This is a genomic window from Candidatus Electrothrix sp. (assembly GCF_052785085.1).
Genome location: NZ_JALAAI010000019.1, coordinates 1 through 41,411, shown reverse-complemented (window position 1 = coordinate 41,411; position 41,411 = coordinate 1). Strand labels below are relative to the sequence as shown.

General features: G+C 47.5%; 44 protein-coding genes. 25 read left to right on the top strand and 19 right to left on the bottom strand.

Translation table 11 applies throughout. The features are described from left to right. Positions 1 to 131 precede the first annotated feature (131 nt). Positions 132 to 1,901, top strand: a complete 1,770-nt coding sequence (locus L2082_RS05250; protein WP_446010962.1) for an esterase/lipase family protein — start codon at positions 132 to 134, stop codon at positions 1,899 to 1,901. A 90-nt stretch (positions 1,902 to 1,991) separates the two neighbouring features. Here L2082_RS05250 and L2082_RS05245 read toward each other — a convergent pair whose 3' ends face one another. Together L2082_RS05245 and L2082_RS05240 are read right to left on the bottom strand one after the other, a co-directional pair. Next, positions 1,992 to 2,381 (bottom strand): type II toxin-antitoxin system VapC family toxin, encoded by a 390-nt coding sequence (locus L2082_RS05245; protein ID WP_446010963.1) that lies wholly within the window; start codon positions 2,379 to 2,381, stop codon positions 1,992 to 1,994. Next, positions 2,378 to 2,605, bottom strand: coding sequence for a type II toxin-antitoxin system Phd/YefM family antitoxin (locus L2082_RS05240; RefSeq protein ID WP_446010964.1), 228 nt, complete (start codon positions 2,603 to 2,605; stop codon positions 2,378 to 2,380). The genes L2082_RS05245 and L2082_RS05240 overlap by 4 nt, the downstream gene beginning before the upstream one ends. 64 nt (positions 2,606 to 2,669) lie before the next feature. On the opposite strand from L2082_RS05240, the gene L2082_RS05235 reads away from it, so the two are divergent. After that, a complete protein-coding gene (locus L2082_RS05235; protein ID WP_446011508.1) occupies positions 2,670 to 2,816 on the top strand; it encodes a hypothetical protein in 147 nt (48 codons plus the stop codon). Positions 2,817 to 2,885: 69 nt separating this feature from the next. On the opposite strand, the gene L2082_RS05230 is transcribed toward L2082_RS05235, so the two are convergent. Further along, on the bottom strand, positions 2,886 to 7,343 hold the full coding sequence (locus L2082_RS05230) for an nSTAND1 domain-containing NTPase (RefSeq protein ID WP_446011507.1): 4,458 nt from the start codon (positions 7,341 to 7,343) through the stop codon (positions 2,886 to 2,888). Next, complete coding sequence (locus L2082_RS05225) at positions 7,340 to 7,753, bottom strand: caspase family protein (protein ID WP_446010859.1); 414 nt, start codon at positions 7,751 to 7,753, stop codon at positions 7,340 to 7,342. Before L2082_RS05225 ends, L2082_RS05230 begins: the two co-directional genes overlap by 4 nt. Before the next feature lie 297 nt (positions 7,754 to 8,050). On the opposite strand from L2082_RS05225, the gene L2082_RS05220 reads away from it, so the two are divergent. The 14 genes from L2082_RS05220 to L2082_RS05155 all read left to right on the top strand — a co-directional run bounded on the left by L2082_RS05220 (position 8,051) and on the right by L2082_RS05155 (position 20,286). Further along, positions 8,051 to 9,187, top strand: coding sequence for a class II glutamine amidotransferase (locus L2082_RS05220; RefSeq protein ID WP_446011506.1), 1,137 nt, complete (start codon positions 8,051 to 8,053; stop codon positions 9,185 to 9,187). Beyond that, entirely contained in the window at positions 9,145 to 10,785 is a 1,641-nt protein-coding gene (locus tag L2082_RS05215; protein ID WP_446011505.1) for a glutamate synthase-related protein, read from the top strand. Before L2082_RS05220 ends, L2082_RS05215 begins: the two co-directional genes overlap by 43 nt. A 78-nt stretch (positions 10,786 to 10,863) precedes the next feature. Further along, positions 10,864 to 11,208: a nucleotidyltransferase domain-containing protein gene (locus L2082_RS05210; RefSeq protein ID WP_446009674.1), complete on the top strand. Its 345-nt coding sequence runs from the start codon at positions 10,864 to 10,866 to the stop codon at positions 11,206 to 11,208. Beyond that, positions 11,192 to 11,605, top strand: a complete 414-nt coding sequence (locus tag L2082_RS05205; protein ID WP_446009675.1) for a HEPN domain-containing protein — start codon at positions 11,192 to 11,194, stop codon at positions 11,603 to 11,605. Before L2082_RS05210 ends, L2082_RS05205 begins: the two co-directional genes overlap by 17 nt. Next, complete coding sequence (locus L2082_RS05200; RefSeq protein WP_446009676.1) at positions 11,602 to 11,784, top strand: type II toxin-antitoxin system MqsA family antitoxin; 183 nt, start codon at positions 11,602 to 11,604, stop codon at positions 11,782 to 11,784. The genes L2082_RS05205 and L2082_RS05200 overlap by 4 nt, the downstream gene beginning before the upstream one ends. A gap of 4 nt (positions 11,785 to 11,788) precedes the next feature. Further along, positions 11,789 to 12,169 (top strand): clan AA aspartic protease, encoded by a 381-nt coding sequence (locus L2082_RS05195; RefSeq protein WP_446009677.1) that lies wholly within the window; start codon positions 11,789 to 11,791, stop codon positions 12,167 to 12,169. Between the two features lie 118 nt (positions 12,170 to 12,287). Next, positions 12,288 to 12,584: a BrnT family toxin gene (locus L2082_RS05190; RefSeq protein WP_446009678.1), complete on the top strand. Its 297-nt coding sequence runs from the start codon at positions 12,288 to 12,290 to the stop codon at positions 12,582 to 12,584. Beyond that, positions 12,565 to 12,840: a hypothetical protein gene (locus L2082_RS05185; protein ID WP_446009679.1), complete on the top strand. Its 276-nt coding sequence runs from the start codon at positions 12,565 to 12,567 to the stop codon at positions 12,838 to 12,840. The genes L2082_RS05190 and L2082_RS05185 overlap by 20 nt, the downstream gene beginning before the upstream one ends. Positions 12,841 to 12,845: 5 nt before the next feature. Beyond that, entirely contained in the window at positions 12,846 to 13,322 is a 477-nt protein-coding gene (locus L2082_RS05180) for a Uma2 family endonuclease (RefSeq protein ID WP_446009680.1), read from the top strand. Positions 13,323 to 13,328: 6 nt separating this feature from the next. Beyond that, on the top strand, positions 13,329 to 13,982 hold the full coding sequence (locus tag L2082_RS05175) for a hypothetical protein (protein WP_446009681.1): 654 nt from the start codon (positions 13,329 to 13,331) through the stop codon (positions 13,980 to 13,982). After that, the gene (locus L2082_RS05170; RefSeq protein ID WP_446009682.1) at positions 13,979 to 14,692 is read left to right on the top strand and encodes a Fic family protein; all 714 of its coding nucleotides are present in this window, start codon (positions 13,979 to 13,981) and stop codon (positions 14,690 to 14,692) included. The genes L2082_RS05175 and L2082_RS05170 overlap by 4 nt, the downstream gene beginning before the upstream one ends. Before the next feature lie 17 nt (positions 14,693 to 14,709). Next, complete coding sequence (locus tag L2082_RS05165) at positions 14,710 to 17,067, top strand: FAD-dependent oxidoreductase (RefSeq protein ID WP_446009683.1); 2,358 nt, start codon at positions 14,710 to 14,712, stop codon at positions 17,065 to 17,067. A gap of 263 nt (positions 17,068 to 17,330) precedes the next feature. Then, positions 17,331 to 18,920 (top strand): peptide chain release factor 3, encoded by a 1,590-nt coding sequence (locus L2082_RS05160; RefSeq protein ID WP_446009684.1) that lies wholly within the window; start codon positions 17,331 to 17,333, stop codon positions 18,918 to 18,920. Positions 18,921 to 19,026: 106 nt separating this feature from the next. After that, positions 19,027 to 20,286: an IS1096 element passenger TnpR family protein gene (locus L2082_RS05155; RefSeq protein ID WP_446011504.1), complete on the top strand. Its 1,260-nt coding sequence runs from the start codon at positions 19,027 to 19,029 to the stop codon at positions 20,284 to 20,286. Positions 20,287 to 20,500: 214 nt separating this feature from the next. Here the strand turns inward: L2082_RS05155 and L2082_RS05150 are convergent, their stop codons facing one another. Continuing rightward, a complete protein-coding gene (locus L2082_RS05150) occupies positions 20,501 to 20,800 on the bottom strand; it encodes a hypothetical protein (RefSeq protein ID WP_446008909.1) in 300 nt (99 codons plus the stop codon). Between the two features lie 688 nt (positions 20,801 to 21,488). On the opposite strand from L2082_RS05150, the gene L2082_RS05145 reads away from it, so the two are divergent. Both L2082_RS05145 and L2082_RS05140 read left to right on the top strand, forming a co-directional pair. After that, positions 21,489 to 21,689 carry a cold-shock protein gene (locus L2082_RS05145; protein ID WP_446008908.1) on the top strand — a complete coding sequence of 67 codons (201 nt, stop codon included), beginning with the start codon at positions 21,489 to 21,491 and terminating at the stop codon, positions 21,687 to 21,689. Between the two features lie 272 nt (positions 21,690 to 21,961). Then, positions 21,962 to 22,885 carry a bile acid:sodium symporter gene (locus L2082_RS05140; RefSeq protein WP_446008907.1) on the top strand — a complete coding sequence of 308 codons (924 nt, stop codon included), beginning with the start codon at positions 21,962 to 21,964 and terminating at the stop codon, positions 22,883 to 22,885. 171 nt (positions 22,886 to 23,056) lie between these two features. Here the strand turns inward: L2082_RS05140 and L2082_RS05135 are convergent, their stop codons facing one another. Further along, positions 23,057 to 24,007, bottom strand: coding sequence for a YkgJ family cysteine cluster protein (locus L2082_RS05135; protein WP_446008906.1), 951 nt, complete (start codon positions 24,005 to 24,007; stop codon positions 23,057 to 23,059). Positions 24,008 to 24,315: 308 nt separating this feature from the next. On the opposite strand from L2082_RS05135, the gene L2082_RS05130 reads away from it, so the two are divergent. Beyond that, complete coding sequence (locus L2082_RS05130) at positions 24,316 to 24,513, top strand: hypothetical protein (protein ID WP_446008905.1); 198 nt, start codon at positions 24,316 to 24,318, stop codon at positions 24,511 to 24,513. Between the two features lie 115 nt (positions 24,514 to 24,628). After that, a complete protein-coding gene (locus tag L2082_RS05125) occupies positions 24,629 to 25,414 on the top strand; it encodes a histidinol-phosphatase (protein WP_446008904.1) in 786 nt (261 codons plus the stop codon). 101 nt (positions 25,415 to 25,515) lie between these two features. On the opposite strand, the gene L2082_RS05120 is transcribed toward L2082_RS05125, so the two are convergent. Genes L2082_RS05120 through L2082_RS05110 form a run of 3 tightly spaced genes read right to left on the bottom strand, consistent with a single transcriptional unit; the run spans position 25,516 to position 28,148 of the window. Next, positions 25,516 to 26,844, bottom strand: a complete 1,329-nt coding sequence (locus L2082_RS05120; protein ID WP_446008903.1) for an amidohydrolase — start codon at positions 26,842 to 26,844, stop codon at positions 25,516 to 25,518. Beyond that, complete coding sequence (locus tag L2082_RS05115) at positions 26,841 to 27,680, bottom strand: purine-nucleoside phosphorylase (RefSeq protein ID WP_446008911.1); 840 nt, start codon at positions 27,678 to 27,680, stop codon at positions 26,841 to 26,843. The genes L2082_RS05120 and L2082_RS05115 overlap by 4 nt, the downstream gene beginning before the upstream one ends. Before the next feature lie 42 nt (positions 27,681 to 27,722). Next, positions 27,723 to 28,148: a hypothetical protein gene (locus L2082_RS05110; protein ID WP_446008902.1), complete on the bottom strand. Its 426-nt coding sequence runs from the start codon at positions 28,146 to 28,148 to the stop codon at positions 27,723 to 27,725. Between the two features lie 343 nt (positions 28,149 to 28,491). Here L2082_RS05110 and L2082_RS05105 point away from each other — a divergent pair, with 343 nt between their 5' ends. The 3 genes from L2082_RS05105 to L2082_RS05095 are packed head-to-tail and all read left to right on the top strand — an operon-like array spanning position 28,492 to position 31,313. Further along, positions 28,492 to 29,628, top strand: coding sequence for an NAD(P) transhydrogenase subunit alpha (locus L2082_RS05105; RefSeq protein WP_446008901.1), 1,137 nt, complete (start codon positions 28,492 to 28,494; stop codon positions 29,626 to 29,628). Positions 29,629 to 29,637: 9 nt separating this feature from the next. After that, entirely contained in the window at positions 29,638 to 29,937 is a 300-nt protein-coding gene (locus L2082_RS05100; RefSeq protein WP_446008900.1) for an NAD(P) transhydrogenase subunit alpha, read from the top strand. Next, positions 29,934 to 31,313, top strand: a complete 1,380-nt coding sequence (locus L2082_RS05095) for an NAD(P)(+) transhydrogenase (Re/Si-specific) subunit beta (RefSeq protein ID WP_446008899.1) — start codon at positions 29,934 to 29,936, stop codon at positions 31,311 to 31,313. The genes L2082_RS05100 and L2082_RS05095 overlap by 4 nt, the downstream gene beginning before the upstream one ends. A 375-nt stretch (positions 31,314 to 31,688) precedes the next feature. Here L2082_RS05095 and L2082_RS05090 read toward each other — a convergent pair whose 3' ends face one another. The 4 genes from L2082_RS05090 to L2082_RS05075 form a co-directional block, all read right to left on the bottom strand. Then, positions 31,689 to 32,843 (bottom strand): IMCp domain-containing protein, encoded by a 1,155-nt coding sequence (locus L2082_RS05090; RefSeq protein WP_446011503.1) that lies wholly within the window; start codon positions 32,841 to 32,843, stop codon positions 31,689 to 31,691. A 229-nt stretch (positions 32,844 to 33,072) separates the two neighbouring features. Beyond that, positions 33,073 to 33,717, bottom strand: coding sequence for a hypothetical protein (locus tag L2082_RS05085; RefSeq protein WP_446008897.1), 645 nt, complete (start codon positions 33,715 to 33,717; stop codon positions 33,073 to 33,075). 192 nt (positions 33,718 to 33,909) lie between these two features. Next, positions 33,910 to 34,107, bottom strand: coding sequence for a hypothetical protein (locus L2082_RS05080; protein WP_446011502.1), 198 nt, complete (start codon positions 34,105 to 34,107; stop codon positions 33,910 to 33,912). Between the two features lie 78 nt (positions 34,108 to 34,185). Then, entirely contained in the window at positions 34,186 to 34,569 is a 384-nt protein-coding gene (locus L2082_RS05075; RefSeq protein WP_446008895.1) for a hypothetical protein, read from the bottom strand. A 41-nt stretch (positions 34,570 to 34,610) separates the two neighbouring features. Between L2082_RS05075 and L2082_RS05070 the strand changes: the two genes are divergently transcribed. Continuing rightward, on the top strand, positions 34,611 to 34,733 hold the full coding sequence (locus L2082_RS05070) for a hypothetical protein (RefSeq protein WP_446008894.1): 123 nt from the start codon (positions 34,611 to 34,613) through the stop codon (positions 34,731 to 34,733). Between the two features lie 791 nt (positions 34,734 to 35,524). Here the strand turns inward: L2082_RS05070 and L2082_RS05065 are convergent. The 6 genes from L2082_RS05065 to L2082_RS05040 all read right to left on the bottom strand — a co-directional run bounded on the left by L2082_RS05065 (position 35,525) and on the right by L2082_RS05040 (position 40,024). Further along, complete coding sequence (locus tag L2082_RS05065; protein ID WP_446011501.1) at positions 35,525 to 35,668, bottom strand: hypothetical protein; 144 nt, start codon at positions 35,666 to 35,668, stop codon at positions 35,525 to 35,527. A gap of 121 nt (positions 35,669 to 35,789) precedes the next feature. Then, positions 35,790 to 36,659, bottom strand: coding sequence for a metal ABC transporter permease (locus L2082_RS05060; protein WP_446011500.1), 870 nt, complete (start codon positions 36,657 to 36,659; stop codon positions 35,790 to 35,792). Further along, complete coding sequence (locus L2082_RS05055) at positions 36,652 to 37,407, bottom strand: metal ABC transporter ATP-binding protein (protein ID WP_446010877.1); 756 nt, start codon at positions 37,405 to 37,407, stop codon at positions 36,652 to 36,654. Before L2082_RS05055 ends, L2082_RS05060 begins: the two co-directional genes overlap by 8 nt. Before the next feature lie 31 nt (positions 37,408 to 37,438). Then, complete coding sequence (locus L2082_RS05050; protein WP_446010876.1) at positions 37,439 to 38,356, bottom strand: metal ABC transporter solute-binding protein, Zn/Mn family; 918 nt, start codon at positions 38,354 to 38,356, stop codon at positions 37,439 to 37,441. 299 nt (positions 38,357 to 38,655) lie between these two features. Beyond that, a complete protein-coding gene (locus tag L2082_RS05045; protein WP_446010875.1) occupies positions 38,656 to 39,801 on the bottom strand; it encodes a mechanosensitive ion channel family protein in 1,146 nt (381 codons plus the stop codon). A gap of 28 nt (positions 39,802 to 39,829) precedes the next feature. Continuing rightward, positions 39,830 to 40,024 (bottom strand): Trm112 family protein, encoded by a 195-nt coding sequence (locus tag L2082_RS05040; protein WP_446010874.1) that lies wholly within the window; start codon positions 40,022 to 40,024, stop codon positions 39,830 to 39,832. 192 nt (positions 40,025 to 40,216) lie between these two features. Here L2082_RS05040 and L2082_RS05035 point away from each other — a divergent pair, with 192 nt between their 5' ends. Next, positions 40,217 to 41,251 carry a molybdopterin-binding protein gene (locus tag L2082_RS05035; protein ID WP_446011499.1) on the top strand — a complete coding sequence of 345 codons (1,035 nt, stop codon included), beginning with the start codon at positions 40,217 to 40,219 and terminating at the stop codon, positions 41,249 to 41,251. Positions 41,252 to 41,411 lie beyond the last annotated feature (160 nt).

The following is a 41,411-nucleotide window of genomic DNA, read 5'->3' as shown; positions in this document are numbered from 1 at the left end:
GCATGCGAACTCAGAACGTGGATAGATCTCGTAAAAAACGTTGTGACCCTTAAACTATCGTGATCTTCTTTTTTTGTCCAATCTTTTTTTGTGTGGAATGAGGGGGGTGAACGGTTACGTTTGAATTTGTCATGGAGGACGATACATTAACTCTGGATGAGGAGGAAGGCGACCAGGCAAGCCATGTTTTTCAATTGATTGTTAGCACTGAAAAGATTGATGGTTTCCTCTTGGAGCAGGAGGGAATAAAGATCGGTAATGTCCAAAAGGGTGCATTTAAAGGGCTAGGCAAAAGCAAGGAGCGGAAGAAATATACAAACGAGTGGTTTACCAAGACCATCCGCGTTACCCTAGTGCGGCAGCTTGCCCAGGTGAGCACTGAAGATTTCACCGTTGTTGACCAAAAGATATCTGTATCTACAGGACAACCTGTTCAACCTACTGCTGGTCGCGACGTAGCCCGTGATGGCAGACATGCTACACAACCGGAAACACAGCCTGCCAGGGCCACCCGATCTGTCGGTCCCAGTCCAGGGGAGAATGTCAGACCGCAGAAAATTACCATCAAGGGGCATTCCTCGTTACAGGCTGATGTCAGCCTCAGCGGAGTGCATCCCGGCAGCCGGAGTGCAGGCAGTGATTCTGATTTCTATAGGGCTCTTGAGCGGCAGGGACTAGAGCTACTGAGTTTTTCAAGGGATTCAAACATGCGAGGCGGGACGGAAAGTATCCTGGAATTGAACAATATTAAGGGGGATGAAGAGCTTAAAAATGATCCTCTGGAAATTGAGCTGGATTTCGGACTGGCTGAGGAAGAGTACATCCTGCCCCTGACCTTTGACGGTGAACATATCCTGCTGGCCGGAGAACCGGAAAAGGATGCTGACGGGAAAACCCTGATCCATATTGACCATATCCCGGAGGGCATCCCAGATCATTGCCGCAGTCTTGGCAAGGCCCTGAAACTCTACTTTTTCAAGACCTATCTGAAGAAGGATAATGTAAATCTGCTCCGTTGGGTTGAATTTCGTAACGACGGTTCAGTTGTTCGGCATCGGGAGGGCGTGGCTGACAAGGTTGCGGCAGCGAATAATGTTCTTCTGCTGGTTCACGGTATCATCGGCGATACCGAAGGTATTGCCCAGGGCCTGATGCAGGCCAAAGATGTGGGCGGAACATCTCTTGATAAGAAATTCGACTTAGTGCTGACTTATGATTATGAGAACCTGAGCACCAAAATTGAGCAAACGGCTCTAAAAATGAAGATGCAGTTGCATGATGTCGGTCTGCACGAGCAGGATGATAAGCGGCTGACCCTGCTCGTTCATTCTATGGGAGGGTTGGTTTCCCGTTTCTTTATTGAGAATGAGGCAGGCAATAAGATGGTCGATCATCTGGTGATGTGCGGCACCCCCAATGTCGGTTCACCATTTGGCAAAATTGGCTCGGCACGCAATCTGACCGGTGTGCTAACAACCTGGGCCATGAACTTTTTTGTTCCTTTTGCGCCGTTCGGCGCAGGATTATTGACCGTGCTCGGACGCTCGAAGAAGGTCACGCCAACTTTGGAGCAGATGAATCCGGGTTCCGAGTTTATTCAGAAGCTGAATGCCGGGGATGATCCGGGGATTCCTTATACCGTCCTGGCCGGGGATGTCCGCCGCTATGATACTCAAAATGACGGGCTGATGGCGAAGTTGATAGCTAAGGTGGGTAAAGGAAGGTTGTTTGAGGCTATGTATGATGATGCCGGGCATGATATTGCGGTGGCCTTAGACAGTATTCAGGGGGTGCCTGATGTGCGACAGCCTGTGCCGGTGAAGGAGGTGGTGGATTGCCATCATATGAATTATTTTGTTTCTGAGGCCGGGTTGCGGGCATTGGGTAAGGTGGAGTGGTGAGAGAAGAGCTGAACATCGGGAAACAGCCTTGAGAGAAAGACACCGGGATGGGCTGTCGTTGTTCATTCCGGTCAGGAGTCAGAGACGCCGCTACCAGACTCGCTCCACCCCGTAGCGGTCGAAAATACGATCCGCTGAAACAAGGATCAGATTATCTTCAAGGGCCTGAGCGGCAAGAAGTCGGTCAAAAGGATCCCGATGATGGAGTTCCAGCGACTCCACTCCGGTTACGTGGCGGAAGGATATGTCCAGCTGCCTGAACTGATTTGCCGCCAGATGCTGCGGGACATATTCCTGAACAGAGCAGGTGAGCTTCAGCTTGCCGATACCGGCCTTGATCGACATTTCCCAACTGCTGACAAGGCTGAGAAAACATTCATTTTCAATATCCTGTATTATATTGAGAGCATTGTCGGAAAGTTGCGGAGAATTCTCCACCCACCAGAGAAAGGTATGGGTATCAAGCAGGAGCTTTTTCATTGATACTCCTCGAAATCTTCAAGAGGGGCATCAAAGTCGTCCGCCATATAGAGCAACTGACCGGTGCCGGACCCCGGTTTTCTCCTGCTTTCGGGTGCTGACAGGGGAACAATTTTTACCAACGGTCGGTGTTCGTCGGTGATGATCATTTCTTCGCCGAGGAGGGCCTTTTGAATCATCTCGAAAAAATGTGTTTTTGCTTCGGTAAGATTAAGTTGCGCCATAATGACCTCGTTGTCTGCATTTTTATCGTCTTCTTTTCAATCATTTTTCATCATAGCACATAACTTGCCAATAATCCAGCAGTACCCCTTGTTCAGTCAGGGCGCGGATGCGCGGCAGCCTGTGCCGGTGAAGGAAGTGGTGGATTGTCATCATATGAATTATTTTGTTTCTGAGGCTGGGTTGCGGGCTTTGGGGAAGGTGGAGTGGTGAGAGATGGGGCTTTGATCTCAACTCAGGAGAGGGCGGAGGTTGTTCTGCCCTCTCCCTGATTTTTAAAATCTACTCACAAAACTTTAGGGCGTTATTAGGCAAGCCAAACTCGGCTCGTGCTGCGCAAAGGGATTTCATGAACGGTCCGGGGACGGTATTGCGGTTTTCTTGGCTTTGCATCCAGCGTACAAGACGGTTTTGTTGCTCTTTGGCTCGCTCATTACCCGCTTGAATCGCTTTTTTGTACCAGCGCAGGGCGCGGGTGATGTCGTTATTGCGGTCGTAGATGATGCCGATTTGCAGCATGGCATTGTTGTCGCCCTTTTCGGCTTTTTGAAGCCAGTGGAAGGGATGGTGGCGACTCCAGTGGGCAGGGCTTTTATATAGATCGCTTTCTGGCTCTGGAACAAGATTACTTCCCTCTAATTTGTAGGGCAGCTCACTATTTATTTTGTACTCGCCATTCTTATCAAGAGAGATACCAGACCACTTGTTGAGGTTATTTTCCAGATCCCATAGTGTGGTCACACCGTTCCCCGAACTTGTGGCTAACGTGCGACCATCAGGGGAAAAAACAACACGTTCCATAACGGGTTCTCCTCCATCCCCGCCGATTTCTAAAAACAGAGACGAGTCCAGAGAAAGCAGGAGGTTACCTGTAGCTGTATCCCAGAGGTTCGCGTTGTTTATACATGAACCTGTGGCTATGGTGCGAGTGTTAGGCGAAAAAGCAATACTGGCTACTCCGGTCAAACCTGTATTCTCTAGAGTCTCATCTAACGTTATTTCTCTAAGGAGTCTGCCTGTAGCCACATCCCAAGTGGCAATATTGCTATCAGTGCAGGTCATATAAGAAACTGTGGTCAAAGTGTGACCATCGGAAGAAAAAGCCATGTCGTTTATCTTAAGCTGACGTGCTTCGTTCCATTCATCCTTTTCCTCCCAAGTCACATTTCGTAAAAGTTTACCAGTGGCTATATCCCAAAAAAATATATCTCCGTTACTTGAGCCTATAGCCAGTGTATTTCCATCAGGTGAAAAAGCAACACTGATCACCTCTCTTACGTCCTCCTCTGTTTTGTTTCCTTGTCCTAAAGTCAATGTCATTAAACGGTTGCCCATAACGGTATTCCATATGACAACTATACCATTCGATAAGCCTGTAGCTATCATATGACCATCAGGAGAAAAGACCATGCTTTTCACGTCGAGTTCGTTCCCGGTCTCCACTTGGTCAGACGTTTTCTCCACATGAAGGATTCTTAATAAATTACCTGTAGATACATCCAAAAGAACAACAGTATTGTCAGAAATGGCAGCGGCAAGAATGTAATCAGTAGGTGAAAAAGATAAGGTTTCTACATGATTATCTACAGTCTGTGTCTTAAAGGATTTTCCTGTGGCAGTATCCCAGAGATGAATAGTATTGCCACCGGACCCTGTGGCTAACATACGACCATCGAATGAAAACGTCATGCTGGTTGCAAGATTATCTTTCAGGACGGCGATCTGTCGGTTATATGCAGAAATATCCCATAGGTAGGCAGTGTCGTTTGATGACGTTACAAGGGTAAGTCCATCGTGAGAAAAAGTTGTCTTGTATCCAGCTAAATTCAGTTCCAACAGCCGATTGCTTGTGGTGATGTCCCAAAGAATAGGGCCTGTAGCCAAGACATTTCCGTCCGGTGAAAAGGCAATGCTTCTTCCAAATTTTTTGCTGGCCAGTAAGCGTCTGCCATTGAGTACATCCCAAGCGGACGAATAACCGTCGTAATAACCTGCTGCGAGAATGCGATTATCAGGTGAAAGGGCCATGTTCACTAAAGGTGCCGCTCCCACTCTATCTGCTTCCAATGATCGTTTAAGCATAGTTGCTGATTTTTCAGGTAGGAGACCTAGTGAATCCCAAGGTTCTTTTCTTGATCTTAGCTCAACGATCATATCCCAGAAGGCGTGAGTCTCATCGTCAGCATTGACAACTTTTCCCGTGACCGCATCCCAGAATCCTGTATCTGTGGCCAAGGTACGGTCATCAGGCAGGAAAATTGGAGCCGTATCTTCTAAGTATTGTATCCATAAATCATGCGATGAATTTATAGCAATCGTAACCACCGGTAGCTGTACTGGATTGCCCAAGGCACGCAATAAAGCTTCTCCATATGCCTCTTCTTTTTCTTTGGAAATTTTTGTTAAGGCATGGAGTGAATAGAAATGTGTAAAAGCATTACATCGTCTATCTTCAGCGTCTTTTCCCTTTTCATTCAAAGCCAACCCGATATTGTTATTGGCTTTGTTCAATGCCGAGACAGCATTTTTCCTTTCCTTGTCTGCCTCATCACGCGCAGTTTCAGCACGTCCTTGTTGATTTTTCGCTTCTATACGTGCATCATTTGTTATCCACCAAGCAGCTATCAGGGTCACAATAATAACCGATATGAATACAGAAACTCCCCGTGTCCAATTCCGCTTCCTCTCAACACTCCGCCTCACAAAGTCCGTCTCAACCCGATTCAACCAGACATGCTGATCAAGAGGCGCAAACGAAGGAAACAGATTTTTGTAGAATTGCCTCAATAATCGAAAACTCCGCTGCTTCCTCTCAACCTTCGTGCCGTCACCCATGTCGCCGGAATCCTCTTGCTCAAGAAACTCCTGCACCCGCAACAGCCTCGGGCTATTATCCCAAAGCAGTGCCTTCCGCTCTTTTTCATTCTCGCCGCGCTTCCAATCCCCCGCCGCCCGTGTCAGCTGCCTGTGCAGCAACATCTTCTCGGCCTCATTGTCCCGCCACTCGAACATCTTGTCCCAGGCGACAATCAGGGAGTCATGAACCGCTTCATAGTAAGGTTCAGCCTTTCCTTTGGCATCGTTACGTTCATCAACAACAATAAGGCGGTTTTTGGTGAGTCCTTTGAGAAGCTCCTTTACCTCCTTGGTTTCTTTCACACTAGGGTAAGTGAACTCCCACTCTGGAGCCTGTCTTCGGGTCAGCTCGCCGCCCTCAAAGGCAACCATACGGAGCAGGATGCGGCGCAAAGTTTTTTTCTGAGCGACATCAAGCTCGTTATACTTCTGTTCAATACGACTGCGTAGCGAACCGATGATGCCGCCCATCTTTTCATAATCAGCTTTCGTCAGAGCACGGTTGCCGTCCTGCTGTTTCACATCCTTCTGCCGTTTCACATAACGGCGATACAGTTCACTGAGGGTGAAGGAAAGCAGGGGCAGAGAACCGGGGGTCTGAACGACCTCGTTGATCAGGTCATCAACTAAGTTGCGCGGTTCAAAATAGAGCACTCGCAGCGAGGCGGGTTCTTCGATGACCTCCCGCAGTTCGTCCTGGGTCATGGGCGGCACGACAAAGCGGTAATTCTGCCGCCAGCATTCCTTGAGATAATTCTGGGAAATTTGGGCTTCAAAATCAGAACGCAGAGTGAGGACAATGCGCAGCACCTTGCTGTGCTCATCCAAAGCCTGCCTCAGCTCACGAATGAAGTCTTTCCGTGCCTGCTCTTCACGGCACAGGGTGATGAGTTCTTCGAACTGGTCAATGACCAGCAGCAGTTTTAGCCCTGGATTTTTTTTGCGCCATTGCCCGATCATTCCGGCTGGCGTGGCTCCTCCCTTTCGTTCCGGTCGCACACCTGGCAGATCATTTATGAGCAGGCTGCGCAGAGTCGCCAGCGGATTTGCACCGGGTCGCATAACTTCTTTTTTCTTTTTCCCGTCCTTCTCCGTCACCCTTTCCAGAATGAACCAGGATGAAGGTTGAGAGGCATCGTTCTCTTCCGCTGATTGCTTTTCTTTATTTGCACCATGCTCCAACGCAGGCAGCAGACCCGCCTTGACCAGGCTGGACTTGCCCGTACCGGAAGCCCCTAACACCACAGTGAACGGCAGCTTTGCGACCCGCCGTTTCAGTTTTTTAACCAAGTCGGTGCGCCCGAAGAACAGCTCGCTGTCACCTTTCTCATACGGAGACAGCCCTTTGTAAGGGTTGTTTTTTTCGGTCAGATCAGGAGCTGGCGGCAGGTTGAGTTCATGTCCCGGCACCAGAAAGATGAACTCACCGTGTTCATGCCGGTTGAGGGGCCAGAGTCCGGGTGTCTGCCGGTGAGCGGCCAGCTCTTCAGCGGGTACTTCAACCTCATCCCGGAGATAGAGATAGAGTTCTGTGGCAGTGATAACGCCGTCGCCGTCTTTCGGGGTGGTATCAGCTGCACCGCCCAGGGCATCGAACAGAGCCAGGGCAAAGGGCGAATGCTGTTGCCCCTGTCGGGCATCTTGTTCACCGCGCATAGTGCCGGAGAGGATATCCAGAGCTTTCTGATCATAGGACGCAGAGGTGATCACCTGCCAGGCCGCATCGCGGATAAAGCGGTCATAACGTTCTTTATAGATGACAGGAGGTAAGGGCTGAAAGTCGCGCTTGCTGGACCAGCGGAAGGCTCCGGCAAAGCAGCAGTCAAGAATCGCCAGCATATGTCGGCAGGGCAACGCTTCTAATGCCTCATGCAGCTCGGTCATGGGAAAAAAGGTGAACTGGCTTCCCGCTTGGCGTCCTGGGGAATCAGAAAACCTGCCGGGCCGTCATCTCCGTCTGTCGCGACCCCGTGCCCGGCAAAGTAGACCAGCAGGCGGTCATCTTTGCCGATTTTCTCGGGAAGTTTCTCGCAGAACAGCTTCTCAAGGCGTGACAATGTGGCCTCTTCATCGGTGAGCAATATCACCTCGTAGCCGTGCTCTTCTCCTTTCAATATATCGGTCAGTCCTTGGGCGTCGTTGACTGCCGTGCTCAGGGGAGGAATGCTGTTGATATACTTGTCTATCCCGATAACAACGGCGAAGCTGCGTTGAAATTTCGAGGACTTGTCGTTGCTCGAAGAATCATTTTTACGCTTCAGTCCGCGATCTTGCTGTTTTTGAGTATCCGCCATGATGTGCTCCTCCGTTTTTTAGCACCTTAACGACTTTTTCTACGTTGTGGTATTGTATGTCATGATGAGAAGAAAGACAAACTGATGAAGCCCATAATAACAGGCAATCGGCTGGAGATGCCTTGAAAGCGGCCACAGAGCAGTCGCTCTCTTTCCGTTTGACAAATCGCATCTTTTTTTGTATTGTCAAGTATTTTTTTTGTGCCGATGGTGAAATTTACGAAAATTTTACCATGAAACTCGGTGCAATTTCCTATTGAAAGAAACGAGCATGAGAGAATTTCCGGGAGTCATTTTATGTGTCGATTAGCCCTGAAAACCGCAGATATACCCTTTTCACCGTATGAGGTGCTGAACGGCATGGAAGCCATGCAGGAGGGATATGACGGTAGCGGTCTCGGACTGTTGCTGCGCGGTGTCAGTTTTGAGGATTATAAATATAAAAAGGAAGAGCAGGTCATCCTGTCCGGTATCGCCCATACTGAGGCCGCTGTCCGGCGCCTGCAACGGCTCATGGAAGAGCGTGGGTTTGAGCAGGACTATGACCACCGCTTTAAGGTCAATGCAGATCTTATTGAGTCCAAGGATCGTTATCAGTACATTGTCCGGGTGTATAAAAAACCAGAAGGGCTGACCGAGAAGGAACTGGAAGAGCGGCTTATGCAGACCCGTCTTTTTCTTCGCAGGAATGGAGAAGAGCACGGCAATGATTTGACCGTCTTTTCTTTTTGGCCTGATGTGGTGACCATTAAGGAAGTGGGTTGGCCCTTGGAGGTCGGTGATGCTCTGGGGTTGAACGATGACCGGATCAAGGCCCGAGTGGTTATGGCCCAGGGGCGACAGAACACCAATTACGGGATCAACCTGTACGCCTGTCATCCCTTCTTTATACAAGGTATCGCCACCATGACCAACGGCGAAAACACCGCCTTTATCCCGATCAAGGAATGGCTGGAAGGCAAGAATATCCCCGGTTATATGGGCTATCAGTCTGACTCCGAGGTCTTTGCTCATATCCTCCATTATGTGACGAAAAAGCTTGACCTGCCTCTGGCGGCCTATAAGCATGTGATCACTCCGTTGAAAAGCGAGGAACTGGATGCCCATCCCCAGGGGGATTTCCTCAAGGGCCTGCGCACATCCTGCCGCCGCCTGATCATTGACGGCCCTAATGCGGTGATCGGCACCCTGCCTGATGAAACCTGCATGTTGGCTATGGATGCGAAAAAACTCCGTCCTGCCACGGTGGGCGGTCGTCCCGGTGCCTGGGCCATTGCCTCAGAGATGTGCGGCGTCGAAGCCTTGGTTCCGGATCGCGATCCTACCTTGGATTTTCAGCCCATGCGTGAACATACAGTCATTATTCCACCCGAAAGAAAGGAACTTCAGATATGGTCTCAGTTCGATCAGTTTACACTCAGCCAAGCAGCCTGACATTCAGCGATCTGCCGTGGATTATAGAACACCGTGAGGATCGTTGCACCCTGTGTGGGCAATGCACAGCAGTCTGTCCCAAACAGGCTATCTATCTGACCTACCGCAGGCAGAGAGTCCCCAAGCTGGATATCCTGAAAAAGAAGCGCGGTAACGAGTACCGTCATTTTGTTGGCATTCGCCAGAATACCGAAGTAGACAAGATGTGCATCGGCTGCGGCATGTGCTCCTCTGTCTGCCCCAACGAGGCCATTGGTCCGGTGCCCAATCCCAATGAGCATCGTTCTCGTTTTCATATGGATCAGAAAGGTGATTCCTGGAAACGCGGTGGTCGCCGTAATGCTCCGGGAAAAACCATCCTGGATCGTCTTTCCTTTGGTAGAATCTCCATGCTCACTGATCCGGCATTGGATGCAGGCCGGCACGAGTTCAACACCAACACCATTCTCGGTCGGGTTTTGCCACCGGAAGAATACATCCGCCGCAAGGCCGCTGGTGAATGGATTCCGCCTACACGGGAGATCTTTCCCTTTGTGATCGGTTCCATGTCCTTTGGTGGTTTGTCCCCTAATATGTGGCTTGGTCTGCTTCAGGGTGTGGCCTATTGTAATGAGGTTCTGGGAATTCCCGTGGTTATGGCCACAGGCGAAGGCGGTTGTCCGCCTTGGGTGCTGAAAAGCCCTTTTCTCAAGTACATCATCCTCCAGATCGCTTCCGGTTATTTTGGCTGGGATGAGATCATCCGCGCTATCCCGGAGATGCAATGTGATCCCGCAGCCATTGAGATCAAGTACGGCCAAGGAGCCAAGCCCGGTGACGGCGGTCTGCTGATGTGGTTCAAGGTCTCCAAACTCATCGCCCGCCTGCGCGGGGTACCGGAAGGCGTTGACCTGCCTTCGCCGCCGGTGCATCAGACACTCTACTCTATTGAAGAGAGTGTTATGAAGATGATCCAGACCCTATCCATGGCTTTTAATTTTCGGGTTCCGGTGTATCCCAAGATTTCCGGGTCCACTTCGGCCAAGTCCGTGCTCAACAACCTGGTGCGTAATCCTTACGCCTCTGGCCTGCTGATCGACGGTATTGACGGCGGAACCGGTGCGGCCTACAATGTTTCTATGGATGCGACAGGCTATCCCATCGCCTCCAACCTGCGTGAATGCTATCAGGAGCTGGTCGCCCAGGGTCGCCAGAACGAAATCCCGATCTTTGCCGCTGGCGGTGTGGGCAAGAACGGCAATGTGACCCAGAACGGTATGGCCCTGATCATGCTCGGTGCCTCCGGTGTTCATATCGGTAAATACATCATGCAGGCCTGTGCTGGCTGCCTCGGCAATGAGCTGGGCCGCTGCAATGTCTGTAATGTGGGTATTTGTCCCAAGGGTATTACCAGCCAGAATGAGAAACTGTTCCGGCGGCTGGACCCTGATGATGTGGCCCAGCGGGTTGCTGATACCTTTTCTTCTATCCAAACAGAGATGAAGAAGATTATGGCCCCGCTTGGACGTTCGCAGAGCCTGCCTATCGGCATGTCCGATGCGCTCACCATTGATGATGCGGATGCGGCAGAGCGGCTGGGGATTAAGTACGCCTGTTGATGGTTGAATTTGTCTACACTGCCGTGTTTATGACGGTGGTGTAGATTGTTATAATCTATTGTTATTTTAGTAACACACATGGAAGACAAAAGAGAATACCTTCCTGAAATCGTAAAAAATATTAAAAAGGCAGATCCCTATAAAATTATTTTGTTCGGATCGTATGCTACAGATGCTTATTCAGAAGACAGCGACCTTGATTTACTTGTCGTGCTGAATTCTTTGGGCATAGCAAAAAATTATGGCGAGAAAATGCGAAACAAATTATTGGTTCGCAGAAAAATTTACAATTTAAGCAAAGAAATACCTATTGATTTGCTGGTATATACGAGAGGAGAGTACGAGGTTGTCCTGAAAAGTGAAAACTCATTCTGCAATGAAATAAAGAAGACCGGAAAAATACTGTATGAAAAAACAGACTGAATACTGGCTGAATTCTGCCGGAGACGATCTGATGCTTATACAGGAAATTATTGGTAATGAGCATCTGACCAACATGGTCGCCTTTCATTCCCAGCAGGCGATAGAAAAAAGCATCAAGGCTGTCTTGGAAGAAAAAGAAGGAGCTGTGCCGAAAATTCATAATATTATAACTCTTCGAGGAAAAATAGAAAATTATATCGAACTCTCTGTTGACCAGGAACTTTTTGATCAAATCAACGAGCTGTACATTGATTCCCGTTATCCGATGGATATGGGTTTCCTGCCAGATGGCAAGCCATCAAAAGAAATTGCTGAAGAATTCTTCAAAATCGCAACTGAGATCAATAAAAATATTAAAGAATATTTAGCCGACAATTGCGAGCGGACAGAAAAATGACTTGTGATATTTGCGGAAAAGATAGCCCAAAGATTCGTTATGTAACTCGAAGTTATGAAAAACAGGAACGTCTTATTGTCATTGAAAATATTCCAGCTATTTATTGTTCTCAATGCAAAGAGAGTTATTTGACGGCTGATACGCTTCATGAACTTGAATGGATAAAGCCTAAAAGGTAATTCAATGGGACACGTATTTGCTGAAATTACTCTCACTAACCCGAGAGAACCTGACCTGGAACCTATCCAGGTAAAGGCTTTGGCTGATACCGGGGCACTGATGCTCTGTATCCCTGAACACATTGCATTGCAGCTCAAGCTCGAATCAGAGTCCATACGTGAGGTTTCAGTGGCAGACGGTCGCAGCATGAATGTTCCTTATGTCGGGCCTGTACGGATTACTTTTGGCAAAAGAATGTGTTTTGTCGGGGCATTGGTTTTAGGAGATGAAGTCTTGCTCGGTGCACTGCCTATGGAAGATATGGATCTGATCGTATGCCCGGCCCGAAGAGAGGTAACTGTCGATCCCTCCAGTCCGAATATCCCTCATGCACGGGTTAAATAACGATAAAAACAGAAAACCATGAACTGGGCAAGCGTCATAGCGAATCCATATCTTCAGAATCTCCCCTTTAAGATTAGGCTGAATAAATGGGGCATTGATCCGATTATAGGCTATTCTTATGAAACTCGTTTTTGAATGGGATAAACAGAAAGCCCAAAGCAATCTGACAAAACATTATGTCAGTTTTGAGGAGGCCAAGACCGTTTTTAATGATCCGTTGCTCCTGACATATCCCGATGAGTTGCATTCAGAAATCGAAGAACGATATATCAGTATAGGCAGTTCCGGTCATAGTCGAACCTTGTTGGTTGTGCATACAGAACAAGAGGCGGGGAAAGAAGTTCTAATTCGCATCATAAGCTGCCGCAAAGCAACAAATATGGAGCGGAAATTTTATGAAGAAACAGCAGAGTAAAGAAAAAAAAGATATGTTGCCCGAATATGATCTCAGCGGTAAAAAAGGCGTTCGCGGCAAATATTATCGTGCTTATCAGGAAGGCCATACAGTCAGAATTCAGCAGGAAGACGGTAGCGTTGCCACCCAGTATTTTACCTTGGAAGACGGGGCTGTGCTGCTGACCCCAGATGTGCGTAAATATTTTCCCGACTCGGAGAGCGTTAACCAAGCCTTGCGCGGGTTAATCAGCTTGATACCGAATAACCCTGTTTGAGTTTTATGAACTGGGCAAGCGTCATAGCGAATCCGTATCTGCAGAATCTCCCATTTAAAATTGAGCTGAATAAATGGGGCAAGATTTTGATGAGTCCGGCCAGCAATCATCACGGCATTCTTCAGTCAGAGGCTGTTGTCTACCTCCGCAGCAAACTTCCCGCCGGTCGTGTGATTGCAGAATGCTCTATCAAAACCGATGATGGTGTAAAAGTCGCTGATGTAGCTTGGGCATCGGATGCGTTCATGCGGCGGAACGGCGAGACCACTCCTTACGAAGAAGCACCGGAAATATGTATTGAGATTGTTAGTCCATCCAACAGCCGGGAGGAAATGGACGAAAAAATTAAGCTCTATCTCGCCAAAGGAGCTGTGGAGGTATGGATCTGCGCGGATGACGGAAATGTCAGCCATTTTTCCCGTGATGGTCAAATGACCCATTCAACGCTCACAAAAGAGCCTGTCAACCTGCAATATAAATAAACTACTATGAAGCCCTTTTCCCAATGGACAAAGCAGGATATTGAGGAAGAATTCGGGATTTCTTCTGTGCAGGACAATCCGACGTTTCAGGCTTGGCTGACCGATATCCAGAATGTATCTGATGACGAGGCTAACCGGCTTCGGCAGCTGGGAAAAAAGCTTCGTATTCATGTCCACGATTGGAATGAAGAAGAACTAAAGATATACTTCATTGCTTTCCTCCTGGATTTTATAGATTTTTATCAGCCTTCCTACCGACCTTTCCTGGAACGGGAGTTGTCTGTAAGTTATGCTGAGGAGAAGAGACTTTGGGGCATTGTTGATTTTCTGGTGGCCTCGGGGACCCAGTTTCCCAAAAAACCGGTCTTTTTTCTCCACGAATATAAGAAGCAACTGGATACTTCCAATGATCCACTTGGGCAGTTATTGGCGGAGATGATTGCTGCGCAGACCCTGAACAGCCGACCTCATCCGATTTACGGGGCCTATATCATCGGCAGGCATTGGTATTTCGTGCTGCTGGAAGGAAAGACATACACGGAAAGTTTGGCTTATGATGCGACAAAAGATGATATCTTCCAGATTGTTGGCATCCTGCGCCATACTCAGCTTTTAATTGATAAGATAATTGAATCTGATTCGCAGATCAGCGTGGCATGAAAGATTCCCACTGGAACATGCCGCCTGACAAGGCCAAGGCATTGATGCTGGCCAAACGGCAGCTAGCCGAGCTGGTCTGTGATGCAGTGAATCTTGAAGGCATCAACTACACCCTGCCGGAAGTACAGACCCTGCTGGACGGCATCACGGTTGGCGGGCATAAAATCAGTGATCAGCAGGTTGTCTTAAATCAGTCCAATGCTTGGCAGGAAGTCTTTGCCTTGGTGAAAAATGATCAGTTTGCCGTTACTGCTGAGATGGCCTGTACGCTGCATGGGATTGCAGCACGAGAAGATGCCTTGGAATGGGGTCAGTTCCGATCCGGTGGAGTGACCATTGCAGGAACAGACTATAACCCGCCGCCAGCAGACCAACTTTCTGAGATGTTTGCCAAGATGGTTGACGAGGCAGAGCAAATTGCGGACGTGTATGACCGGGCGATTTTTTATTTTCTCACCATGGCACGGTGTCAGTTTTTCTATGATGTCAATAAGCGCATGGGCCGTTTCATGATGAACGGTTTTCTCTTGAATAATGGCTACCCGGCGATTAATCTTCCGGCAAAACGGCAATTGGAATTCAACCGGCTGATGCTTGCATTTTACGCAACCGGCAATCAAAAGGCGATGAACAGTTTTCTTCGTTCCTGCCTGGATGAGAAAGTTATCAACATAATGAAAGAAACACAGATACACGGGCACCGCCCATAAGCACTGATTTAATACCTATGAGTGAGCGAAAAATACTAACAGTTAGCGGCAAAGACGCCGATGGTCGGCGCCTGAACTCCAAGATATTCGAAGAAGAGGTACGCGGTGCTGCGGCTGATGCCGACGAGCTGATTCTGGAGTCTTTTGGGCAGCATAATATCGGCCTGCGGCTCGGTAATGTAGACCGTCCCCTGACCATTCGGGTCACCGGTCCAGCAGGACAGCGAATGGGCTGCATGGGCATGCCTGGTTCCACCATTATCTGCGAAGATTCAGCCTCAGACGATGTGGGCTACCTGAACATCGGGGCAGATATTATTGTCAAAGGCGATGCCACCAACGGTGTCTGCAACGCCATGGCCGGTGGGCGGGTGATGATCGGCGGTTCCATCGGTGCTCGCGGTCTGACCATGACCAAGTGGAACCCGGAGCATGAAAAGCCGGAGATGTGGGTGCTGGGTTCAGTGGGGGATACCTTTGCTGAATTTAACTGCGGTGGTATTGCAGTCATTTGTGGTCTTGAGGCAAAATCCCCGGAAAATATCCTGGGCTACCGCCCCTGCGTGGGTATGGTTGGCGGCAAAGTGTATTTTCGCGGCAAGACCGATGATAGTTATTCCCGAAGGAACGCTAAATTGACCAAACCTACGGATGAGGAATGGCAGTGGCTCATGGAAGGCTTACCCGGCTATTTAGAGTCCATTGATCGCCTGGAACTGCTCGAAATCCTGAGCATCAGGGATGAATGGAACCTGCTCACCGCAGTGACAGCCCAGGAACGGGCCGTGATGTTTTCCGGCCCTATGGCTATGTCCGAGTTTGCCGCTCGTATCTGGAACAACGGCTTTGGTGGTGGTGACCCTTTGCGTGATTTGGCTCCGGGACTGGACCGCTCTTTGATCGGGGTGGTGGAAACCGGTGATATGCGACGACGCAGACCCTGGTGGGTGAACCGTGATTCAGCAGCACCCTGCACCTATTACTGCCCCATGCACATTCCGACCATTGATCGTTTGCGTCTGATTCGCGAGGGCAGGAATGACGAGGCCTACGAGATGTTGTTGCGCTATACGCCTTTTCCGGCTTCGGTCTGCGGCACCATCTGCCCCAATCTCTGCATTCAGAATTGTTCTCGCCAAAAAATAGATTACTCCATTGATGTTGCTGTACTTGGCCAGGCAGTGCATAATGTGGATCCGCCCCAATGTAACCCCGCTACCGGTCATAAGGTCGCTATTATCGGTGGTGGTCCGGCTGGTATGGGTGCTGCCTGGCATCTTGCCCTTGCAGGTATTGAGACCCATATCTTTGAGCGCAGCAAAGAACTGGGTGGTAAGCTGGCCCAGACCATTCCCTGGGAACGGCTGACCAAAGCGGTTTGGCAGATGGAGGTTCAGCGTTTCCTCAAGAATGAGCTGATTATTGCCAACCTTGGTGTGGAAATGACCAGGGAAAAGCTGGAAGAGCTCAAGGCAGAATATGACTATGTAATTGTAGCTGTTGGTACTCATCAACCTAAAATCATCCCCTTTACAGGACATGAGCAAGTTATCCCGGCTCTGGATTATCTCAAGGCAGCTAAGAGCGACTCCCCTATGGAGACTGGCAAACAGGTCGTAATCATCGGGGCTGGCAATGTGGGCTGTGATGTGGCAGCGGAATGCTATCGCCTCGGAGCTGAGGAAGTGACCCTGGTGGATATCCAAAAACCTCTGGCCTTTGGGAAAGAACGTGATGCTGCTGAGGCCTTGGGTGCGACTTTTAAGTGGCCAATCATGACTAAAGAAGTCACTGAACAAGGATTGGTTACAGATAAGGATGAGTTGATTCCTGCCCAAACCGTGATTATTTCTATCGGTGATATACCCAAACTTTCCTTCCTGCCGGAGAGCGTTGAGACGGTTGAGATTGCAGGTGGTTCCTGGATTAAGACAGATGATGCCGGTCGAACCTCTGATGAAAAGATCCTGGCTGTGGGCGATGTTGAACGTCCTGGTCTGGCCACCAATGCCTTGGGAGCAGCCAAGCGAACAGCCGAGTATCTTGCCTCTGTTTTGGGCGACAAAGAGTGGAAGCCTTTTACGCAAAAGCTCATTCAGTATGAAGCCCTGACCATTGCTCATTATGATCCGGCAGAGGAAAAGGGTGATACTGAGAGCCAGCAGGCCGCCCGTTGCCTGAGCTGTGGCTCCTGCCGTGATTGTCACCTCTGCGAAACTATATGTCCAACCCATGCCATTTCCCGGCGCGAGGTTGAACCGGCAGAGCCTGGTGGGGTGAAGTTTGAGTATGTGTCTGATGATAACAAATGCATTGCCTGTGGGTTCTGTGCGGATACTTGCCCCTGTGGTATCTGGACTATGCGACCATATTAAATTACCGCATATTTCGGAACTGTGAAGATGAAAGGGTTCGGATGTCTGCTAAGCAGATGTCTGAACCCTTTTTACGTTGAGAAAGGGCGTGTTCTTGCATAAAAAAGAAAAAGGCGGTATTTTTCCTGCCAATTGCACGAATTATTGAACGGACAGTGTGTTTTGCTTTTTTCAAGACCATTAAGCAAAGGGAGCGGGGAAAACGCTCTGGAAAATATATACATATAACCCTAACCATCGGTTAAGCCGATAAGGTATTCTTTGTGAGCAGCAAGCTGAAAAAAGAAATAGAAAGACGGCGCACCTTTGGTATTATCAGCCATCCCGATGCAGGTAAGACCACCCTGACTGAAAAACTCCTCCTCTTTGGTGGGGCCATCAAAATGGCCGGGGCTGTGAAATCCCGCAAGACATCCAACCACGCCACCAGTGACTGGATGTCCATTGAGCAGGAGCGTGGTATTTCTGTGACCACCTCTGTGATGAAATTTAATTACCGGAATTTTGAGATCAACCTGCTGGACACCCCAGGCCATCAGGACTTTTCCGAAGACACCTATCGGGTGCTTACGGCTGTGGATTCCGCCCTGATGGTGATTGATTCGGCCAAGGGCGTAGAGTCACAGACCACCAAGCTTATGGAGGTTTGTCGGATGCGCAACACTCCGATTATCACCTTTATCAATAAGCTTGACCGGGACGGGATGGACCCATTGGATATTCTGGGAGATATTGAGGAGAAACTCCAGATCGAATGTGCGCCTCTGTCCTGGCCCATTGGTATGGGCAAGGAGTTCAAAGGTGTGTATGACCTGCACCGCAATGAACTCAGTCTTTTTACCCCCAGTCAGGAAACCCGGCCCGAGGACCGGGTCATCGTCAAAGGGCTGGATGATTCTCGCCTGGATGAAATCCTGGGAAAGACTGATGCCGAGCAGTTGCGTGAAGATGTGGAGTTGCTGCACGGTGCAGCCAATCCTTTTTCCTATGAGGATTATCTCAAAGCAGGTCAGACCCCGGTATTTTTTGGCAGTGCTATTAATAATTTTGGTGTCAAAGAGCTGTTGGATAATTTTGTTGAGCTTTCTCCGGCTCCCGGCCCCCGTAATGCGGTTTCCCGTGAGGTGTATCCCCATGAAGAGGCCTTTAGTGGTTTTACTTTTAAAATACAGGCCAATATGGACCCGGCTCATCGTGATCGACTTGCCTTTTTTCGCATCTGTTCTGGTAAATTCACCCGTGGTATGCGGGTCAAGCATCATCGCCTGGGCAAAGATATCAATCTCAGTAAGGCCACGGTTTTTATGGCCCAGAACCGGGCTAATGTGGATGTGGCCTATCCCGGAGATATCATTGGTATCCATAACCACGGCACCATTAAGATCGGTGACACCTTTACTGATAAAGAGCAACTTAAATTTACCGGCATTCCCAATTTTGCGCCTGAGCATTTTCGTCGGGTGCTTTTAAAGGATCCCCTCAAAACCAAGCAACTTCATAAGGGGTTGGTCCAGATGGCTGAGGAAGGGGCGGTCCAGCTTTTCCGACCGATCATGGGCAGTGATTATATCCTCGGCGCTGTAGGCGTACTTCAGTTTGAGGTGACCATGGCCCGGCTCAAGGCTGAATATAACGTAGATGCTATCTATGAGACTGTGCAGTACAGCCTTGCCCGCTGGGTCACCTGCGATGATGCGAAAACCCTTAAAGCCTTTGAAGCCAAGAATCAGGGTAACCTGGCCCTTGACGCAGAAGGGCACCTGGCTTTTTTGGCTGATGGACAATGGCGATTGAATCATACGGCTGAGCTGTTCCCGGAGATAGTCTTTCATACTACCCGTGAACATAATTGAACAGGAAGCTGCGTTTCAGTATAAGGTTCCCAGGGGTTCCGGGCTGGAGCTTGTGCGTTGAAGACCGATACGATAATACATTAACTACTATTACATCTGGTTAATTATGCCTGAAAAAACAACATTTACCCTCTCATCTGTTCAACAAGATATCTTCAAGAAACAGACCATTAGCCAGAACGGTCCTGGGACTCTTTTACAAGACTTTAAAAAAATACTCGCACTTCTCGGAGAAAAAGGGGTCCCTGTTTCTGGAGTGAAAAAGCATTTACCAATGGCCCAGCTTGCGGAACTCAACACCCAACTTTCTCACCCAGTTACCCTGAAATTGAAACGTCCTGTGCAAAAATCCTATCCGCATATTAATGCCCTGTATTTGCTTGTTCGAGCTTCTGGAATAGGAAAAATTGCTGGTACAGGGAAAAAATGCCGTTTGGTATCTGAGCCATCTCTGGTTCAGCTTTGGCAAAAGCTCACTCCAGCTGAACAGTATTTTTCTCTGTTTGAAGCATGGTGGTGCAGGGGAAGTGATGCAATCCTTGGGGAGCGGGAGAGCTTTGGGGCATTTGATTATCTGGCCAGAACTTTGAACTATTTTATCAAACTGCCTGAGAAGGGTGCCCAGATAGCAGGAGACAGAGGGAAAGAAAACAGACTGCGATATACACCAGGCCATCATTCCCTGGCTTTGCTGGAATTGTTCGGCTTTGTGACCATACAGGATGGAGAACCAGAGCAAGGGAAAGGATGGTGCGTTAAAAGCATTACGCCCACAGACTGGGGAAAGGCTGTTCTGGAAAGTATCTATGCAGTAAATCGACAAACAATGGATGAGACCTGGGGTGATGAAACATCGGTTGAGGAAATGAAGGCGGCTGCTTTTAAAGAATGGACGAAAGTGGTTCAGCCGTATTGTACTGACTGGAACACCACATTGACGCCACCTGAAGCACCCTTTCAGAAAGGAGTTCATGTTGTTAAAATATCAATGGGAAAATCCTGGAGAAAAATAGCTCTTTCAGGAGAGTCTACTTTTGACGCTTTTGCAGAGGCGATTTTAAGGGCCTTTGATTTTGGTAATGATCACCTGTATCAGTTTATCTATAGCGATTCGTATGGGTTAAAAAAATATATAAGTCATCCAGCGTTGGAGGAAAAACCGTTTACGGATGCCACTCGCCTTGGTAATATTTCATGCTATGCTGGCATGGAGATGATCTTCTTTTTTGATTTTGGCGATTGTTGGGAGTTTCTCGTTCAGGTGGAAGAAACCGATGCAGATACAACTGATGGTTCGGAACCGGTGATTCTTGAACGTCGCGGCAAGGCACCTGAGCAGTATCCGGATTATGATGATGAGTGGTGAAAAGAAGCAGAGCTTCAGTACTAAGGGAGCCACAAATAAATAAAATACCAGCTTGCCATTGCCATTTCTATCTGTGAACTTCCCCTAAATTCTGGCTGCCAACTTAAGCCGGGACAAAAGTTCGGGCTTTGAGGTCTCCAGGTTTGACAAAAGAGCCGTGATGAACAGTCTATGATAGTTTGCACAATTGACTGATTTTGCAGGCTGTCCCACCTTAAGTTGGTACCCTGAAATAGAGAGAAAGAGTGTCCGCTCCTATTCCATGCTGTACACCGAATATTAACAAAGTAGCAAAAAAATGCCTGCGAATCCATTCATATCCCTCTTCATGTTCCCACAAAAAAGATTCTGGATAGACATTTCTTCTTTGAATTCCCTCAACTTGTCGAAACGCACTGCTTTTGCTCGTATTCGCTTCTTTTGCCAGTTGTCTGTAGGTAAGTTTGCCTGGTTTCCCCAGAGCCGCAAAAATTCTACTACCGATAGATCGTATTTTTTCCGTTAGTGTTTTCATAACGGAAATATGTTACATTTTACGAGTAATGAAAGAGTTTTTTTGACTCCAGGCGATAGTTTCATGGGACGAGTTTTAATGTTGTCCCGGCTTAAGTTGGTAGCCCACTTTTATGAAAAATAATCCCGAGGTCTCGGGATGTATTTCCTTGACTCGCTGACATATTCCTGCGGTGTTCATCGGAAACTTTACGGCTGCCACCGGCTTCTCGTTAATTAAGGTCGTGATAGAGGAGGGGCGTTAGATGAGGTTGGGTAAACAAAGAAAAAAAAGTTTGTTGGATTTACTTATTGCAATTACTCTTAACAGGAGTATAATTTATATTTTAATTATAAACTGATAATTTTTAGCATTTTCTTTTCTTTATCGTTATCATGATGAATCCGGCTTACCCTTGGTGCTTTTAAAGTTTCTTGCTTTAACTATCTTTAGATGGTCTTCATCCTGGAATATAATTGCATCCCCTTGCTGTGAAAAAGGTTTAGAAAGGGGGATGATAAGCAGGCTTTCCTGTGCGTTCAGATAAAATATCCTGAAGAGTCGGGGAGTGTGATGATCATGCTGTTCCGCACAAGAAATACAAGAACTTGCAGATCGCATAAGCGATTTGCACAACGGATTGCAAAGGTTGCATCCGTCTTTATAGAAAGATTTCATTGAGAAATCAAGTTATACAGGAGTATACAAAATGGCAGAAGGAACAGTAAAGTGGTTTAATGATTCTAAAGGGTTTGGGTTTATTGAGCAGGATGGTGGCAAAGATGTTTTTGTCCATCACTCAGCAATTCAGGCCCAAGGTTTCAAGAGCCTGCAGGAAGGGCAACGGGTCAGCTTTGATATCGTTGATGGGCCAAAGGGACCTGCAGCGGACAATGTTGTTGGTCTGTAAGTCGAGATGAGGGGATAGATCTCTTGTTTTCGTGGCTGACATGCCTGGTTACGAAACAAGAGGTTGTTGCAGAAGCACCTTGTATAAAACTATTCATTAATGCCTTACTCCTCAACTCCTGTCATAAAAAAATAAGAAAATCAAGCGGAAATTTTTAAAAGATTTTTAATGGATGCCGCTAGCAACGCATTAAAAGTGTTAGTCAACCGCATCCGTCCTGGACGGGCATTCCCGATCATAAGCTCAGTGTTTATAGCTGAGAACCCATCCCAGTGCGTCAATATTTCCTCCCTGTCGGGCTTATAATAGCCGCAATATCTGCTCTGATCATCCCCCAGACAGGCATTGTCCTTGCCGATTATTACGGAATCAGGTTTACCATTATTATTATTTTCCTGGTCAGTGGTTATCAGACCGGTACCGCTGGAGTCCCGCTGAACAGCAGGCTTCTCCGAATTTTTCTGACCGCAGCAGTAATCTCACTCCTTGTGGCCCCGTTGCTTGGCCTTGCCATTGGCAGCCTGCTGGCTTTGCCTTCTTCCCTCATTATTGGACTGCTCATCATCTGCGCTGTTCCGCCGACCCTGTCTTCCGGTATCGTGATTACCGGAGTAAGTGGTGGTAATACCGTCTTAGCCCTGATGCTTACCATCAGTCTTAATCTCTTGGGTATTCTCACCCTGCCGCCAGTGCTGCATCTCTGTCTCAAGGCAAGCGGGCCAGTGGCTATTAACCAATGGGGCCTGTTGAGCAAAATGTTGCTGCTGGTGCTGCTTCCCTTTGTGTTTGGAAAGACCTTGCGAACCGTACTGAATAAGCAAAAGGTTTCTTCTCATTGGAGCTATATCAACTCCAGCTGTGTTATTCTTGCTGTCTATATATCGCTGGCTGTTTCCAGACAGGAATTTTTTCATACCAATACAGGTCAATATCTTGCGGTGTTTTTATCAGTCTCCCTGGTTCATGTCCTGCTCCTTGTCATCAATAACCAGGCTGCAAAATGGCTCCAACTTACCCCGGAAGATAGCAAGGCCCTGCTTTTTGTTGCTTCCCAGAAAACCCTGCCTGTCAGTTTAGCGGTGTTGGCTGGTTTGTCACAGGACACAGGCAATGCCGTGATAGTCTGCCTGCTTTTTCATTTTACCCAGCTGATTATTGATTCGGTGTTGGCCTCCCGGCTTCGTGCAAGGGTTTGAAAAGAAGTTGATAACAGGCAATAAAAAAGGAGAGCTTCTCAGCTCTCCCGAAATAGTCACCAAAAAATATTTTGTCTTTTCGTACACAAACATTGTAGGGGCAAATCCCTGTGTTTGCCCTTCCCTATTGGGCAGGCACAGGGGGCTGCCCCTACAGTCCTTGCACGAAATTCAACCTTTTTTCCGGGCTTCTTCTTCCTGCTTGAGCCGTTCACGTTCAGCCTTGAGCTGCTTATACTCTTCTTCAACCTTGCGCAGTGAATCATCCTGACGCTGCTTGATCTCTTCAACCTTTTCTTCTATTTTTTCCTTTCTCAGCTTCATGCCCTCAGCCCCGAACAGGGTGTTGGCAAGATATTGAAACGAGAACAGCATCAACGCAGTATCATCTTTCTTGATTTTTTCAACGGTTTCCTGGTCAACCTCATAGGATTCAAGAAAAGAACTTTCAAAGACAAAGCGGCGGAAATGATCCAAATCCGTTGAGGCCATAAAAAACATCCGCTGGGCTGCTTCAGAAAGGTTGGCCTGATGACCAAAAGATTTGCGGCGCATTACTAGGCGGAGCCATTCTTTATTCATCGCATCACGCAGGTCAACCCCTTGGTCTGCCCGCCATTCGCCAATGGTCCATTGCTTTTTTTCCTCAAACCCCTTACAATGCGCCTCTTTGACCAGGAAAAAGAACTTGTCTTCCTTGGTTTCTTCCTCACCACCTTCATGGAAATCAGCCATACCAACAGGATAGTAACGACAGGCTGTTGGGCGGTCTTTATACACAGTGCAGCCTTCTGGGGTGACAAAGGGGCAGGCATTTTTCTCCTCTGTCAATTTGAGCTGCACACCTGGCATATCGGTTTTTTCCAGATAGGTGGGCTCTGTGTATTGGACAATAAATTCATGGGCAGGTATGTTTAACCGTTTCCGCAAAATTAAAATGTCATAGGGTGTCAGGACAATCTGGATATTATGGCAGCAGGCAGTAAAGCAGCTAACCCCTGGATGACACTCAAACTGCAAAGGGGAATCCAGAGATAATTTTTCAGGCATGATATTGGACGGATTTTTATGAGTCCCCATGGTAAAATCATTATCCATATCAGTGCCTTTTGTATCGCTCATTTTTTTCCTCGTTATTATCTGTTATCAAAAAATATTGTTTTTTTATCGTTTGGTAAGAAAATATACATATTACCATCAAGAGGTCGACTGTCAAACGAAACTTGTCGCTTTTATCTCTTCCTCCTGATAAGCGTATAAATCTGCCTGCGTTGCTTGTTTTCCTTCTTTCTTTACGCAGGACAGTAAGGAGTCCCCTTGCTTTTTTGCCAAAAGAAACTATAATTTCCTGAAACACGACACAGAGGGGTGGACATTGGCTCCATTATGTATCAGCCCCTTTCTTATCAGATTATAACATTTCAAATTATATGAAGAAAATATTCCCGACACCGATTGATTACAGCAAGGTTGAGACCTTAGTCTATCATCTGCCAGACGGGCCTTCCTTGTCTATGGCAATGGATGGAGCAGATGAACTTTTTGATCTGGATATGGAGCTTGGTGACATTTGCGATACCTCAGAGATAGACGGTGTTATTCACTTTTTTCCCCGTGGGAATGCCTGATTCTGTCCACTTCTCCAGGCACATATATATTTTTTCCCTCTGGTGAGGGATACGCACAAGCCATTCTTTCAGAGCTTTCTCAGAGAATGGTTTTTCTTTTTCCGTATTGCTACATATGCCTGATTTACCTTTATTGGATATAACCGGAGACCACCACGTCCATACCCGTTTCTGTAACCATGCAACAGGGGAGATGGAAGAATACGTGCTTGCGGCGATCCAAAAGGGTTTGTGTAGCCTTACTTTTTTGGAGCATTTGGAAGGCGGGCTGAAGTATGCTCCCCGGATTTGGTTGACCCCAGAGGTCTTTGAGGAATATTTTGCTCAAGGGGAACAGCTGCAGGAACAATACAAAGAGCAGATTACGATCAGGCTTGGTGCTGAAGTGGGGTATAATCCTGGCGCAATTGATGAACTCTTTGCCCTGCTTGATGCCTTTCCCTTTGCCCATCGCGGGCTTTCCTGCCATTTTTATTTTGATGGCAATGAGCATCTCAACATGCTGAGTCGCCGGAAAGACCATATCAGGAAAATGGCTAAACACGGAACTGAGCGCATTCTGGATGCCTATTTTGTCAATCTCATCCAAGGTTGCCAGCAGATACCCTGTGATAAGCTTTGTCATCTGGATGCAGCTCTGCGCCATAATGCCCCTGTCCTGACAGCGCATCATCATTCGCTTATTGAAGAGCTTTTTGTGGTGATGCTGGCAAAGAATATTGCTTTGGAAGTCAACACCTCGGGCTATGAACTCCGTCCCCATCCCTATCCGGCTTTTGCGTTTATAGACAAGGCCCGACAGTTGGGTATTCCTTTGATTCCTGGATCTGATGCCCATAAGCCAGAGCAGGTGGGGCGTTTTTTTGCCAGAGCAGCGGAAGAGCTGGGAGAGTTCTGCTGAGGATACCAACTAAAAAATATTTCCTCGTTTTTAGGTGCTGAATTGTAGGAGCAGATTTGAGTGTCTGCCCGGCATGCAAGGGTGAACACACAGGTTCGTCTCTACTGCCCCATCCGTTGAATCATTTCACCAATCCGCTTCATCTCTGTGAAAATCGCTACCTCATCCAGGGTGGTTATTTGCCGATTTTCCATGACCACCTGCCCATTAATAACTGAATGGAACACATCACCACCACCAGCTGTATAGACCAGGTGGGACACCGGATTATAGACCGGCGTGAGATGCGGTTGATTCATATCCAGCATGATAAGGTCGGCCTTTTTGCCCACAGCAAGGGTGCCGATTGCCGCTTCCGCTCCGAGCACTGCGGCACCTCCCAAGGTGGCTGCATGCAGGGTCTGGGTGGCATTCATTACTGTGGGATCCATCTGGTCTACTTTATGGAGTTTAGCTGCTGAATTCATCTCCCCGAACATATCCACATCATTATTGGAGGCACTGCCGTCTGTTCCAAGACCGACGACAAGCTCTTTTGCCAGCATAGCAGGTACCGGGGCTACTCCTGAAGCCAGCTTCATATTGGATTCCGGGCAATGAGCTATCTTGACCCTGCGCTCTACCAGCAGCTTGATCTCCTCCTCAGTCACCATCACCCCGTGGGCAGCCACCACCCGTTCATTGAGCAGGCCCAAGGTTTCCAGATGCTGCACCGGCGAGCACTGGTAGCGTTCCGTGCAGGTATGGACCTCGTCCTGATTTTCCGCAAGATGAATATGATAAAGTGCTTGCTTTTCCTCGGCCTGCGCGGCCATTCGTTCCAGCAGGGAAGGGGAGCAGGTGTAGACCGAGTGAGGATTTACCGTCACAGTGATCAGATCGTCTCCTGCGTATTGCTCAAATAAATCTTCAGTATAGGTAAAACCATTTTCCAGTTCTCCGTAATTAGGCGAGGGAAAGTCATAGAGGACCTCACCCACCCAGGCCCGCACCCCTGATGCAGCAGCGGCACGGGCTACATCCTTTGCAAACAGGTACATATCATTGAAAGACGTGGTCCCGGATCTGATCATCTCGCAGAGAGAAAGAAGTGTGGACTGATAGACGATCTCCGAGGTGAGCTGGGCCTCTCTGGGAAAGATATGTTCCTGCAGCCACTCCATCAGGGGCAGGTCATCAGCTAAGCCGCGAAAGCAGGACATGGCCGCATGGGTATGGGTGTTGATCAGGCCTGGCATGATCAGTCCGTGGGCATGGCTGAGGCATTGGGCCTGGGGATATTTTACTGCCAGGTTGTCGCCAATCTCAACAATCCGATCCTTGCTCACCGCAACTGAGATGTTTTCCTGCTCCAGAACATTCTGGCTGTCTGTCACCAGGTAGCGACCAGAAACCACCAGGTTGATCTCTGCTGTTTTTTCCTGACTCATACTTCTATCTCCTGTACGATTTCAAGGATCAATTTCTGTAATTTGGGTTCGGCCTGGCTGGCAGCTTCAACAATATCTTCCAGGAGAATAGGAGTGAAATTATCCGGGTCATTGATGTTTGCCACCACAGACAGGCCAAGCACCTGTAATCCGCCGTGCAGGGCCGTGATGATTTCCGGTACTGAGGACATACCCACAGCATCAGCACCCCACTGTTTGAGCATTCGGGTTTCTGCCGGAGTTTCCAGGCTGGGGCCAGGAATGCAGACATAGGTACCAGCTGTTACCTCGGTAATGCCTGGTTGTTGTGCTGCCTGCCAGGCCAGGTTTTGTAAATCAGGATGATAGGGATCTGAAAGATCGGGAAAACGTGGCCCCCATTCATCGACATTGGGGCCGCGCAAAGGATTATCCGGTAGGTGATTGATATGATCTTTGTGGATCATGATAGTCCCGGCCTGCCAGGACCTGTTCAGCCCGCCCGAGGCATTGGTAATAATGGCGATCCGCACACCGAGCAGGGACAGAACCCTAACCGGAAAGGCGACTTCTCTAGCAGAATACCCCTCGTAATAATGGAATCTTCCCTGAAGAATAGCGCAGGTTTTTCCGGCCAGGGTGCCGCAGACCAGATTGCCTGCATGACTGGTTACTGTGGAGTGGGGAAAGCCGGGAATCTCCTCATACGGGAGAGTGATACTACCCTCCATTGCCTCGACCAGATTCCCCAGCCCCGTGCCCAGCTGGATCAGAATCTCCGGGAGTACCGGGAGGTGGGTTTGGAGAAAAGCAACTGCTTCTTCTACCTGTTCTTTGTATGCTTTAATATTAATCATGATCTTTTTATTTTCAAATGGCTTCGGTGAACTGCTCAATCCTTATTCTTTCTCATCTTGGCTTGCCCGTTGACAGGCCTCGGCAAGTCGGGCACCTACATAGCTGACTAACTCGTCGTTCCATGCCTCCAGATCAAAACAAACAGCATCCTCCCCGAGCAGGCCACCAGGCACAGCATCACTTTTTTCTTCTGGGTCAGTGATCATGTCGCTGTAAAAACAAACAGAAAGCCATCTGGGAATATCCTCAATCACGTCAATCACAGCAAAGAGTTTTCTTGTCTTTTGCGTTCGGTGGCTTGCCCGGAGAGAATAGGTAATACCTGGGCGGGGGATGAATTCCAGGCAAATATTTTTATTGCCTTCCAGCTGCTCTTTGTACCGAAGAAAGATTTTTTTATTTTTTTCTGCACTTTCTTGCCAGTCCTTGATAAAGGTTTTCAGTTCCGCATGTACTTCTTGTGACATCTTAACTCTTCCTTGTTTTTTCTTGATATTTATGGAGAATATTGTATTGCGATATGCTGTGCGTTATTTGGTACTGCCTTTACAAAATAAAATAACAGACTATCATGAAGAGACAAGAAAAGATTTATTCATGAAAAAGCTGTCTGACGTACATGGTCCTTTTTTTATCGTTTTTACTGGGATTTTGTTTTTTTTTGTGTAAAAATAAACGGATTGGAATTTCTCAGTTGGTCATGAGGTACTATGGTGTATAACACGCAACAGACAGGCGTTTGCTGACCCTGTTTGATCGAAATCCACTTCAATTCAAGAAAAAAATCTTTAGAATCCAAGGGAGTGATTTATGCTAATTGCAGTCATGAAGGAAAGGCACCCAAGGGAGAAACGGGTCCCTCTGATTCCCGCTACAGCAGCCAGGCTGGTCAAACTCGGAGCTGAGGTGGTTATTGAATCCGGCCTTGGCATGAGTTGTCGTTTTGATGATGATGAATATAAGGAAGCAGGAGCCACCATTGGGAGCTCGCAAGAGGATATGCTGAAAACAGCTGACATCATTCTCCGGCTGCGCAAGCCTCCTAAGGATGAAGTGATTCTGATGAAAAAGGGCTGCATTCATGTGAGTTATCTTGATCCATTCAATGAAGGCGATCTTGTTGAAACCCTGAGAGATGCCCATATTTCAGCAATCAGTCTGGAAATGATTCCCCGTACCACTGTTGCTCAGAAGATGGATGTCCTTTCTTCCCAGGCCAATCTTGGCGGCTATGCTGCTGTGACCTTGGCAGCAGATCAGCTGGACAGAACTTTTCCCATGATGACCACACCAGCCGGAACGATCAAACCAGCACGAGTCTTTATTATCGGTGTTGGTGTGGCTGGACTTCAGGCCATCGCTACAGCCAAACGTCTCGGAGCAATAGTGGAAGCCTTTGATACCAGACCTGTGGTTGAAGAGCAGGTACGGTCCCTGGGCGCAAAATTTGTCAAGGTTGATCTTGGTGAAACCGGTCAAACCAAGGACGGTTATGCCAAAGCACTGACCCCGGAGCAGATGGCCTTGCAACAAGAGGGCATGGCCAATGCCTGCGCCAGAGCAGATGTTGTTATCACAACAGCCCAACTTTTTGGCCGGCCCGCTCCCCGGATTATTGATCATACCATTTTGGCGCAGATGCGTCCGGGGGCTGTGATCATTGATATGGCTGTGGAGACCGGCGGTAATGTGGAAGGCTCTGAAATGGATACAATCGTTGAGATTGAAGGGGTGAAAATCTTGGGTATTGCCAATCTCCCTGGTCGGGTTGCGACAACAGCCAGTCAAATGTACTCAGCCAATCTTGGCAATTTTGTTGAGCATTTTTGGGATAAAGAGAGCAAACTACTCGCTGTGCATCATGAGAATGAAATCATGCAGGGTGCTTTGATTACCCATAATGGTGAAATCGTCAGTAAGGTGTACAAAAATATTATGAAGAAGTGAGGAGATGAAATGGAACCAATATATTTAACCTTTGTTTTTATCCTGGCAATTTTTTTAGGCTTTGAGCTTATTTCCAAGGTACCTTCTACTCTGCATACTCCGTTGATGTCCGGCTCTAATGCCATTTCCGGCATCACTCTAATCGGAGCTATTGCATCCCTGCAATCTGATAATCATTCCTTTGCCACTGTTCTGGGAACTATTGCTGTTGCCTTTGCAACCATTAATGTGGTGGGAGGATATATGGTGACAAACCGTATGCTTGAAATGTTTAAGAAGAAAGAAAAAAATGAAGGAGACTTCCAATGAATCCTCTTATCATTAATTTTACCTATGTGGTATCAGCAGTTCTGTTTATCTTTGGTCTGAAGATGCTTAGTTCACCTGCCACGGCCCGACAAGGAAATCTGCTTTCCTCCCTTGGTATGCTGATCGCCATTATAGTCACAATGCTGAATGCTGGCTTGGATTATAAGTGGATTTTTCTTGGCATTGTTATTGGTAGTGGCCTTGGTGCCATTGTTGCTCTTCGGGTTAAAATGACTGCTATGCCGGAAATGGTGGCTCTGTTCAATGGATTTGGTGGTATTTCCAGTCTCCTGCTTGCCTGGGCTGAGTACCACCAGAACAGAGAACTCTCAGTTTTTATTGCTCTTGTTGCCTTTCTTTCCGCCTTTATTGGTGGTATGACCTTTTCTGGATCAATGATTGCCTTTGGTAAGCTTTCCGGAAAGGTGACCCAGAAAGCTGTGGTCTTTAAAGGGCAGCATGTCATCAATGCCGCTTTTTTGGTACTTGCCCTGCTTGCAGCAGCAGTTTTCTGCGTAACGCCAGCAAGTGATTTTGGTTATGTGGTCTTTGTTCTCATCCTCCTGGTTGCCCTGGGATTTGGCATAACCTCCACCATTCCCATTGGCGGGGCTGATATGCCGGTTGTTATTTCCCTGCTGAACAGCTATTCCGGTCTTGCAGCCTGTGCAGCTGGTTTTGTCATTTCCAATAATATCCTGATCGTTGCCGGAGCCTTGGTTGGGGCCTCTGGAATCATTCTGACCAATATCATGTGCAAGGCCATGAATCGCTCCCTGGCGAATGTGCTTTTTTCTGGCTTTGGCAGCACTATAGCTCAGGAGGCAGGGGCTGGACCACAGGGTGAGGTGCGGACTGCTTCAGCTGAGGATGTCTATTACATCCTTGAAGCAGCTGACTCAGTGACCTTTGTTCCTGGTTATGGTCTGGCGGTTGCCCAGGCCCAACATGCAGTCAAAGAGCTTGGCGATCTGTTGGAAGCCAATGATACCGAGGTTTCCTATGCCATTCACCCGGTTGCCGGACGCATGCCCGGACATATGAATGTGCTGTTGGCTGAGGCCAATGTTCCATACGATCAACTTGTTGAGATGGATGAAATTAATCCTCGCATGGAGAGCGTTGATGTTTGCGTGGTCATTGGTGCCAATGATGTGGTGAATCCTGCTGCCCTTGATGATGAGTCCAGCCCAATCTACGGCATGCCCATTATTGAGACTCACCGGGCTAAAACGGTTATTGTTCTGAAACGGTCGATGAACCCAGGCTTTGCGGGCATTCAGAATGCTCTGTTTTTTGCTGAAAACGCCCGGATGTATTTTGGTGATGCCAAGGCTTCGATTCAGGCCTTGGTAACAGAGTTCAAAAACGACTGATAAGTTCAACAGGTATGCTGTTCTCCTTGGTCGAAGAGGCCCGGGAGTAGTGCGGTTACTGTTTGAAGTTCAATGTTGAAGAAAAAGAAGAAAGGCCAAAGGCCTGTTGTTAGAGTGGGAGCAGTTGTAAAGGGAAAAAGGTTAACAAGAGAACTGTTATCTAGAGAAGTAGCGGGTGCCCCTGCCAAGTGATCTGACATTTTTATATAAAAGGCGGATACGTGGAGAGCGTATTTGCTTTTTTTGGAGGTGGTGGTACCCTACAAAAACAAAGATAGGGAGAATGAGCTTCGCTCATTCTCCCTATACACCACGTCTCTTCCGCGTCTTTTGCTGTCTTACCCTCTCTAAGGGATAAGAAAAGTGTGCTGTTTTTTAGAAGCGGAAACGCAAGCCTGCACCAAAGCGTCCGTACTCAGAGAGACTATCAATTTCGTCAATTCCTGAACGTGCTTCTAAGAATACAGACGTATTAAAGTGGTCTGGATGACCAAACAACTGGGCACCAACCTGGGCAATGATATCTATATCGCTGTCTTCAGAATCAATATCATCATCTCCATCAGACATCCATCCACCGAGACCAAATCCCAGAAAGATCGGATTCCATGCCTCACCCATTTTCATGAAGGCCAAGTTGTATTGTACCATGAGGTCAACCAGCCATGCATCATCGCCATCGCTACCATCAGCCTTTGTTGCGCCACCAATCATTCCAAGGAAGGAAAGGCGCTGGTTAAAGGCATATTCCACACCGATTCTGCCAAAACCAAAATCAGCAGGATCTGATAAGCGGAGGTAACCAGCATCAGCAACGTAACGGATCGGGTAGATACAAGGGGGACAGCATTGCGGCGGTGCCTCGACAACTTTTTCAACAATCCTCTCCGGCCCTGGAACTTTTACAATTCGTTCAGGTCCTGGAACTTTTACAATCTTCTCGACAGGCACCTCGACAACTTTTTCAACAATCCGTTCAGGACCTGGAACTGTTTTTTCAACTATTCGTTCAGGACCTGGCACCTCAACGACTTTTTCAACAATCCGTTCAGGACCTGGAACTTCTTTTACAACAACATGCACAACTTCTTTCAAGGCCAGGTTGCCGCAGAAAAGAGGTACTGCAAAAACATAGCGTTTGTCGCCAGCATCAATGGAAAATTCAAAGCTACTTAATGCTGATGTGCCGCCCCAGGTAATATCCTGCGCTGCTTTTACCTGACCAACACCGTTTGGTCGGAACAGCATCCAACGAAAGGTTTCGCCAGGTTGATATTCAACTTGTTGAATATCTGCCTGAGAAAATTGTTGCATGAGCGGTGTGTACAGTTGAGGGCTACCCGCTTTTTGCAAACCTTGCATAATTGCATCTTGTTGGGTCTGCATCATGCCTCTGAGTTCATCCATTGACTTAAGGGGAGGCTTATAAAATGGATGACGCCCAATTACTGTCAGTGTTGTGGCTGCCTGAACAGTGCATACTGACAATAATAACAAAAAAGTTACCTGTGCCAAAAATTTTAATTTCACTTTTTTTATCCTCCTTACATTCCCTGTTGATACCAACAATAAAATAGGCCAGCCTACGTTTAAAAAGTATGCTTACATTCTTGTCAGTGACTTGTTTTTCATCAAATATACCCTTATTTTTTGACGAAAAAGTTAATTAATTATCTCACAGATACAAGAATACTCTATCATACGAGTTGTTACAACCGATGATTGCATCAAAGTTTAATTTTTTTACCTCTCCTTGTGATCAGAATTTATAGCTGAGAGAAAGAGATGCAATCGGGTAGTATTCATACTCATCAATTTCTTTTTCTATTTCCTCTCGCTCACGCTGGATAAAGAGTTGGGTAGCTGGAAGGCTTCCTGCACCCCAGGGATCCTCAACGCGTAACTCGCTTACCTGTGCTGTCCCCTGAAACATAATCCCCAAATCAATATTCACGCCCCATCGGCTCTCAGAATTATGATTGCTGGTCCAGCCAATACCGAGATAGGGAGCAAAGGTGTCAAATTCAATCAGGCCGACGACATGGGCCTGGTCAATTAAATCGGCATAGCGAGCCAGCTCTGGGGAGAGCAGATCCTGGCGGTACGTGCCGTCAATGTCTATCTCATTATTGTTGATAAAGGCACCTGCGGTGAAACGAAAAGCATTACCTAAAGGATGCAGGTCAAGCAGCAATGAGCTTGTGAAGAAATCTGGAGCAAAATTATAATCAATGTCTCCAATGGTTGTGTCAAAATCAAAACTTATCTGATTGATACCAGTTCGTAATTCCAGATATGGGTTGATATCCATACTGATTTCAAGCCCGCCGCCAAGGGTACCAGCCTTGATAGCCAGACCAATCTGGCCGGTTTCTGCATGGGCATTGGCGGAGATCGCTGGCATTATCAGCAGAGAGCATGCGATAGCAAAGGAGTATGTTTTTTTTAGCGTCATTTTCAGAGCAGAGTCATAATAAGGTTTTAAAAAAACATCAACATAAAAAGTTACAGGAAAGAATACAGGAGAACCACAGGAAAGGGGCATTTATAGCGTGAGTAACAACACCGCCAGCCTGATGGCAAGCGATGCATATTTTCATCGGTAATATCTATTATATCTTGGTGGCGGAACAGGAACAACAATCCTTGGCGCAGGTATGACAACAGGATGACGATATGCTCTTGCTGCTGCCGGGTGTATTGCTGTTGTTCGGTGGTGTGGTGGCGGTAAACAGCATCCACCAAGCAGGGCAGCTGTTGTTGTCAATGCGAGATAAAACGATATTTTTTTCATGACATTATATCCATTGTATGAAAAAGATAGGGGCCCCCGGCTGAAGCGAGCTGAAGGGGCCTCCTTTATCAAGCCTGCTTAGTAGGCGCAGGAAGGTCTGCAGGTATTGCAGGCAGGTTGACAGGTGGGGCAATCTGGTTGAGGTTTTTTCTTTTTTTCCACCTCTACCTGTACAGGAAGCATGTCTACTTTTAGAGGAGACAAATCAACTTTCATGGGTTCTGGCGAGCATTTGTAACCGCGTTGGTATGCATACGGACCAATATAACAACCATTTAGAATAATAGCTGCTGCAACCAGAGAAAGGAACGTGGTAAGTTTTTTCATGATTTTTTTTACCTCTTTTTTATAGATGAGAGAAAATAACCGGTACTCTTTCTGAGAACCGATTGTGTTATGTGTGTTACGCTTGTTTTTGTAACGGTTAAGAAACAACATATCAGCTTCCCTGTTTTTTCTCATTGGATCTTCCAGTGAAAGTTGATTGAACAAGGATGATTTTTTTGTCTACGGGCAACACGGCTCAGGTGGACAGTAGTTTGGTGCTGGTTTTGGCTTTGGTAATGGCGGCGGACAGTAGTTGCTGTCGTATTGAGGCGCATAAGACCTTGTTGAACGTGGTGTAACTGTAGACCTTGTTGGGCGCGGTGTAACGGTAGAGCGTATTGAACGCGATGTAACGGTAGACCTCATTTTCGAGGGGGAAGGTGTTGATGGTACAACAAATTGCGGTCTTGAAGGGGTAGTAAAAGAGGGAAGCGTGATTTTTGTCGTTGGCATTCTGGGAGTTGTTGTCGGGGCATTATATCGTTTATTGACATAGCGTGACGGTAACACCGGCCGCGTTATGATCGGAGTTCTTCTTGTTGAAGAGTACGAACGCGTCCTTGGCGTATAAGTTCCAGAGCTGTAGTTGCGTATTATTGATGATGATGAGGAGGAACGTACAATAGGACGACTATATGGCAGAATAACCGATGAAGAATTACGGACTACCGGGCGATAGGTTCGGACAGAGGACGAAGAATTACGCACTACCGGGCGATAGGTTCGGACAGACGACGAAGAATTGCGCACTATTGGTTTGTAGGTTCGAACTGTTGGTGTGGAGGAGCGTATTACCCGTGAAGAGGGCGCAGAAGTACGCACAACAGGGGTTGAAGAGCGGACTATAGGTGTATAGGTCCGTTTTACGGCTTGCTTTGACCTGGTTCCAGAATGGGTTGAGGTCGAAACGGTCCTGGTAGTTGAAGTATAGGTATGGACTGACCGAGATGTCGGTTCTCCGTAGAACCCGCATGCGCTCAGTAAGCTGGCAGCAAGGATTGGAGTTAGTAATAAGGTTTTTATTTTCATGAGTTCTTCATCTCCTCAATACAGTGCAACATTGTTGCGCAATGTTAGTAGGGTGTACTCCTCAGTAATGGGTGGAGGTTCGGACAGTATGTGTTGATGTTGAGTAGGTATCAACTGTCCGGGATGTCGGCGGTGCGTAATAGCACCCGCTCAGGATCAGAGCGGCAAGAGATAGTACAATACATAAGATTCCTGGTTTTTTCATAATATCCCCACTTCCTGAAGATTATCTGTATAATATAACACTATTTCCTCAAAGTACTCTTCTTCTTATATGGGATAGTATCGGAATTTTATACAATACTCAAGTTTTTTATTGACAAATCTTAGCATAGAGAATTGTTTCTTTCTGTTTTCTTACGCCATTTTTTTCCAAAGCCGAGGCTGAGCAGATAGCAGTTTGTTGCAATGAGAATGATAACCGGACCACTGGGCAGATCAAGAGAAAAGCTGACTCCAAGGCCACTGACAATAAAAAGGCCAGAGAGCAGGGTTGCAATAAACATCAGCTGGCGAATACCCGAGGCCATAGTTCCAGCAATGGCAGCAGGCAGGGTCAGCAGCGCAATAACCATGATAATACCAACAATACGAACAAGCAAAACAATGGTTAAGGCGGTCAGGCAAAGGAGTAAAAGATAGAGCCAGCGCGTATGCACCCCTCGAAGCTGGGTGTATTCCTCATCAAAACAGAGAGCAACCAGTTTATTATAAAAGATTCCTACCACTGCCAGGATAGCACAATCAAGGATAATGACAAAATAGATGTCATTTTTGCTGATGAGCAGGATATTGCCAAAGAGATAGGACATCGGGTCAAAATAGCCTGGAGTGACTGCGATAAACAGAAAACCAATAGACATGCCGCCTGCCCAAAGGGCACCGATAATGGAATCTTCCCGTTGGCCCCCATTTTTACTGACCTGGGCCAGGAGGAGGGCAGCCAACAGGGCAACAAGAACAGCCCCTCGAACCGGGGTGATCCAGGGGATACCCACCACATTTTGCAGATAGAGTCCTCCACCAATGCCTGCCAGAACACAATGGGAAATCGCACCGGCAATATAGGTAATTCTGCGCACAACGACAAAGGTACCAATAATACCAAAGGAAATTGAGGCAAGCAGGCCAGTGATGAGGGCGTAGCGGAGAAAGGGCAGGTCCGGGTCAGTCAGTGCGTCCCACAGTTCAATCATGCTCGTGTCCTCCTGGACAGCAACGATGATCATGGCGAATCATGCGTAAGTCGCTGCCATACATATCACGGAGCAATTCGCCGGTAAGTTCGCTGGTTGGATGGATGTGGACCTGATTATTAACACAGATGACCCGCTGAAAAAGACTGGGAGAAACCCCTATTTCATGGGTTACCATGAGGATGATCATATTTTTATTGAGCTCTGCCAGCATGGTAAAGAGCTGCTCTTCAGATTGTTGATCCAGACTGGCTGTGGGTTCATCAAGGATAAGAATATCACCTTCAGCTGCCAAGGCCCGGGCAATAAGAACCCGTTGTCGCTGACCACCAGAGAGCGCTGAAAAAGGACGTTGGCTCAAGGCTGCCAGATTTACGGCAGCAAGGGATTCCTGAGCGATCTCTTTATCGTGACCAGTATACCGACCACTCAGAGAATTGCCCAGTCGACCCATACAGACCACATCCAACACAGAGATAGGGAATTTGGGATCATAGCGGGCGTACTGGGGCACATAGCCTATTCTGATTCGCTCCTGTTCTGGTTCATTGCCATAGACACGAATCTCTCCCTTATCAGGGTGTTCCAGACCAAGGATGAGCTTAATGAGAGTTGTCTTGCCGCCGCCATTTGGGCCGATAATAATAGCGGAATCCCCTGGGAAGACATCCAGATGAACATTGGTGAGCACAGGGATATCATCATAGGAATAGTTAAGGTCTCTGATGCGGATCGCGACATCCTTCATAAAATAAATTTGTTAATTTTTCCGGTACATATCAGATATCAGGTGTGAGAGCCATTTGGATAGCATTGGCCATCTGTCTGAGGTTGTGTTCTATATTTGCTGTGAGCGGGTCCAGTTTCACCAGATCACCCTTAATGGCTTGGGCCACAGTTAAGGCATTTTTTTTGTCAAACTGGGGTTGGATAAAGAGTACCTTGATCTTGTCTTTTTTTGCCTGTTTCACTAAGGCATAGAGCTGCTTAGGTGAAGGAGCCTTGCCTTCGGTTTCTACAGCCTTTTGGTGCAGCCCATAGGCATGGGCAAAGTAACCAAAGGCCGGATGGAACACATAAAAGCTTGCACCTTGAAAGGGGGCGAGTTGGTGTCTCAATTCCTGGTGGAGCAGGGTCAGACGTTCATTGACCTTTTTATTATTTTGTTGATAGATAGCTGTATTTTTGGGGTCAGCGGTTGCTAAGGCCTCTGCTATGGCTGTGGCCATTATCTTTCCATTGCGCGGGTCAAGCCAGAGATGAGGATCTGCGTGTTCCTGATCTTGATCATTTTCATGGGCATGATGATTATGATGGGCACCAGAAGAGGAAACTATAGGGATTTTTTTGATGCCGGTTGTTGTGTCGATAAGTTGGAGACCTTCCTCTGTCTTTTTTTTATGGATTATTTTTCGGGCGATTTCTCGTTCAAAGGGCATGTCAATGGTAAAATAAAGGCGGGAACGAAAAAGGGTGGTTATCTTTTCCGGGCTTGGCTGGTAGGTATGTGGTTCCTGACCCTTTTCCAGCAGAACCTGGGTGTTGACCAAATCACCGCCTATTTGTTCAACTAACCATTTTTGCGGTGGGATAGAGACAAAGACAGGCAGAGGCTCTGCATGGGCAGGAAGCACTGCGGCTGCAAGAAAGAGTAAGCCGATCAGGATAAAGGTTATTTTTTTTATAAGCATTTTCATGAAAAGAAGGGGTTCGTCTGTATGGTTTATCATCATATCATAATACATGATATTGAAAGGTTAGAGACAGATTGAAAAATTATATCTTTAATATGTAATCAAGAGCGTGCTGATTAGAACTGCATTCATCTCGTTCCTTCTGCACAATAATCTTCTTCATTGGAGGATATTCTAAGAAATATTTCATCTTAATCCAAGTGATTTTCCCGGATGGGAAGAAAGACGTGAACCACCTGGAACGCTTTGATCCTGCTGACAACGGTTTGCCTGTTACCTGCTTTTAAATATCGCTTAATAGATTACCTTGTCGTACAGTCCGTTTTTGCCTGACCGGCATCTTTTTCAGGAGAAAGAGTAAGGGATTCTGCTTTACCTGCATCAAAGTGTAAGGTTCTTTGCGGAAAGGGTATCTCAATGCCTTGCTCTTTAAAAGCGATATGAATCATTTTGAGCAGATTATGGGTTTGCAGACCTCGCTGGGCAGGCTCTTCAATCCAGACCAGCAATTGAAGAAAAATACCTGAATCGTCAAAACGGCGGAACCGAACTCTGGGCTCTGGCTTTTTTTCCAGGGCATGATGAGATGCAGCCACCTGGAGCAAGGTCTTTTCCACCTCCCGAAGATTACTGTCATAGCTCACACTCACATCAATGCGAATTCGGAAGTTGACCTCTGGTGCAGACTGGTTGATGATCTTGGTGGTGGACATAATAGAATTGGGAATAGTGATCAATACGTCATCCCTGGTCTTGATCTTGGTGGAGCGAATGCCCAACTCCACAACTTCACCTCGTTCGCCGCTTTCAAGAATAATATAATCACCCACCTTGTACGCAGCATCAGTGAACAGGGCAATGCCGCCAAAAAAGTTGGCCAAGGTATCCTTGGCAGCCAAGGCAATGGCGATACCCACAATACCTGCCGAGGCAAATAAAGGCGTTAGGTTGACATTCCAGATGATCAGTCCCCAGATAATCCCGAGAAAAAGCAGAATAATCCTGGAGATATTTTTGAGCATGTAGAACCTGGTCTTGTCAAACTTGCGTACAGCCCAGCCTGTGTTGTTTTCATTCATCACCGTGATTTCCCGAATCAGGGCGATCCACCAGACTGCCAGAATTAAAGTTTTAATTACATTGGGCAGGACAGTCTGCCAGGGGGCAGGGAATACCGGTTCCAGCAGGGTGGCATGGAGGAGACCAAGCAGAAGCACGGAGATCACTGCAGGGCGCCGGATAAAGCGAACAAAATGCTCATCCACATCAAAGCTGGTTCGGATGGCGATCCTGAGCAACACTTTGTTAATTATGATATCTGCGGCCTTGGCCAGGATGATATAAAAACAGATAGCTGTGAAGCGTTGTCCAAATTCGTATTGACCAAAATCAGGCAGCGAGGTGACAAACCAGATGCTAAAGGCTTTGGAGATAATGCTGAAGTCCATGAGATATTGTGACCTCGTTTGGCCCGAATCAGGCCGATTGCGAGGAAATCTCAGAGAAGGAGGAGATGGGTTTGGCTTCCTCAATAATCATGATAGGAATGCCATCACGGATGGCATAGGCCAGCTGGCAGGTATGGCAGAGCAGGACATTTTTATCGTTACGGAGTTCTACGGAGCCTTTGCATTGCGGACAGGCGATAATGTCAAGGAGTTCTTTTTTCATTTTTGTTATGTTGTTTTGATGGGTTTGTTGTATATGAAAGTACTGCTATCATATTTTGTTCCCCCTTCTCTAATAGGTAAGATGGGGTGTGGAATAATTCCTTTAAAAGATAATGAGAATGCAATAGTATGGCAGAGTATACCAAAAAAAAATGCTACTGACAGTAAAACTCGAACAGAGACCGGAGAAAACATGAAAAAACGTATACCGGTAGATCAGGCCGTTGGAATGGTGCTCCCTCATGATATTACAGAAATTGTCCAGGGGGAATTTAAAGGATGTGCCTTTCGCAAGGGGCATATTCTTCGCTTGGAAGATATTGAGCATTTGCGCCGCCTGGGCAAAGAGCATATTTATGTTTTAGAGCTTTCAGAGGGAGAAATTCATGAAGATGAGGCTGCCCGTCTGTTGGCTACAGCCCTGGCCGGGCAGGGAGTGGAACATTCAGGCAAGGTGACAGAAGGCAAGGCATCGCTTTGCGCAGCCTATGATGGTCTGCTTAAAATTGACAAAGAGGCCCTGTATCGTTTTAATCTGCTGGGTGAGATCATGTGTTCCAGCCTCCATACCAATACTCCGGTAAAAAAAGGAGAGCAGGTGGCTGCCACCCGCTTGATTCCTCTGGTGGGAGAGCGTTCCCTGGTTGAGAAAGGAGTTAACATTGCCCGCTCTACTGACTCAGGTGAGAAGATCGTTCAGGTTTTGCCCCTGCCAAAGGTCAAGGCTGGCCTGGTTGTTACAGGCAGTGAAGTTTATTACGGCAGGATTGAGGACAAATTCGAGGCTGTGCTCCGGGAAAAGATGGCTGAACTGGGCTCAGAAGTGATCCGGGTAGGCTTTGCCCCGGATGATGCCAGTCGCATTGCAGCAGAGATTCGCCTTTGCCTGCAAGCCGGTGCTGACCTGATCATTACCTCTGGTGGGATGTCTGTGGATCCTGACGATGTTACCCGAACCGGTATCCGGGAAGCCGGGGCCGTGGACAGGGTTTATGGAACTCCGGTCCTGCCTGGTGCCATGTTTCTTGTGGGCCGGATAGGGGAGGTGCCAGTCCTTGGTCTGCCTGCCTGCGGAATGTTTCATAAGATCACAGTGTTTGATTTGATCCTCCCTCGCATCCTTACTGGTGAATCCATTGGTCGGGAGCAATTCGCTGCGATGGGACATGGGGGGCTTTGTCGCAACTGTAAACACTGTCAATATCCGGTCTGTAATTTTGGCAAATAAGCCATAGCGTAATAATATCGTCTTGTGTATTGTCAATACCATCGCCATTAAAGCACCTCTTCTGGCGTATTAACTCGCCCAAGAACGGCTACTTGATTAGCGATGGATTGAATAGAAATACCTTCTGGAATTTGCGGAAGCAATTTTAATGTTTCACGGA

Excerpts from the sequence above, each read along its gene's own strand:
- L2082_RS05250 (WP_446010962.1), top strand. The coding sequence starts at position 132 with ATGGAGGACGATACATTAACTCTGGATGAGGAGGAAGGCGACCAGGCA.
- L2082_RS05245 (WP_446010963.1), bottom strand. The coding sequence starts at position 2,381 with ATGAAAAAGCTCCTGCTTGATACCCATACCTTTCTCTGGTGGGTGGAG.
- L2082_RS05240 (WP_446010964.1), bottom strand. The coding sequence starts at position 2,605 with ATGGCGCAACTTAATCTTACCGAAGCAAAAACACATTTTTTCGAGATG.
- L2082_RS05230 (WP_446011507.1), bottom strand. The coding sequence starts at position 7,343 with ATGACCGAGCTGCATGAGGCATTAGAAGCGTTGCCCTGCCGACATATG.
- L2082_RS05225 (WP_446010859.1), bottom strand. The coding sequence starts at position 7,753 with ATGGCGGATACTCAAAAACAGCAAGATCGCGGACTGAAGCGTAAAAAT.
- L2082_RS05220 (WP_446011506.1), top strand. The coding sequence starts at position 8,051 with ATGTGTCGATTAGCCCTGAAAACCGCAGATATACCCTTTTCACCGTAT.
- L2082_RS05215 (WP_446011505.1), top strand. The coding sequence starts at position 9,145 with ATGGTCTCAGTTCGATCAGTTTACACTCAGCCAAGCAGCCTGACATTC.
- L2082_RS05210 (WP_446009674.1), top strand. The coding sequence starts at position 10,864 with ATGGAAGACAAAAGAGAATACCTTCCTGAAATCGTAAAAAATATTAAA.
- L2082_RS05205 (WP_446009675.1), top strand. The coding sequence starts at position 11,192 with ATGAAAAAACAGACTGAATACTGGCTGAATTCTGCCGGAGACGATCTG.
- L2082_RS05200 (WP_446009676.1), top strand. The coding sequence starts at position 11,602 with ATGACTTGTGATATTTGCGGAAAAGATAGCCCAAAGATTCGTTATGTA.
- L2082_RS05195 (WP_446009677.1), top strand. The coding sequence starts at position 11,789 with ATGGGACACGTATTTGCTGAAATTACTCTCACTAACCCGAGAGAACCT.
- L2082_RS05190 (WP_446009678.1), top strand. The coding sequence starts at position 12,288 with ATGAAACTCGTTTTTGAATGGGATAAACAGAAAGCCCAAAGCAATCTG.
- L2082_RS05185 (WP_446009679.1), top strand. The coding sequence starts at position 12,565 with ATGAAGAAACAGCAGAGTAAAGAAAAAAAAGATATGTTGCCCGAATAT.
- L2082_RS05180 (WP_446009680.1), top strand. The coding sequence starts at position 12,846 with ATGAACTGGGCAAGCGTCATAGCGAATCCGTATCTGCAGAATCTCCCA.
- L2082_RS05175 (WP_446009681.1), top strand. The coding sequence starts at position 13,329 with ATGAAGCCCTTTTCCCAATGGACAAAGCAGGATATTGAGGAAGAATTC.
- L2082_RS05170 (WP_446009682.1), top strand. The coding sequence starts at position 13,979 with ATGAAAGATTCCCACTGGAACATGCCGCCTGACAAGGCCAAGGCATTG.
- L2082_RS05165 (WP_446009683.1), top strand. The coding sequence starts at position 14,710 with ATGAGTGAGCGAAAAATACTAACAGTTAGCGGCAAAGACGCCGATGGT.
- L2082_RS05155 (WP_446011504.1), top strand. The coding sequence starts at position 19,027 with ATGCCTGAAAAAACAACATTTACCCTCTCATCTGTTCAACAAGATATC.
- L2082_RS05150 (WP_446008909.1), bottom strand. The coding sequence starts at position 20,800 with ATGAAAACACTAACGGAAAAAATACGATCTATCGGTAGTAGAATTTTT.
- L2082_RS05145 (WP_446008908.1), top strand. The coding sequence starts at position 21,489 with ATGGCAGAAGGAACAGTAAAGTGGTTTAATGATTCTAAAGGGTTTGGG.
- L2082_RS05135 (WP_446008906.1), bottom strand. The coding sequence starts at position 24,007 with ATGAGCGATACAAAAGGCACTGATATGGATAATGATTTTACCATGGGG.
- L2082_RS05130 (WP_446008905.1), top strand. The coding sequence starts at position 24,316 with ATGAAGAAAATATTCCCGACACCGATTGATTACAGCAAGGTTGAGACC.
- L2082_RS05125 (WP_446008904.1), top strand. The coding sequence starts at position 24,629 with ATGCCTGATTTACCTTTATTGGATATAACCGGAGACCACCACGTCCAT.
- L2082_RS05120 (WP_446008903.1), bottom strand. The coding sequence starts at position 26,844 with ATGAGTCAGGAAAAAACAGCAGAGATCAACCTGGTGGTTTCTGGTCGC.
- L2082_RS05115 (WP_446008911.1), bottom strand. The coding sequence starts at position 27,680 with ATGATTAATATTAAAGCATACAAAGAACAGGTAGAAGAAGCAGTTGCT.
- L2082_RS05110 (WP_446008902.1), bottom strand. The coding sequence starts at position 28,148 with ATGTCACAAGAAGTACATGCGGAACTGAAAACCTTTATCAAGGACTGG.
- L2082_RS05105 (WP_446008901.1), top strand. The coding sequence starts at position 28,492 with ATGCTAATTGCAGTCATGAAGGAAAGGCACCCAAGGGAGAAACGGGTC.
- L2082_RS05100 (WP_446008900.1), top strand. The coding sequence starts at position 29,638 with ATGGAACCAATATATTTAACCTTTGTTTTTATCCTGGCAATTTTTTTA.
- L2082_RS05095 (WP_446008899.1), top strand. The coding sequence starts at position 29,934 with ATGAATCCTCTTATCATTAATTTTACCTATGTGGTATCAGCAGTTCTG.
- L2082_RS05085 (WP_446008897.1), bottom strand. The coding sequence starts at position 33,717 with ATGCCAGCGATCTCCGCCAATGCCCATGCAGAAACCGGCCAGATTGGT.
- L2082_RS05080 (WP_446011502.1), bottom strand. The coding sequence starts at position 34,107 with ATGAAAAAAATATCGTTTTATCTCGCATTGACAACAACAGCTGCCCTG.
- L2082_RS05075 (WP_446008895.1), bottom strand. The coding sequence starts at position 34,569 with ATGAGAAAAAACAGGGAAGCTGATATGTTGTTTCTTAACCGTTACAAA.
- L2082_RS05065 (WP_446011501.1), bottom strand. The coding sequence starts at position 35,668 with ATGAAAAAACCAGGAATCTTATGTATTGTACTATCTCTTGCCGCTCTG.
- L2082_RS05060 (WP_446011500.1), bottom strand. The coding sequence starts at position 36,659 with ATGATTGAACTGTGGGACGCACTGACTGACCCGGACCTGCCCTTTCTC.
- L2082_RS05055 (WP_446010877.1), bottom strand. The coding sequence starts at position 37,407 with ATGAAGGATGTCGCGATCCGCATCAGAGACCTTAACTATTCCTATGAT.
- L2082_RS05050 (WP_446010876.1), bottom strand. The coding sequence starts at position 38,356 with ATGAAAATGCTTATAAAAAAAATAACCTTTATCCTGATCGGCTTACTC.
- L2082_RS05045 (WP_446010875.1), bottom strand. The coding sequence starts at position 39,801 with ATGGACTTCAGCATTATCTCCAAAGCCTTTAGCATCTGGTTTGTCACC.
- L2082_RS05040 (WP_446010874.1), bottom strand. The coding sequence starts at position 40,024 with ATGAAAAAAGAACTCCTTGACATTATCGCCTGTCCGCAATGCAAAGGC.
- L2082_RS05035 (WP_446011499.1), top strand. The coding sequence starts at position 40,217 with ATGAAAAAACGTATACCGGTAGATCAGGCCGTTGGAATGGTGCTCCCT.